Here is a 57671-nt window from a genome sequence, read left to right on the forward strand (position 1 = left end):
CATGTGTTAAGCCTGCCGCCAGCGTTCGTTCTGAGCCAGGATCAAACTCTCATGTTCAAGAGTTCTTTCCCGAATTCACAAGTTCACTTGACGAGGTCCATTCTAACTCCATCCTCTCGGACAAAGCCAAAACGGTCCTTTTATCAAGAAACGTAAACCCGGTTCTTTAGCTCTTCTTGGCACCAACCTACCCCGAAAGGACAGTCAGTGCCGACGAGCCCTAAGCGCCGGCCACGTTTCTCTTTCTTCCTATTCACTTGTCAAAGAACAGAGAGGAACTAAGCCCCTCAATACCCCGCCGCCCAAAACCCCAACTTACCGCCAGGATCCGGCAACAGAAATCCGCCGGTGCCACGTCGCTGCAGCGCCGCCGTCGATGAACGTGCTTATAGGGGGGCATATCGCCCTTGTCAACACCGACATTTCCGAAGAAAGCCAAACCCGCATAAGTATGAAAACGCGTTGAATAACAAATAGATGTCAATTTTCCAAACGGTCAAAAAACCGTCACACCCCAAGCTTGCGGCGAAAAAAATATCTGAAAATTTCTATCCGCCGCTCGCCGCTCCAAAGACAGGGCGTCAATCGCCGCCAAATGGGTCGACCGGGCAGCCAGCAGCAATCCAAGCCGCCTCCCGACGACGCAGCTCAGCTCCCAAAAGAGGACCCGGAACGTAGCCTTCCACCATTAGCCGAGCAGCGGTCACCGGAGATCGGGGTGGCTTGAAATCCCAAGCCAGGCGAATGAGATCCATCGTCGGCTCTTCACCCCGATGAACCGCCGCCAGAATTAAGGCGGCAAAAGCCACCTCATTGCCCTCCCGAACCACGGCGAAGCGGACGGTTGTCTCATCCATCCGCGCGGCAATTTCCTCCGCCCAGCGAGCAATCGCCTCGATCAGCTTATTCTCCCGTCCGGACAGACGTAGGGCTTCGGCGAGCCTCTGGCGTTCGACGGCAAGCGCCGCCAAACGGGCTTCGAGGCCAAGCGTTCGCTCGCACCGCTCCGCCAGACCGACCACCCGGGAGAATCGCCCAACGGCGCCGCCACCAGGCAGAATGCGGGCGAGGATCGACGTTTCGTCCATGACGGTGAGTGCCACCACCGCACCCGCGGCCGTCACCAGCTTGCGCATCTCCGCGCCGATCCGTTCGCGCGACAGCCGGTCGATTCCATCCTGGAGACGAACCGATGCGTCAAGGCCGACCGCGTCGAGCGCACCGCGGCCATAACCGGCATGGAAGCGGAAGAAGCGCAGGATGCGGAGATAGTCTTCCTCGATGCGTTCGACGGGATCGCCGATGAAGCGGACGTGCCCGGCAAGCGCGTCAGCGATGCCACCGACCGGATCATGCAAACCACCGTCTGCGTCGGCGTAGATGGCGTTCATGGTGAAGTCGCGTCGCCGCGCGTCTCCCACCCAATCGCGGGTGAAAGCGACCACGGCATGCCGGCCGTCGGTCTCGAGATCGGCCCTGAGCGTGGTCACTTCGAAGGGCCGCCCCGACGAGACGACCGTTATCGTGCCGTGCGCAATACCGGTCGGCACGGCCTTGAGACCGGCGGCCGTCACCCGGGCGGCAACCGTCTCGGGCGGCGCAGTGGTTGCGATATCGACGTCGTCGACAGGCACGCCGATCAGTGTATTGCGTACCGCGCCGCCAACCACCCGTGCCCGGTCGCCGTCCTGTTCGACCGCCGCGATCACCCGCTGGAAGGCGGGGTCGGCGAGGAATGGCGCGCCAGCGATCGAGGCAGGCAGGTTCATCGAAACACTTCCTCATAGAAGCGGCGCAAGATATTGCCTGTCACGCCCCAGATGCGATGGCGGCCATACTGCAGCGAGAAAAAATGTCGCCGGCCGCTCGCATGTTCGAAGAATTCTTCGCGATGGTTGCCGGGGTCGAGCACGAAGTCGAGCGGGACCGAGAACACCTCCGCCACCTCCCCGGGGTTGGGCACAAGGGCCGGCGTGCCATCGACAAGACCGATCACCGGAAACACCCGGAAACCGGACGGCGTTGGATAAGGTGCAAGCAGACCGACCGGCTGCACCGCCGACGGAAGAAGACCGACTTCTTCTTCCGCCTCGCGCAAGGCGGCCTCGACCGGCGAGGCATCATCCGGATCGATCTTGCCGCCGGGCAAGGCCACCTCGCCGGAATGAACGCGCAGGCTATCGTTACGCCTGATCATGATGAGATCCAGACCGCTGGACTTCGGCCGGCCAACGAGGCCGATCAGCACCGCCGCATCGCGGAGCGGCTCGCTGGAAGCGGCAAGGCTCGCCGCCACTCGCCCTTCCCCGGATGCCCGTAACGCGCCGGCAGTCGATAGCGGCCGCATTCGGCCGGCCCTGGCAAGGATTTCGGCCGCTCCCACTTCGTCTACGATCACGCCTGCCTCCCGGCTAGTCGTGCCTGCCTTGATTTTGCTTGCCTCATGGGTTGAAACCAGATCCGGCATTATCGCCGAAAGGTGATGCGCCGCGCGGCGGGAGATGTCAAACTCGACCGATGGGCGCAAGCTCATCGGATATTGAGCAAGAACAAGAGGCCGCGAAAGCGGGTTCCGGCGCCAAGCGGCGCCCGCGAAGCGAAAGCCAAGGGCGGAAGCCCGCCGGCGACTGAGGAAGAAAAATGGAGCAATCCGCGATGGACGCAGACATGAAAACGGCCACCGACGCCGTAGCCGAGGCGGACGCCGCCTTCGCGCGGCTCTCGGCCGTGCGCGCCGCCATCGCCCGCGTCATCTTCGGGCAAGAGGCGGCCGTCGAAGCGGCGTTGGTGACGCTGCTCTCCGGCGGTCATGGTCTGATCGTCGGCGTGCCGGGCCTGGCCAAGACCAAGCTGGTCGAGACGCTGGCCATCGTACTCGGCCTCAGCGAACGGCGCATCCAGTTCACACCCGACCTGATGCCCTCCGACATTCTCGGTTCGGAAGTGCTCGATCAGGCAGCCGATGGCAGCCGCTCCTTCCGCTTCATCCGTGGCCCGGTGTTCGCTCAACTGGTCATGGCCGACGAGATCAACCGCGCCTCCCCCCGCACCCAATCGGCCCTCCTGCAGGCCATGCAGGAGCACCATGTGACGGTGGCCGGTGTCCGCTACGATCTTCCGGCGCCCTTTCATGTTCTCGCGACGCAGAATCCCCTTGAGCAGGAAGGTACCTATCCGCTGCCAGAGGCTCAGCTCGACCGATTCCTGCTGGAGATCGACCTTGACTATCCCGATCGCGACACCGAGCGGCGCATCCTGATCGAAACCACCGGCCGCGACGAGGCGACGGCGGAGCGGCTGCTTGCCGACGGCGAGCTTCAGAATCTGCAGGCTCTGGTCCGCCGCATGCCAGTCGGCGATCGGGTCGTGGAGGCGATTCTCGACCTGGTGCGCGGCGCCCGCCCCGGTGCCGACCTCGCGCCGGATGCCGCCCGCGACATCGCCTGGGGTCCCGGCCCTCGCGCCGCCCAATCGCTGATGCTGGCCGTCCGCGCCCGTGCCCTTCTGACCGGTCGCTACGCGCCGTCGCTTGATGACGTTGCCGCTCTGGCGGTTCCGGTGCTGAAACACCGCATGGCGCTGACCTTTGAAGCGCGCGCCCGCCGCCGCGCCGTTGCCGAAGTGATCGGCCTCATCCTCGAAAAGGCGATCTGAGCATGGCGGGCCACGACGCCCTGACGCCGGAAGGCGTCGCCGCAGCGCGGGGCTTGGCTGCCGCCCTGCCCGACCTTCTCGTCGATGCGCGGCGGGTGGCTGGCACGGTCGCAGCCGGCTGGCATGGGCGTCGCCGGGCCGGTCCTGGTGAAGACTTCTGGCAATTCCGCCCGTTTCTGTCCGGCGAATCCATGCGTGGCATCGACTGGCGGCGGTCGGCCCGCGACGAAACGCTCTATGTACGCGAGCGCGAGCGTGAGAACGCGCATACCGTCTGGCTGTGGGTCGATCTCTCGGCGTCGATGGATTTTCGCTCCGAACTCGCCATGACGAGCAAGCAGAATTTAGCACTGACCTTCGCCCTGGCTTTGGCCGAACTGTTGTCGCGCGCCGGCGAACGGGTCGGTCTCGTCGGTGATGCCGAGCCGACCGCCCGGCGTGACGGCGCTGAGGTGATCGCCATGAAACTCGCTCGCCTTGGCAGCGTTGATCCAAGCCATGCGCCGACAACCATGCGACGCCGCGACGACGCAGTGCTCATCTCCGACTTCCTCGGTCCGCAGGCGCAGCGCGATTCGCTGTTTACCGATCTGGCCACGCTCGAAAGCCGTGTCCACCTGGTGGAGATCGTCGATCCGATCGAGGAAACCTTTCCCTTCGCGGGTCGTGTCGACTTTGTCGATCCCGAGAGCGGCGCCCACCTCACGGCCGGCCGCGCCGAGGCTTGGCGCGAGACTTACCTCGCCAGCCGGGCTGATCATCGGCAGCGCCTCGTTTCCGCCCGCCGCCCGGGCTGGAGCCACACGCTTGCCCGCACCGACCGACCGGCGACCGAAACGCTGATTGCTCTCTGCGGCCAGCTTACGGCGCCGGAGGGGGGCGGACTATGAGCGGCCTTTCCTTTGCCGCGCCGCTGGCGCTCATCGGCCTTCTGGCCCTGCCGGCTATCTGGTGGCTCCTGAAGGCGACGCCACCGCGCCCGATCACTCGCCTTTTCCCGCCACTCGCCTTGATCGTTCGCCCCAAGCGCGACGAAGAGACGCCAGTCCGTACGCCCTGGTGGCTGATGGCCCTGCGTCTGCTTATTGCCGGCCTGATCGTCTTGGCCGTTGCCGGACCGACGCTTCAGCCAGCCGAGCGCATCGTCCGGGGTGGAGGTCCTCTTTGGCTGGTCGTCGATAACGGTGCCAGCGCCGCCCCCGACTGGCAGGAGCGCCGCACCACTGCCGCCGCGATTCTATCGGAGGCCGGCGATGCCGGACGGCCGGTGCTGCTGATTGCCACCGCTGACGGGCCGGACACTATCGGTGCACAAACCTCGGCGGCCGAGGCAATCCGACGTCTCAATGCCCTCAGCCCGCGCGCCATTTTGCCCGATCGCGCAACGCTTCTGCCTGCCCTTGACCGTTTGGCCGCGAGCACTCCGCCAGGCGAGATCGTCGCCCTGCCGGAACCGGGCGATAACGGCACGGCGCATGATTTCCTCTCCGGTCTTGCCCGGCTCGCCGGATCGGCGCCAGTGACGCTCGCCGTCTCCAGTCGGCCGGCACCGCTGGCGATCGATGGCGTCGAACAGGACGGTGCCGCCGTTACCATCCATCTTCGGCGACCGGCAGCCGGTGCATCGGTTGCGAGCAGCCTTCGCCTCCTCGATCGCAAGGGGCGTCTTCTCGACGAGCGACCCTTTACTCTGGCAGCCAGCGAGGTCAAAGCCGATGTTCGCTTCGACCTACCGCTCGAAATCCGCAACGACATTGCCCGCGCCGAAGTGGCGAGTGGCAATTCGGCGCTGGGTGTTCATCTCCTCGACGATCGCTGGCGCCGCCGATCGGTCGCCATCGTCACCGCGACCAGCAGCGACGCAGCACGGCCGCTGATCGCGCCGGAATATTTCCTCGAAAAAGCGCTCGCTCCCTTTGCCGAGGTGACGGTTTCCGGTCAGGGCGCTCTGTCGGACGCCCTTAAGGCGGCGATCGAAACGCGGCCAGCGGCCATCCTGGTTGCCGATGCCGGTCGCTTCAGTGCCGGAGAAGCCGCCTTCGCGCGCGCCTTCATGGAAAAGGGCGGCGTGCTCATCCGCTTTGCCGGGCCGCGGCTCGCCGCCTCGGACGAGACCCAGGTACCCGCTCCCCTCCGCCGGGGCGACCGCGCGCTCGGCGGCTCGCTCTCCTGGAGCAAGCCGCAATCGCTCGGCAGCTTTTCCGAAAACGGCCCCTATGCCGGCCTCACCGTTCCCGGCGATGTGACGGTCAACCGGCAGGTGCTGGCCGAGCCGGGCGTCGATCTTGCCGACCGGACTTGGGCCAGCCTGTCCGACGGCACGCCGCTGGTCACCGCCTCTCGTGTCGGCGCCGGCTGGTTGGTGCTGTTCCATGTCACGGCCGATACCCGCTGGTCCAACCTGCCCATCTCCGGCGCATTCGTGGAGATGCTGCGCCGAACCGTCGCCCTGGGCTCGGCCGGCGCTGGCACGCGCGATATCGGCGGCAATGCCGTGCTGCCTCCGCTGTCGCTTCTCGACGGCTATGGCCGCCCGGCCGCGCCGACGGCCGGCGTCACCGGACTCCGTGAGACGGATATTGCCGCGATCCGTCCCTCACGCTCCACGCCCCCCGGCCTTTATGGCAGCGATGATGGCTTCCGCGCCCTCAATCCGCTGAAACCGGACATGACCTACCTGCCGCCCGACCTCTCCGGTCTGCCCGGCAGCGTTCACCGTACCGGCCTCGCCACCGAGGCGGCAATCGACCTGTCGTCCTTCGGCTTCGGTCTCGCCTTCCTGCTTCTGCTGATCGACGGTCTCGCCGTCACCGCGCTGGCCGGCGGGTTCAAGCGGCGATGGCCCGCCGCAGCCGCCGTCATGATCGGTCTCGCTCTTCTTCTATCTCCGCCGCATGCCCGTGCCGCCGACGACGCGCGCCTTCTGGAAGCGCTGTCGGCAACCCGACTCGCTTATGTCGAAACCGGCATCGCCGATATCGACGAAACCAGCCGGGCCGGTCTTTCGACACTATCGCGCTTCATTGCCAACCACTCATCGCTGGAGCCGGGCGAACCCATGGCGGTCGACCCGGAACATGATGAACTCTCGGTCTTTCCGCTGATCTATTGGCCCATCGACAGTTCGGCGCCCATGCCATCCGCCGCCGCCATGGCCCGCGTCGAAGCATTCATGAAGGATGGCGGCACCGTCCTGTTCGACAGTCGCGATGACGCCGACTTCTCCGTCGCTTCGCCCAACACCGCGCGGCTACGCGACATGCTGGCAACCATCGACGTACCGCCGCTCGAACCGGTGCCGTCCAACCACGTGCTCACCAAGTCCTTCTATCTCCTCGGCGCCTTCCCTGGTCGAACCGAAGGGTCACCGTTGTGGGTCGAGGCGCCCGACGACGAAAGCGAAAACGACACCGGCGAGGCGCGCCCGGTTCGCGCCACCGATGGCGTGTCTCCCATTCTGATTACCGGCAATGATCTTGCCGGCGCCTGGGCGGCCGACGAGGCAGGGTCTTTCCTGCATCCGCTGGTTCCCGGCTCTCCGCGCCAGCGCGAATTCGCCTTCCGTTCCGGCCTCAACATCGTCATGTACGTCCTGACCGGCAGCTACAAGGCCGACCAGGTGCACGTGCCCGCCCTCCTCGAACGGCTGGGGGAATGAGGCCGTCATGATCTGGTCGATCGCCTTCGCGCCGCTCCTGCCCATCCCCGTCCTCATCGGCGGTGGCATCGTTGCGCTCGCCGTTCTCGCCTTGATGGCCTTCCGTCGCCGACGCGGCGTACTGCTCAGAGCTCTTGCGCTTGCTCTCCTCCTTCTCGGTGCGGCAAGGCCGGAACTCGTCGCTGAAGATCGCAAGGTACTGCCGTCCGTGGTGGCTCTGGTTGCCGATCGCAGCGCCTCGCAGTCGCTAGCCAGCCGACCCGCCGACACCGACGCCGCCTATGCGGCGCTGAAGGAGCGACTGTCCCACCTCGCCGGTGTCGAACTGCGCGAAGTACCGGCCGCCGCCACCGACAACGCCGACGGCACGCGCCTTTTCGCCGACGTTGCCCGGGCACTCTCCGACGTGCCGGCCGACCGGATCGGGGGCGTCGCCGTCATCACCGACGGCAGGATCCATGACGTGCCGAAGGATGTCGCGAGCCTCGGCTTTTCGGCGCCCTTGCATGTGCTCGTCACCGGCGATCCCGGTGAATATGACCGCCGCATCGAGCTGACCTCCAGTCCGAAATTCGCGCTCGTCCGCTCGACGCAGCGCCTCAGCTTCCGCCTCGTTGACGACGGACGATCGCCGGATAACGCGCCGGTGCCGGTGATCGTCCGCCGCGACGGCGAGACGGTGGCAACCGTTACCATGGCGCCGGGCGAAGAACGCTCTGTCGATGTCGCCATACCCCATGCCGGCAACAACATCGTCGAGGTGGAGGCGCCGCCGCTCTCCGGCGAAATCTCGCCCCTCAACAACGCCGAAGTCGCCGTCATCGACGGCGTGCGACAGGCACTGCGGGTGCTGCTGGTTTCTGGCGAACCGCACGCCGGCGAACGCACATGGCGCAACCTCTTGAAGTCCGATGCGTCCGTCGATCTCGTCCATTTCACCATCCTGCGCCCGCCGGAGAAGCAGGATGGAACGCCGATCGACGAACTGTCGCTGATCGCCTTCCCCACCCGCGAGCTGTTCGACGAGAAGATCAATGACTTCGACCTGATCATTTTCGACCGCTACGAGAAGCGCGGCGTGCTGCCGCTGCTCTACTTCGATAACATCGCCCGCTATGTCACCGACGGCGGCGCGCTGCTGATGGCCGCCGGCCCCGATCCGCTCAATTCCGATAGTGTCTACGACAGCCCGCTCGCGCCCCTGCTTCCGGCGACCCCAGACGGCAACGTCATCGAGGCGCCGTTCCGGCCGACCGTGACCGCCCTCGGGGCGCGCCATCCGGTGACGGCCGATCTACCAGGCGGCAACGTCGATCCGCCCCGCTGGTCGCGCTGGTTCCGCATGGTCGAAACCCGCGAGAATCGTGGCGACGCGCTGATGTCCGGTCCGGACGGCAAACCACTCTTGGTGCTGTCTCGCGAGGGCAAGGGCCGCGTTGCCATGCTACTCAGCGACCAGGTGTGGCTGTGGGCGCGCGGCTTCGAAGGCGGCGGTCCGCATGCTGAATTGCTGCGCAACGTCGCTCATTGGCTGATGAGCGAGCCGGAACTCGAAGAGGAGGCGCTTCGTCTCTCAGGGGAAGCCGGCCGCCTCACCGTCGAGCGGCGCACCTTGAAGGATGCCGCCGCGCCGGTAACCGTCACCTTCCCCGACGGCTCGGAACAGCGAATCGCTAACCTCTCGCCACTCGGCCCCGGCCGCTTCGGTGCGACGATCGCCACGCCGCTCCCCGGCCTCTACAAGGCGAGTGACGGTACACTGACCGCCCTTGCCCATGTCGGCCCCGCCAACCCGCGTGAATTCCGGGCGCTCGTCTCGACCATCGAGCCGACCAAGCCGATCGCCCAGGCAACCGGCGGCACGGCAATGCGGCTCAGGGCAGAAGCGGGCGGACCACTCTCCATTCCCACCGTCGCGATGCGTCGGTCGGCGGCCGGCACCTATTCGGGCGACGGCTGGATCGGCTTCAAGGCGTCGGACGCCTACGAGATCGCCGGTATCGAGACGGTGCCGGTCTACCTCGGGCTTCTCGCCGCGGCCTTATTGCTGCTGGCCGTCGGCGGTCTTTGGTGGCGGGAAAGCCGGTAAGGGAGCTCAGGCAGCCGGACCGGTCGCTTTCACTGGACCGGCGACGCCCTCGGAAGCGCCTGGGGCCAGTTCCGCCCACAACAGGCGGGCCGGATCGACCGGTCCCGGCAGTTGCAGCCGGCCAGCCGGAACGACGCGGAACCCGAACGGCCAGTAATAGGGAAGGTCGCCGACCAGCACGACCAGCCGGTGGTGCCGCTGACGCGCCGCTTCCACCGAAAGCCGCATCAGCGCCTTGCCGACACCGAGGCTCTTGAGGGCCGGCAAAACCGCGAGCGGACCGAGCAGCAGTGCCGGCGTATCGCCCACCGAGATGGCGGTGAGCCGCACCGAGCCGATGACATTTCCCCGGTAAACGGCGACGAGGCTGGTCGGGCCGTCCGGCGCATGGCCTTCCCGCAGACGAAAGGCGGTACGGCTGTAGCGACCCGGGCCGAAAGTTACGTCGTGAATGGCATCAATGGCGGCGGCGTCGCCGGTCTCTTCCGGGCGGAAGACGACATCCTCAAGCGCAAAGGTATCGATGGAGCGGGCGAGCGAGAGATCGATGGCGGTCATGTCGAACCGTGAAAAAGTGGGGTGCGGCGCCATCAATCCGCAGACCCCGAGGGCCGACCGATCAGGCGCAGGAAGACGCGAAAGCGCGCTCAAAAGCGCGTGCGTCGCGTCGTCGTCGCTGATCGTGGCCGAGGAGCATCCAACTCTCCGAAAAGGTTCGCCGCCCCTTAGCATGGCGACGGCCGCCGCACAAGCGCTGCACCCTCCGTCAGACTGCGGACGGCGTGCGATTCGCGACGACTCGCCCGGCATCGACCTCCACCACGCGGTCCATACGGTGAAGCGCGGCGCGAGCATGGGTGATCAGGATCACCGTCCGCCCGGCCATCCTATCGAGCACTCGGTCGAGGACGGTGGCTTCGGTGTCCGGATCGAGCCCTTCCCCTGGCTCGTCGAGGATGAGGATATCCGGGTCCACCAGCAGCAGGCGAGCAATGGCAACGCGACGCGCCTCACCGCCCGACAGCGTGGTGCCGGCGACGCCGACCGGCGTTGCCAACCCCTGCGGCAACCTGGCAACGAAGTCGGCAAGACTGGCCGCCTCGATAGCCGCGGCCAGTTCGGTTGCCGTTGCCGAGGGACTACCGAGACGGAGGTTCTCCTCGAGCGTCAGGGTGAAGAGATGCGGCTTCTGCGGCACGACGCCGACTGTCCGGCGCACATCGGCGAGCGCGAGGTCGGTGAGCGCTACGCCACCGAGCCGGATTTCCCCGACGTCGGGATCGCGCAGCCTTGCAAGCAAAGCCGCGACCGATGACTTGCCGGCGCCGCTCTCGCCAACCAGCGCCACATGACTGCCGAAGGGAATATCGAGGCTGACATGATCGAGGGCCGGCCGGAGGCCGCCGGGGTAACGAAGCGTTACACCATCAAGGCGAAGGTCGCGTCCCTCAGGCAACGGTCTGGGATTTGCCGGTTCGATAACCGGCGGCTTGCGATCGAGAATGGCGAACAGCCGCCGTGCCGAAGCGAGTGTCGAAGAAAAGCCCAGAAAGGCCGCCGGCAGCCCCATGAAGACCTCGGCGGCCGACAACGACAGCAGCGCCGCCATGGCAAGGTCTGGACCAGCCATCCGGCCGGCGACAACCAGCGGAACGCCGACGGCAAGCGCCACGATCAGCGCCAGATCGCCGGAGAGACGGCCCAGCGCCTGCCCAAACGCCGCTCGGCGGGCAAGCTGGCGCTCGGCTTGGACCAGGGACGCCATTGCCACGACAAGCCGGTCGCGATGACCGGCAAAGGCACCCGTGATCATGAGCGGCATCAGACCGGAGAGATCGTCGACGACCAGCCGGCGAAGCTCGGCCGAACGCGCCGTTAGCGCGCGGCCGGGACCGGCTGCCGCCACGGAAGCGAGTGCCGGCGCCAGCAGGCCACAGCCGATCAGAACCGCCAGCACGCCGGCTGCCAACCGCCCGTCATGAAGGAAAAGCACCAACCCGACGACGGCAAGCGTCAGCAAGGCGACCATCAGCGGCGACAGAAACCGCAGGAAGGTCAGCTCCAACCGGTCGATATCGGCCTTGAGCCGAGCCAAGAGATCGCCCGAGCGGAGGTCGTCGAGGGCAGCCGGGGCGAGCGGCACCATCCTGGCGAACAGGTGGGCTCGTGTGTCGGCAAGAAGGCGCAAGGTCGCCTCATGGCCGACCACCCGATCGATGTAGCGACCGCCGGTACGCAGGATGGCCAGCGCCCGGATGATCGCCGCCGGCGTAAAATAGTTCATGGTTGCGCCGGCAAGGCCGGCCGCCGCCATGGCGGTGATGAACCAGCCGGAGGTCGCCATCAGCCCGACATTGGCGAGCGTTGCCACCAGCGACACCAGCATGGACAGAAGAATCCAGCCGACGTGTCGCCGATAGAGGCCAAGGAGACGGAGCAGATCTTTCACGCCCTACCCTCGCCTTCCAGCGTCGCCAACATGGCGCCAAATGCGCCGCCGCGCGCTTTGAGCTCGGCCGGGCTCCCTTCCTCGATCAGCTGCCCGCCGGCAAGAACAAGAACTCGGTCGGCAGTCTCCACCGTGCGCAGACGATGGGCGATGGTAAGGCGCGTGCGGCCGGCCGAAAGGGCGGCGATCGCTTCCCCCACCGCCGCCTCGGTGGCGGCATCGAGATGGGCAGTGGGCTCGTCCATCAACACGAGTGGCGCCGGGGCGAGCAGGGCGCGGGCCAGCATCAACCGCTGCGCCTCGCCACCGGACAGGCCGGCGCCGCCTTCGCCGAGCCGGCTTTCCACACCGTTGGGCAGACGAGCGACGAATTCATCGGCGCGGGCGGCTCCGAGCGCTGCTGCCACATTGCCCGGCCTGCCCATGGCGATATTCTCGACGATCGTGGCATCGAACAGGAAAGCGCGCTGCGGTAAAAAGGCGATGTGACGGCGAACGTCGTCAAGGTCGAGGGAGGCAAGTGGTTGGCCGTCGATCAGGATGGTGCCGGCCAAAGGCTCCAGGAACCCAGCGATCAGCGACAGGATGGTCGACTTGCCGGCGCCGCTCTCGCCAACGATCGCCACCTGCTCGCCGGCACGGACTTCGAAGCTGACACCATCGAGGGCAAGACGGCCGTCCCCGTAGCCGGCCGAGACATTGTCGAAACGGACCGATACTGCCTTATCCGCGACAAGCCGTTCGTCTCCGTTTTTCCGGGGCGCCGGTTTGGCCAGAAAATCGGCCAGCCGCTCGGCGGCAGCCACCGCTTCCATGCGGGCGTGCCGCTCGACGCCGAGCGTCCGAAGCGGCGCATAGAACAATGGAGCGAGGAGCAGGACGGTGAGACCGTCGATGAAGGCGATCTCGCCCCACAGCAGGCGGAAGCCCACCAACACTGCCGTCACCGCGATGGAGACGGTGGCAAAGAATTCCAGCACCAGCGCCGACAGGAAGGCGAGACGCAGCACTTTCATGGTCTCGCGTCGGTAGCCGTCGGCAGTCCGGGCCACCAAGGCCACCTCACGCTTGGCCGCGCCGAGCAGCACCAGATCGGCAAGGCCGGCCACCGCGTCCAGGAGATGGCCACCGAGCCGCGCCATCGAGGCCCATTGCCGTTGGTTGGCCCGCTCGGCCGAGCGGCCGGCCAGCACCATGAACATGGGCAAAAGCGGTAGAGTCACAGCGAACACGACGGCCGAGCGCCAATCGACCGGCAGCACGGCAAGCAAGATGGCGACGGGCAGCACGGCGACGGTGGCGGTGGCTGGCAGCCATTGCCGCCAATAAGGCTCGATACCGGCAACAGCGTCGGTGAGCGTTGTCACAAGATCGCCGGTGGCGGTGCCTGAAAGCCGCACCGGCCCAAGCGTAGCGACCTGATCAAGAAGGCGGGCGAACAAGCCCTGTCGTGCCCGCGCCGCTGCCTCGAATCCGACCAGTGCCCCGGCATAACCGATGACCGCTTTGAGGGCCGCAATCCCAAGGAGCTGCAGAAGCCAGGGAAGGATGGCGGCGAAGTCAGCGTCGCGAAAAACCACGGCATCGATAATGCGCGCAGTGATGAAGGCGGCGGCCACGCCGAGCAGGCCTTCGGCAACGGCTGTGGCGAGAAGCAGCGCCGTTTCCTTGCGTACACCAGCCGAAAGATCGTCGAGCAGGGTCTCGGGTTTACTCATAAAACAGGCCGGTGACGAGATATGGCAAGCCGGAGTGCCATGCGCCGACGGGAACCGCAAGGGCGCGGGTCTTCACTTGGGCGCGATTGAAGCAAAGAGGCGGCCGGCATGGTGGGCGGGACGACCATGCCAGCCGCTCTGAAATGGCCGGGGAAGACAGAGGCCGGCCTTGAACGGCGCGGCGAGTTGTCGCCGTGCCGGATGGCTCACTTGGACGCGTCGATATCGAGACCGTCCTGGAATTCGAACCACATGACGTTGATCACGCCGATCGCAGCCGCGGCCGTGACGCCAAGGATCCAGGCAAAATACCACATTGTCCTCTCTCCTCTGTCAGTAAGCCGAATGCGAGCGGGCGCCGATGTCTTCGGCGGTCACGCGGCCCCACATGCGCCAGTAGCACCACACAGTGTAGGCCAGCACGATCGGCAGGAAGATGATCACGGCCCAGAACATGACGTTGAGCGTCAGATGGCTGGATGTGGCATCCCACATGGTCAGGCTGGCATTGGGGTCGAGGCTCGACGGCATCACGAAGGGGAACATCGAGAGGCCGGCGGTGCCGATGATACCGGCAATGCCGAGCGCCGACGTTACGAAGGCAAGACCGGGCCGGTTGGCTTTCGCAAGAAGCGCGGTGAGAAGCGGCCCGACAAGGCCAATCACCGGCGCCAGCATGGTAATCGGCATCTTGGTGTAGATGTCGAACCAGGCACCCGGCGCCACAACCACCTGCTTGCCGAGCGGGTTGGGCAGAGCGTCCAGCGCCGGCTGAGACACGATGCGATAGCCATCGATACGCAGCCAGACCCAAACGCCGGCAATGGCGAACAGCAGGGTGATCACCGGCGATAGCCGAACAACCAGCGCCCGAGCCCGTACCGCCACTTCGCCCGAAGCGCGGAGCTGCAGCCAGACCGCGCCATGAGCAGCCAGCATGCCGAGTGAAATGAGGCCGGCCAGAAGCGCGAAGGGGTTGAGTAGCGGTAGAAGCGCGAAGATGAACGAGCCCTCGTAGTGAGCACGCAGGATCTCGTCGAGCCGGAAAGGCACGCCCTGCAGAAGGTTACCGAAGGCGACGCCGAAGATCAGCGCCGGGATCGCGCCACCGGCAAACAAGGCCCAGTCCCAGGTCGACCGCCACTTCGGATTGTCGAGCTTCGAGCGATAGTCGAAGCCGACCGGCCGGAAGAACAGCGCGAACAGCACCAGGAGCATGGCCATGTAGAAGCCGGAGAAGGCCGCTGCATAAACCATCGGCCAGGCGGCGAACAGAGCGCCGCCGGCGGTGATCAGCCACACCTGGTTGCCGTCCCAATGCGGGCCGACCGTGTTGATGGCGATGCGCCGCTCGGCATCGGTCTTGGCGATAAACGGCAGGAGCGAACCGACGCCCATATCCATGCCGTCGGTGATGGCAAACCCGATCAGCAGCGCGCCGACGAGGATCCACCAAATGAACTTCAGGGTTTCATAATCGAACATGGCGGGTTCCTCATTCTGCCGCCGCGACGCGGATCGATCCCGGCGTCTGGGTCTCGAAATGATAGCGGCCGGTACCGAGCGAGCTCGGGCCGAGGCGGGCGAACTTGAACATCAGGAAGGCTTCGACGACCAGCAGGCAGGTGTAGAGCACCAGGAAGCCGGTCAGCGAGAAGATGAGGTCGGTCGTCGTGAGGCTGGACGTGCCGAGGAAGGTCGGCAGCACCTCACCGATCGCCCAGGGCTGACGGCCGAATTCGGCGACGAACCAGCCGAGTTCGCAAGCGAGCCAAGGCAGCGGGATGGCGAACAGCGCCGCCCTCAGCAGCCAGCGATTGTTCTCATGGCTACGCCGAGCGCTGACATAGAAGGCCGAACCGAAGATAATCAACATGATGAAGCCGAAGCCGACCATGAAGCGGAAGGCCCAGAACAGCGGCCATACCTTGGGAATGGTACCGTCGGCCGCAGCCTGGATCTGTTCCTCGGTGGCGGTGGCCGGATCAGCGACGAACTGCTTCAGGAGAAGGCCGAAGCCGATATCCTTGGCGTGGGCATCGAAGACGGCGCGGGTTTCCGGCGTTTTGTCGCCGGCGCGGATCTTCATCATCGCCGCATAACCTTCCTGGCCGGAACGGATACGGGCAAGATGCTCTTCGCGCAGGTCGTTGAGGCCGTGGACCGGCTTGTCGAGCGACCGGGTGGCAATCAGACCCAACGCATACGGGATCTCGATTGTACCCTTGGTGGCCTTCTCCTCCTGCGACGGGAAGCCGATCAGGTTGAAGGGAGCGGGCGCAGGCTGGGTCGTCCACTCGCCTTCGATGGCAGCGAGCTTTACCTTCTGCACGTCGCCGAGCTCGTAGCCGCTCTCGTCACCGAGCACGATGACGGAAAGACAGGATGCAAGACCGAAGCCGGCGGCAACCGCGAACGACCGCTTGGCGAACGCAATGTCGCGGCCCTTGAGCAGATACCAGGACGAAATGCCGAGCACGAACATCGAGGCCGTGGTGTAGCCGGCGGCGACCGTGTGCACGAACTTCACCTGTGCCACAGGATTGAACAGCACCTCGGCGAAGGACTGCATCTCCATGCGCATCGTCTCGGGCGAGAACAGCGAGCCGACCGGGTTCTGCATCCAGCCGTTGGCGACCAGGATCCAGAGGGCGGACAGGTTGGAGCCTAACGCCGTCAGGAAGGTAACGCCGAGATGCTGGCGGCGGCTGAGTTTTTCCCAGCCGAGGAAGAACAGACCAACGAAGGTCGATTCCAGGAAGAAGGCCATCAGGCCTTCGATCGCCAGCGGCGCGCCGAAAATGTCGCCGACATAATGCGAATAGTAAGACCAGTTGGTTCCGAACTGGAACTCCATGGTCAGACCGGTGGTAACGCCAAGGGCAAAGTTGATGCCGAACAGCTTGCCCCAGAACTTCGTCATGTCCCGGTAGATTTCCTTGCCGGTCATCACATAGACGGTTTCCATGATGACCAGCAGCCAGGCAAGCCCCAGCGTCAAAGGCACAAAAATGAAGTGGTACATTGCCGTCGCGGCAAACTGCCAACGCGACAACTCCACGAATGTCTGATCGAACATGATGGCCGACATCCTCTCAGCGAAGGCAATCCGCGGGCACCTGTCGTGCTCGGACCGCCACGATCTTCCTCAAGGGTTCGCCACGTCGCCGGCAGACCGGCTGGAGGCAGAACTCGTCGATCCGGAGGACAGGCAGGCAGCGTCAACCATACGCTTCCGGCGGCAACCACCGACAGCGACGGCATGAACGACCATCATATTTGCGACCCCCGTGGCCGGCTGATACCGGCGGACCGTCGGAATCCCCCTCCGACAATCGACATGGACAGAACTAACGACATAAATGTATACAGTCAATATACCTTTGGAGGAAGGCTGCTTTGAAAATCAACGCCGTGACCCATGGCGCCCTACGTATTTTGATGATCTGTGGTGACGGCGAAGCGGTGACCTTGCCGGAAATGGCGAGCCGGCTCGGCATGCCCGAAGCACGCGTCATCCGGTCCTGCAGCGCACTCGCCCGCGCCGGCCTGCTGGTCAGCCGTCGCGGTCGTGGCGGCGGCTATCGCCTTGGCCGGCCAGCGGCCGATATTTCGGTATTGGCGGTGATCGATCTGTTCGAGCCGGAGAATGACATGCGGGTCTGCGGCCGCGCCGACACGAACGCCTGCCAGAACTGCCCGTTGGCCGGGGTTTGCGCCGATGCCTATCGTGCGATGCGTGATGAGTTGGCGTCGATCTCCGTTGCCGACATTCTTATCAGCCACGGCCGTGCGCACACAGTCGAAACCTCTTAGCCAGCGAGAATCGCGGCCAATCGGTCAAGCACGGGCGACAGGCGCCTCTGAGCCACAAATAACGGCTGAGACAGACTGCGCCGGACCAGCTTCATCGAGCAACGCTCGGAACTCCGCCTCGTTGCCGGCAACATCGGCGAGGGTCAGCCGGTCGAGAACATCGAGGAATGCATCGGTTGCCCGACGCAGCACCAAGCTCATGCGGCAGCGATCCACCAGAGGGCAGGTATTGGTCTCTGGATCGAGGCACTCGACCACCGACAGACCATCCTCGGTACGGCGGACGACCTCTCCCAGCGGAATCGATGCCGCTGACTTCTTCAGACGGAAGCCGCCCCCGTTGCCACGCACCGTCTCGAGATAACCCCAGGTACCGAGCTGGTGGACACATTTGACGAGATGCGACTGCGGCAGATCGAAAGCCTCGGCCACCTCGCGGATGGTGGTGAGACGCGGCGAGCGAGCAGCCGCCGCCAGGAGCACGCGCAGCGAATAGTTGGAATAGCTGGTCAGTCGCATACCGCCCCCCGCGCATTCCGCTTGCGTCAGAATGCCCTGCGAGGGATCGCACGCTCCAGGCAGTTTTTCAAGACTGTCCATCCGGACAGGGTCAGGCGAGAGTATCACCTCGCCGGTTGCTCAGACCGCTATTTTGCCGCGCACAGCCTGTTCATCCATGCTGTCGCGGCTGCCCGCCATGACCACCTCGCCACGCTCCATGACCACGAAATCGTCGGCGAGATCCTTGGCGAAGTCGAAGTACTGCTCCACCAGAACAATGGCCATGTCGCCCTGCCGGCGCAGAAACGCGATGGCATGGCCGATATCCTTGATGATCGACGGCTGGATGCCCTCGGTCGGCTCATCGAGAACCAGAAGGCGTGGCCGGGTGACCAGCGCCCGGCCGATGGCGAGCTGCTGCTGCTGGCCGCCCGAAAGATCGCCACCGCGCCGACGCAGCATGTCCTTCAGCACCGGAAACAGGTCGTAGACCATGTCGGGCACGTAGCGATCGGCGCGCTTCAGCGTGGCAAACCCTGTCAGAAGGTTCTCTTCCACCGTCAACAAGGGAAAGATCTCACGCCCCTGCGGCACGATGGCGACGCCGCGCCGCACCCGCTCGTAGGGTGTAAGGCCGACGAGGTCATCGCCATCGAGGCGAATCGCCCCGCTGGAGATCGACTGCAACCCGGCGATAGCCCGCATCAACGAGGTCTTGCCGACACCGTTGCGCCCAAGCACCGCCGTGACACGCCCTGCGGCGGCCGACAGCGATACCTTTCGCAGCGCCTGGGCGGCGCCATAGTGGAGGTCGACGGCTTCGACGTTCAGCATGCTCTCCGTTCCTTCACCGTCCGAGATAGACCTCGATGACCTTCGGATTGGCCGATACGGTATCGAGCGATCCCTCGGCCAGCACCGACCCCTCGTGCAGCACCGTTACCTTCACCCCGAGGGCACGGACGAAGGTCATGTCATGTTCGACCACCACGACCGATTGGGTCTTGGCGATTTCCTTGAGAAGGATTGCCGTTTCCGTCGTCTCCGCGTCGGTCATGCCGGCGGCCGGCTCGTCGACCAGCAGAAGGCGCGGCTCCTGGGCGAGCAGCATGCCGATTTCCAGCCACTGCTTCTGGCCGTGCGACAGTCGGGCGGCGAGGAGGTCGCGCTTGTCCGCGAGGCGAATGGTCGCAAGCAGCGTATCGATGCGCTGCTGCTCGGCGGCCGAACGGCTGTGAAACAGGGCAGCAAAGGCGCCGCGCCGCGCCTTCAATGCCAGCGCGATATTGTCCTCGACGCTATGGCTTTCGAACACCGTCGGCTTCTGGAACTTGCGGCCGATGCCCAGATTGGCGATCGCTGCTTCGTCGAGGCGTGTCAGATCGACGGAGCCGTCGAACAGCACGTCACCGGTGTCCGGCCGCGTCTTGCCGGTGATGATGTCCATCATCGTCGTCTTGCCGGCGCCGTTGGGACCAATGATCGCCCGCATTTCGCCCGGCTCCAGCACCAGCGACAGCCGATTGATCGCTCGGAAGCCATCGAAAGAAACCGAGACGTCATCGAGATAGAGCAGCGAGCCCTCCGCCTTGTCGGTCATGCTGCCTCTCCCGCCTGTCGTCCGGAACCGTCCACGTCCGGCGCCGGCTTTGCCCTCCGGCTAACAACCCTGTCCCACAGGCCAACGATGCCGCGCGGCAGGAATAGCGTCACCACCACGAACAAGGCACCGAGCGCATAGAGCCAGATCTCGGGCAAGACGCCGGTGAACCAGGTTTTGCCGAAATTGACGGCCACCGCGCCGATGAGCGGGCCGATGAGCGTGCCGCGTCCGCCGACCGCCACCCAGATCACCGCTTCGATGGAGGCAGAGGGATCAAATTCGGACGGATTGATGATGCCGACCTGCGGCACGTAGAGCGCGCCGGCGACACCGGCCATCACGGCGCTGAGCGTCCACACGAACAGCTTGTAGTGCTCGACGCGGTAACCGATGAACCGGGTGCGGCTCTCGGCATCGCGGATGGCCACCAGCACCTTGCCCAGTTTGGAGCGCACGACCGCCGATGCAACGACAAAGCCGAGCGCCAGCATCAGCGCCGAGGCGGCGAACAACGCGGCACGGGTGCCCGGCGCCTGGATCGGAAAGCCGAGGATATCCTTGAAATCGGTCAGGCCGTTGTTGCCCCCGAAGCCCATGTCATTGCGGAAGAAGGCGAGCAGCAGCGCGTAGGTGAGCGCCTGGGTGATGATCGAGAGATAGACGCCGGTGACACGGCTCCGGAACGACAGCCAGCCGAACAGCAAGGCGATCACCCCGGGTACCAGCACCACCATCAGGAAGGCGTACCAGGCCATGTCGAAGCCCTGCCAGAACCAGGGCAGTTCCTTCCAGTTGAGAAACACCATGAAATCGGGCAGCATCGGGTCGGCATAGACGCCGCGCGCGCCGATCTGTCGCATCAGATACATGCCCATGGCATAGCCACCGAGCGCGAAGAAGGCACCGTGGCCGAGCGACAGGATGCCGCAATAGCCCCAGACGAGGTCGACCGACAACGCCAGGAGTGCGTAGGTCAGATACTTGCCGCAAAGGGTGAGCTGGTAGGTGGAGACATGGAAGGCACTGCCTTCCGGTACCAAGAGGTTGCCCGCCGGGACAAGCAGGGCGAGCACAACGAGCAGGATAACGACGATGCGCCCGCGCCGGTCGAGGCTATCGACGAGGAATGAAATGATCATGCTTCCACCGCCCTGCCCTTCAGGGCGAACAGACCTCGCGGCCGCTTCTGAATGAACAGGATGATGGCGACCAAGAGGATGATCTTGCCGAGCACGGCACCGGCATAAGGCTCCAGCACCTTGTTGGCGACGCCGAGCGTCAGCGCGCCGACCAGCGTGCCCCAGAGGTTACCGACACCGCCGAACACCACCACCATGAAGCTGTCGATGATGTAGCCACGCCCAAGGTTGGGCGACACGTTGTCGATCTGGCTGAGCGCCACGCCGGCCAGGCCCGCGATACCCGAGCCGAGGCCGAAGGTCAGCGCGTCGACCAAAGGGGTCCGGATGCCGACGGCGGCAGCCATCTGGCGATTCTGCGTCACGGCCCGCATTTCGAGCCCAAGCCGGGTCCGCTTCAATACGGCGATCAGCGCAAGAAATACGGCGACGGCAAACAGGATGATCCAGAGACGCGTCCAGGTGATCTGGATGTCGCCCACCGAGAATGAGCCCGACATCCACGAGGGATTGCCGACTTCACGATTGTTGGCACCATAAATCGAGCGCACGGTCTGCTGCAGGATGAGCGACACGCCCCAGGTGGCCAGAAGCGTTTCGAGCGGCCGACCATAGAGCCAGCGAATGACCAGGCGTTCGATCAGAATGCCGGCGAGCGCGGCGGTCAAAAAGGCAACAGGCAAGGCGATCAGCAGCGAATAATCGAACAGGCCCGGCCAGGAGGTGCGGATGACCTCCTGCACCGTGAAAGTGGCATAGGCGCCCAGCATCACCATCTCGCCGTGCGCCATGTTGATGACCCCCATGACGCCGAAGGTGATGGCAAGACCGATGGCAGCGAGCAACAGCACCGAGCCGAGCGACAGACCGTACCAGAGGTTCTGGCCGATATCCCACAGCATCAGCCGGCTCTCGATGGCCGCCACGGCCTTGCGGGCGGCATCGCCAACTGCACCTTCGGTGGACGTATAGCCGGAGAGGAAGCCGAGAGCGTCACGACTGCCGAGATCGGCGATGGCGGCGATGGCAGCCACCTTGTCGGCCTCGGACGCGCTGGAAGCCAGCAGTGCGGTGGCACGCGCTGCCATCATCATCGCCCGGATATCCGCGACTGTCTCAGTGGCGATCGCCTGATTGAGGACCGGAATAGCAGCGGCGTCGGCCGATTTCATCACCGCCTCGGCCGCTGCCCTGCGCACCGCCGGATCGGGGCTGATCAGCGTCAACGCCCCCACTGCCGAAGCAATCGTTCGGCGGATGCGATTGTTGACTTTGACCTTCTCGACAGTCGCCTTAGGCGCTAGCCCGGCGTCGGAACCGGTTACCGGATCGGTGAGACGAAAGTCCGTGCCAGCCTTGTCGGCAAAGAACACCGCGCCATCAGCCTTGCGCACCACCAATTCACCATTGCCCAGACGATCGAGGACAGCCGGTACACGATCGTCACCGCTGGCAGCAAGATTGGCGATGGCTTTCTCCAGATCGTCGAAGCCGCCTGCCCCAAGTGCGACGATACGGGACGAAAGGTCGGTATCGGCGATGCGGCTGGCGAGTGCCGGCTGAAAGCTGACGATCAGCGCGAACAGAATAGTGAAAAGGCGGAAGAAGCTCATGGCATGTCCGTTTCGGCCTGAGACCGCTGAAGCATTCGTTTGACGGTCCGGCGCATCTGATCAGCGGAGTCCAAGGATTCGGCTCCGACAATTGCGTCCGCCGATACTTTCGCCCGGAGCATATGTCGGAGCCTAAAGAGAGACCCGTAATCACTTGTTTGGGATATATTTTTTAAGCGCATATTTGAGGTTCAGCTTATCTGTACGTCATCCAAATGCCGAACCGCTCCGTTGGTCCATCGATCCCGTCCGGGGCCAGGGGCAGCCCCGGACGGGGGGAGTGCGGGTGATCAGGAATTGCCGCCGCACTTGCCCGTGACGACATTGAAGTTGCCGCAGGACAGCGGCTTGCGCCAATCGGAAATCAGGTCCTTCGAGCCCTCGAGGTAGTCCGACCACTCGTCGCCCACCACGGGTGCCGTCTTCGAGACAATATCGAACTGCCCATTGTCCTGGATCTCGCCGATCAGCACCGGCTTGGTGATGTGATGGTTCGGCATGATGGTGGCATAACCGCCCGACAGGTTCGGTACGGTGGTTCCAACCAGCGTATCGATTACCGTGTCGGTATTGGTGGTCCCGGCCGCTTCCACCGCCTTCACCCAGGCATTGAAGCCGATATAGGTGGCTTCCATCGGGTCGTTGGTGGTGCGCTTATCGTTCTTGATGAACTTGTGCCAGCCGTCGATGAAGGCGGCATTGGCTTCGCTATCGATCGACTCGAAGTAGTTCCAAGCGGCAAGGTGACCGACCAATGGCTTGGTATCGATGCCGGCCAGTTCCTCTTCGCCGACTGAGAAGGCGACCACCGGAATGTCTTCAGCCTTGATGCCCTGGCTGGCGAGCTCCTTGTAGAAGGGAACGTTGGCGTCGCCATTGATGGTGGAGACGACGGCGGTCTTCTTGCCAGCCGAACCGAACTTCTTGATGTCGGCGACGATCGACTGCCAGTCTGAATGGCCGAACGGCGTGTAATTGATCATGATGTCGTCGGCGGCCACGCCCTTGGCCTTGAGGTAGGCTTCAAGGATCTTGTTGGTGGTCCGCGGATAGACATAGTCGGTGCCCGCCAGCACCCAGCGCTGAACGCCTTCTTCCTTCATCAGGTAGTCGACGGCGGGAATGGCCTGCTGGTTGGGGGCGGCGCCGGTGTAGAAGACATTCCGCTCCGACTCCTCGCCTTCGTACTGGACGGGATAGAACAGGATCGAGTTGAGCTCCTTGAACACCGGCAGCACCGACTTGCGGCTGACCGACGTCCAGCAGCCGAACACCACCGACACCTTGTCCTGCGAGATCAGCTCGCGTGCCTTTTCGGCAAACAGCGGCCAGTTGGAAGCCGGATCGACCACCACCGCCTCGAGTTTCTTGCCGAGTACACCACCCTTCTTGTTCTGCTCGTCGATGAGATAGAGGACCGTGTCCTTCAGCGTCGTCTCGGAAATGGCCATGGTACCCGACAGCGAATGCAGCACGCCGACCTTGATGGTGTCGTCGGCAGCGTAACCAGCCATCGTGGAAGCGAGAAGCGCGCCGAGAACGGCAGCAAGCGTCATGCGACGCCGATCGAAGATCTGCGACATCTGTGGTTCCCCGTTTTTCTGGAGGCCGAGGCCCCTTGCCCCGTCTGGTCCTCACTGCGACTTTCGACCAAGCGAGCCGGTCGCCCTATACGTCGATTGACGTAAGCCGCCGACCGAACCGGCATGAACCCTGCAAACAGACGGAGGAAGGAAGCGATCAGCTCGGCAGACGGGCGGTGTGATGACGCTTGCGCCGATCCATCTGCCGGAAAAACGAGCAGTCTGCCGCCTAGGGGAGCGTGAAAGGGGAGACGGGGCGCATGGCAGCGCGGCAGCGCATCATACCAATCCGGCGCCAATACAATCGCTGGGTCGCCGACGAGACGTTGGAAGATTACGCGCTGCGCTTCACAGCCAAATCGGCACGGCGCTGGTCGCAAGAACGCGTCGCACAGACGGCCATCGGCGCCATTTCCTTCCTGGCACTGGAGGCGATCGGCGGCGCCATCACACTGTCCTACGGCACGATCAACGCCGTCGCCGCTATCCTCGCCGCCAGTCTCACCATGCTTGTCGTCGGCTGGCCGATTGCCCGCACGGCCGCCCGCCACGGCGTCGACATCGACCTTCTCACCCGCGGTGCCGGCTTCGGCTACATCGGCTCGACCGTCACATCGCTCATCTATGCGAGCTTCACCTTCATCCTGTTCGCCATCGAGGCGTCGATCATGTCGACGGCCCTCGAACTGGCGCTCGGGCTACCGCTTTGGGTCGGCTATATCGTCTCCACGTTGGTCGTCATTCCGCTGGTCACCCATGGCATTGCCTGGATCAGCCGCTTCCAGATTTTGACGCAGCCGATCTGGATCGTCCTGAATATTCTCCCGTTCATCTTCATCGCCTTTTCCGACGGTGCCAGCTTTTCCGACTGGGCGGCCTTTCCGGGACGGGAGGGAGTGCCGGGCAGCGGCTTCCAGCTCATCGCCTTTGGCGCGGCGAGCGCAGTGATTCTGGCCCTCACCGCCCAGATCGGCGAACAGGTGGACTTCCTCCGCTTTCTGCCGGCGCGTCTGCCTGGTTCGGGTCGGCGGCGACGCGTGGCGGTGTTCCTCGCCGGCGCCGGTTGGGTGGTACTTGGCGTACCCAAGATGATGGCCGGGTCCTTTCTTGCCGTGCTCACATTGTCGAGCGGCGTTCCTATCGAGCACGCCGCAGAGCCGGCACGGATGTATGCCGTCGCCTTTGGCTACGTGCTGCCCGAGGGCATTTGGCTCTATCTGCTAACGGCCACTTTCGTGGTGGTCTCGCAGCTCAAGATCAACGTGATGAACGCCTACGCGGGGTCGCTTGCCTGGTCGAACTTCTTCTCGCGGCTCACCCATAGCCATCCCGGCCGCGTGGTCTGGCTGGTGTTCAACGTCTCTATCGCCCTCTTGCTGATGGAGATCGGCATCTACCAGGCGCTGGAACAGACGCTGGCCGTATTCGCGATTCTCGCCGTCGCCTGGCTGTCGACCATTTCGGCCGATCTCCTGATCAACAAGCCGCTTGGCCTCAGTCCACCCGGTATCGAGTTCAAGCGCGCCCATCTTTGGGACATCAATCCGGTCGGTGTCGGAGCGATGGCCGCAGCCACTTTGATTGGCCTTCTTGCCCATGTCGGTCTCGCGGGGCCGGTCGTCGAAGCCTTCGCCCCCTTTGTGGCGCTTGTCGTCGCCTTCCTTGCCGCGCTGCTGATCGCCTGGTTCACCGGCGGTCGCTTCTATCTGGCTCGCAAACCCCGACGCACCTATGCACTGGCGCCGAATCTGACCTGCTCGGTGTGCGAGCATGACTTCGAAGCAGAGGATATGTCCTACTGCCCGGCCTATCAGGCGCCGATCTGTTCGCTATGCTGCTCTCTGGATGCTCGCTGCCACGACCGCTGCAAGCCAAAGGCGCGGCTCGGCGCTCAGATGCAAGCGCTCTTCGGGCACCTGTTGCCGTCGCCATTCGTCGCCGCCGGCGAAACGCGCCTCGGCCGCTATCTTGTGGAGCTTGGCTTCTGGACCACTCTGTCGGGTCTCATCATGTGGTTCGTCTATCGCCAAGTGGCCGTTGACCATCCGGATGAGGCGGCCCTGGTCGGCCGGACGCTCGCCGTGGTGTTCTTCGTTTTCTCGGTGGTGATCGGCATCGTCGTCTGGTTCTTCGTGCTGGCCCGCGACTCGCGCGCCGTCGCCGAGGAAGAAGGTGCCCGCCAGACGCAGGCGCTATTCCAGGAAATCGCCGCCCACAAGCGAACCGATGCCGAGCTTCAGAAAGCCAAGGAAAAGGCCGAAGCGGCCAGCGACGCCAAGAGCCGTTACGTCATCGGCCTCAGTCATGAGCTACGCACCCCGCTCAACGCGGTACTCGGCTATGCCCAGATTCTCGAACGCGACCCTGCCATTGCCGACAAACGACGCAACGCCGTCGGCGTGATTCGTCGCTCCGCCGAGCACCTGTCAGGCCTGATCGACGGCCTTCTGGACATTTCCCGCATCGAAGCCGGTCGCTTCCGCATCCGGCTGGCCGATGTCCGAGTTCACGACCTCCTGGATCAGGTCGAGGGCATGTTTGCCCTGCAAGCGGAGGCAAGCGGCCTAGCCTTCCGTGCCAGTCGCGCCGCCGACCTTCCCGCCGTGGTGCGAACCGACGAGAAGCGCCTGCGCCAGATCCTCGTCAATCTCCTCTCCAACGCCATCAAGTTTACCCCAAAGGGCACCGTGACGCTTACCGTTGACTACCGAAACCAGGTGGCGCGTTTCACCGTCGCAGACACTGGCATCGGCATTCCCAAGGACGATCAGAGCCGCGTATTCGAGCCCTTCGAGCGTGGCCAGCACGCGGCTTCCACCCAGATTCCCGGCCTCGGGCTCGGGCTCACCATCACCCGCCTGCTGGTCGAAACCATGGGCGGCGATATCGCCGTCACCTCGACGCCTGGCGCCGGCACCAGTTTCTGCGTCCGCCTGATGCTAGGCGCCGTGGTCGGTGCCGCCGCAGTTGACGGCGACCGACCAGTGACCGGCTATACGGGTCCTCGACGCGTCATTCTGGTGGTCGACGACAACGCCGAACACCGCGATATGATGACGGAGATGCTCGCTCCGCTCGGCTTCACCGTGCTGACGGCTGCCAGCGGCGCGGACTGCATCACTCTCATGGAAACGGCGCAGCCGGACATCCTGTTCGTCGACATCCGTATGCCCGGCATGAATGGCTGGCAGTTGGTCAGCCGGTTAAGAGCGGACAGCGTCAGGACGCCGATCGTCATGTTGTCGGCCAACATCGGTGACGGGGCTATGCCGGCCAGCGACCTCGGCCACGATGATCTGCTGGCCAAACCTTTTTCGCTCGCCGACCTGCTCGACCGGCTCGGCCGCCATCTCGGTGTAACTTTCCTGGAAACGGCAACCAGCGAGGCGGAAATGGCGAGCCCACAGCCAGCGGGACACCCCACGAGGTTCTCCGCGGCCGACATTACAGAACTGAAGTCGCTCGCGGCCATCGGCTATGTGCGTGGGCTCGAGGGCAAGCTTGCCGCGCTGGCAGAAACGGATGTCGACCCTGCCACCATCGCAACACTCAGCGCCCATCTTGCTACCTTCGACCTCACGCGCTTTACCGCCGCCCTCGAGGATATGACCTCGTCATGACCCAAACCCGCGACACCGTGCTCATTGTCGATGACAGTCCCGAGACGCTTGGCTTCCTTACCGAGGCAATGGAAGCCGAGGGCGTTACGGTGCTGGTAGCCACCTCCGGTCGTCAGGCGCTTGCCATCGCCCTTCGCGTGACTCCGGATGTTGTGTTGATGGACGCGGTGATGCCGGAAATGAATGGCTTCGATGCTTGTCGGTCGCTGAAGGCCATGCCGGCGCTCGCCCACGTACCGGTGATCTTCATGACCGGATTGAGCGAAACCGAACATATCGTCCACGGCCTTGCCTCCGGCGGCGTGGACTATCTCACCAAACCGATTGATCTTGACGAGCTCAGGGCTCGCATCCGCGTCCATCTTGCCAACGCGCGTGCCAGTCTTTCGGCGCAGACCGCGCTCGATGCAGCCGGGCGGCATTTGGTGGCGATTAGCCCAGAGGGCCGTATCGTCTGGGCAACCCCGCAGGCGAATCGACTGATCGATGATCTCGGCATTGCCGGTGCAATCGAGGCGGCGGCGGCAAATGGCGACGGGCCTTTGGAGGTGACGGTACCGAACGCTTCACCGTTCCTCCTTGTTCCGGTGGGCACAGCTGGACCGGGCGAGCGGCTCTACCGACTCGGTCGTAGCGAAGCAGGCGAAACCGATCTTTTGAAATCTCGCTTCGGTATCACCGCGCGCGAAGCCGAAGTGCTTCTATGGATCGGTCGCGGCAAAACCAACAAAGACATTGGGGAGATCCTTGGCCTTTCACCGCGCACCGTCAACAAACACCTCGAGCAGATCTACGCCAAACTCGGTGTCGAGAACCGTGCGTCAGCGGCGTTGAAGGCGGCCGATGCGCTGCATGGAGGATGAGGAACACGGGTGGCATGCCGAGCCGACGGAATGACCTCTCTAAGCCATTGTTTTGGCGGTAAAGCTTTCCGCCTAAAAGCCAGCAACTTTCGAGATACATCCCCTAGCTCGCCGCCAACGAAATCGCTAAAGTGCCGCCGTCATTCAGGAGGATCGCCAAGCGTGGCCAATCGTCAGCATAGGGCGCACCGGAGCAGCATGTCCCGCCGGTCGAAAGGTCACGACTACCTCGGATGGGCATTGGTAGCGACGGCGCTCTTGGCGCCGCTGCCCTTGGGCGGCATTCGCGCCTTCTTCTTTATGCTCTATGCGGTCATCGTCGCTGCGATGGGGCTGTTTTATGCCATTGGGCTTTATCGCGGCCATGTCCGGCCACGCTTGCCTTTGTCCGCCCTCGCCATACCCGTGATCTTGTTCGGCCTGGTGATCGTCTGGTTGCTGATAACCCTTCTGCCGCTCGGTATTGGCGCTGCGCCCGAATGGGCAGCGCTGTCACCATTGGCCGACGCGACGGGACGAATTTCCATCGGGCCCGGTGCCACCTTCGACATGCTGGTGCGTTATCTGACCTACGCGTTGTTTTTCGTGTTGGCCCTGCAAGTCTCCGTCGAAAAGCAGCGGGCGAAGATGCTGTTTCGTCTGGTTTACTGGGGTATCGCCGCTCACGCGCTGCTCGCCCTCGCCTCGCTGACCTTTTTTGGCGATGTTCTGCTGTTCTTACCGAAGGACGCCTACTTCGGCGATGCCACCGGAGCCTTCGTCAATCGCAACAGCTTCGCGACGTTCGCCGCCTTCGGCGCCATCATGGGCGTGGCTCTCGTCTTTGGAGATGATGAAGACGACGTCGCGCGCTCACGGCTAAGCCGACTGTTGACCCGGCTCGGTTTCAATGTCGCGCCGCTTGCCCTGATCGGCCTCGCACTCGCATCTTCGCACTCTCGCATGGGCATGTTTGTCGCAGCGCTGGGTGCCGGCGTCGTTACGCTGATCGCCATGTTCAGGTCGACTGGGATACGCCGTGTTTTCGCTGGTGTGCTTATCGTCATCGGTCTCATCGCCGGCGCGGTGCTGGCCAACACCGGTGGCGTCTTGTTCGAGCGCATGGCGACGGTCGACCGCGATGCCGATGTCCGGCTCGCCGTCTACAAACAGACGCTCGGTCTCATCGCCTCTCGACCACTGACCGGGTACGGCGGCGGCACCTATGAGGACGCCTTCCGAGCGGTGAAAGCCGATCCGATCAGCCCCGACGTAACGTTTGACGCCGCTCACGATCTCTACCTGGAACTGGCCGCCGAGCTCGGCATTCCCGCCACAATCGCCGTCGTGCTATCGGTGTTGCTGCTGGCGGGGACCACTGCCTGGGCCGCCATACGCCGCGAGAACTGGATGATTCCCGCGGCTTCGGCGGCCGCCGTGTTGGCCGGTGGAGTCCATTCGCTGGTCGACTTCAGCCTGCAGATTCCAGCCATCGTTATGATGATGCTGCTGATTCTGGCTCTCGGCTTCGCCCAGAGCCGCCCGATACAGCAGGCAGGATAAGCCGGATCGAACGGTAAGAACCCTACCGTCCGATTTCCTTCCATAGATCAGCGACTACCGGACAGTTTGCGATGGCGCTGAGCAATGCCTTGCGCGCCGTAGGGATAGTCGGGCGGCGTCGGTGCGCTGACGGTCGTGAGCCGTTCCAGCGCTTCATCGGAGAGCTTCAGATCCGCCGCCCGCAGATTGTCGGCCAGCTGCGCGGGCGTGCGTGCGCCGAGAATGACCGACGTGACGGCGGGCCGGGCCGCCAGCCACGCGAGTGCGACCTGTGCCATGGTCACACCGTGGCTGTTGGCAATGTCTTCGACCGCACCGATGATCGCCCAGGTCCGTTCTTCGGCATTGCGCGGTCCGTAGGCCTCCATGCCGCGGTTGGGATTTTCGCCGAGGCGCGTGGCGCCCGACGGCAGCTGGTCGCGCTTGTACTTGCCGGAAAGCCAACCGCCGCCGAGCGGCGACCATGGCAGCAGGCCCATGCCGGCATCGAGACAAGCATCAACGATTTCAAGTTCGATATTGCGGACGAGAAGGTTGTACTGCGGCTGCAACGTCACCGGCCGGCTATAGCCCCTCGCTTTCGCAATCTCCGAAGCCTTGGCGATATGCCAGCCGACATAGTTGGAGAAACCATAGTAGGCGATCTTGCCGGCGCTGACCGCGTCATCAAGAAAGCGTAGCGTCTCCTCGATCGGGGTCAGAGCATCCCAAGCATGCATCTGGTAGAGGTCGATGCGCTCGATGCCGAGCCGCCGCAGCGAGGCGTCGAGGGCTTCGCCGAGATGGCGGCGGGAGAGGCCGAGGTCATTCGGCCCCGGTCCCATCGGGAAGCGCCCCTTGGTCGCAACGACCGCCTGCTTTGCCTCGATCGGGCGTGCCTTCAGCCAACGGCCGACGATTTCCTCCGACACCCCGGCGGAATAGACATCGGCTGTGTCAATGAAAGTGCCGCCCGCAGCGAAGAAATCGTCCATCAGGCGAAAAGACGTCGCTTCGTCAGCTTCGTCGCCAAATGTCATGGCGCCAAGGCAGTGTACCGATACGACCGTACCACTCGGGCCGAGCTTGCGATATTCCATGGAACTCCTCCAGCTTGTCTCATAACGCGATAACCCGCCTATCGGCGAAACGGTTCAAAGACACAGGAATTTATCACACAAATGGCAATGTCTGGAGTTGATCATTTCCGACGGACGTACATCGATTTTGTTGGAAACGACGCGAAGAGCGTCTGTTGGGCATCCCTCGCTAACGACGTTTCGGAACACCAATGAAAAAGCCCCGACATTGCCGGGGCTTTTCCGTTCTCATTGAAGCCGTCCTAGATTTCGGCCGCTGCCTCATCCTCTGGCGGCTTGTTGCTCCAGCCCATCCGCTCACTCGACCGCATGACGACGTAGAATAACAGCGGCACGAAGAACAAACCGACGGTGGTGGAAGCAATCATGCCACCCATCACGCCGATGCCGATGGCGTTCTGCGCCGCCGAGCCGGCACCCGTTGCTATGGCAAGCGGCGTGACGCCAAGGATGAAGGCGAGCGACGTCATGATAATCGGGCGGAGACGGATGCGAGCGGCGTGCAGCGCGGCTTCGATCAACCCCTCGCCCTGCCGCTGCAGGTCACGAGCGAACTCGACGATCAGAATGGCATTCTTGGCGGCAAGACCAATGGTCGTGAGCAGGCCGACCTTGAGATAGACGTCATTGGATTGCCCGAACAACTTGGCGGCGAGCAACGTACCGAGCACTGAGATCGGCACCGACAGCATGACAGCAAACGGGATCGTCCAGCTCTCGTAAAGGGCGGCAAGACACAGGAACACCACCAGGAAAGCCACGGCATAGAGACCATTGGCCTGCGCGCCCGACAACCTCTCCTGATAGGAAAGGCCAATCCAGCCCGTGGTATATCCGCCACCCTGCTTGGAAACCAAGGACTCCATCTCGTTCATCGCCTGACCCGATGATGCACCAAATCCGGCGTTGCCCTGAATGTTGATCGCCGACACGCCGTTAAAGCGCGACAGCTTGGGCGGACCGAAGGACCAATTGGTCTCGACGAAGGAGGAAAACGGCACCATCTCGCCCGTGCCGTTGCGGGCGTACCAGCGATTGAAGTCGCTGGGCGTCATGCGGAACGGTGCATCCGACTGCAGATAGACGGGTTTGATCTCGCCGCGATCGATGAAGTCATTGACGTAGGAGCCGGCCCAGGCCGTGGTTATGATCGAGTTGATGTCGGCCAAATTGATCCCGAGAGCCGTCGCCTTCTCCTGATTGATGTTGACGTGCAGCTGCATCTGATTGGGCTGAGCGTTTTCGCGCACTGCCATCAGCTGGGGATTCTGATTCGCCTGCATCAGGACCTGATCACGAGCCGCTTCGAGAGCGGCGCGACCATTGCCGGCCGTATCCTGCAGATACATGTCGAAGCCGCCAGAAATGCCCATGCCCGGAATGGCCGGCGGCAACAGCGTGAAGATCATGGCGTCCTTGATCCTAGAGGTCGCCATCATCGCCCGGCCAACCACCGCCTGGGCCGACAACCGTGGGTCAGTCCGGCCCTTGAAATCCTTAAGGCGTACAAAGGCGAAGCCGGCATTCTGGCCGGAGCCAGCAAATGAGAAGCCGGTCACTGCCATGACGCTCTCCACGGCCTCCGTCTCATTCTTCAGGAAATAGTCGGCATACTCATCGACCACCTGCTTGGTGCGCTCCGTTGTCGCGCCAGACGGCAGTTGGATCATGGCGAGCAGTACACCCTGGTCTTCGGTTGGAATGAACGAGCTCGGCAGCTTGTCGAACATGAAGGCGGCACCACCGACCAAAGCCAGGAACACCACCAGCATGCGCACGGGACGACCGATGATGCCGCGGACAGTCCGCTGGAATATCGATGACGAATCATCGAAACGGCGATTGAACCAACCAAAGAAGCCACGATGACCGCCATGGCTCGGCTTTAGCATCGTCGCGCAGAGTGCCGGCGTCAAAACCAACGCAACGACAACCGACAGCAGCATGGCCGACACAATGGTCACCGAGAACTGCCGATAAATGATACCGGTCGCCCCGCCCATGAACGCCATCGGCACGAACACCGCCGAGAGCACCAGTGCGATACCGATCAACGCGCTGGTGATCTCGCGCATCGATTTTTGCGTCGCCGCCTTCGGATGCAGCTTCTCCTCGGTCATGATGCGCTCGACGTTCTCAACGACGACGATGGCATCGTCGACGAGCAGACCGATGGCCAGCACCATGGCGAACATGGTCAGTGTATTGATGGAATACCCCATCACCGCGAGAACGCCGAAGGTACCCAGCAACACGACCGGAACGGCGATGACCGGGATCAGCGTCGCCCTGAAATTCTGAAGGAACAGATACATCACCAGAAAAACAAGGACGACGGCTTCGATCAGCGTCTCGACCACCTTTTCGATGGAAAGCGTTACGAAGGGCGTCGTATCGTAAGCGTAGACATATTCCACGTTTTGCGGTAGCGACGGCTTCAGTCGGTCAAGCGTAGTGCGGACATTCTCGGCGGTCTGGAGCGCGTTGGCGCCGGAAGAGAGATTGACGCCAAAACCGGCAGCCGGTTTGCCGTTGTAATAGGCCTGCGCGGCGTAGCTTTCCGAACCGATTTCAACGCGCGCCACGTCACCGAGCCGGACGATCGAACCGTCCTGCTGCGTTTTCAGAATAATATTGCGGAACTGTTCGGGGGTCTGCAACTGGCTCTGGGCAGTAATCGTCGCATTCAGCTGCACCCCCACGACCGCTGGCCGTCCACCGATCTGGCCGGCAGAAACCTGAGCGTTCTGCGCCTTAACGGCATTTGCTACATCACTGGGAGTCAGCGTGAACTTGTTGAGTTGATCAGGGTCGAGCCAAATTCGCATGGCATAGCTCGAACCAAACAACTGCAGGTTACCGACACCTTGGACGCGCAGTAGTTGGTCCTTGAGACGTGTCGAGACGATATCGGCGAGATCCGTACCGTTGAGCGTCCCATCGGTCGACACCACCGCCACTGCCATCAGGAAAGAATTCGTCGACTTGCTAACCGTGATGCCTTGGTCGATCACCGCCTGGGGCAAAGTTGATTGGATGAGTTGCAGCTTGTTCTGCGCCTGCATCTGGGCGATGTCGCCATTGCCCTTGTTGGAGAAGGTCAGCGTGATTGACGACGAGCCGTCGGATGTCGACGAAGACTCCATGTAGTCGAGATTGTCGAGACCGTTCATGTTTTGCTCGATGACCTTGGTCACGGCATTTTCGACGGTTTCGGCGCTAGCCCCGGGATAGGTCGCCGAGATGCGCACGGTCGGCGGTGCGATCTCGGGATATTGCGAGATCGATAGCGTCGAGATGGCAAGAATACCCGCCAGCATGATGGTGATGGCGATCACCCAGGCGAAAACGGGACGATTGATGAAAAATTGAGCCATGCCTTGCCTCGACGAGGTCGATCCGCCGGATTCGGGCGAATCGGTAAGCGAAAATCGGTCGGTGCGTCACATGCACCGTTGGTCAGGCCGGAGCAGCAGGCGCCGCTAACCAGCCTGTTGAATTGTCAGGGCGCCTTGGCCGGCGCAGCAGCCGGAGCTGCCTGAGGCTTGACGAGACCGTCGGCGCCAAGTTCCACCTCGGCGGACTTGACCGCCATGCCGGGCCGGATCTTCTGCACACCCTCTATGATCAGGCGATCGCCGTCGGAGACGCCCTTCTCTACCACCCAGCTGAAGCCGTTGGCGCGATTAGCCGTCAGAGCGCGCGACTCGACCTTGTTGTCGGTCGTTAGAAAATAAGCACTTGCCTGGCCGGTGACCCCACGGCTTACTGCGCGCTGCGGCAGCAGGAAAACATTATTCTCCGTACCAATCTCGACGGAGGCGCGCATATACATGCCGGGTAGGAGCCGCATCTTCGGATTGGCAAAGCTCGAACGGATGGTCACCGTATCAGTGGTCTCGTCAACATTGGCCTCGGTCGAAATGATGCGGCCAACCTCCTCATAGGTCGAGTTGTCGTCGAGCTTGATGGTAACTTTCGGACCCTGCTTGCCCGAATTCACGCCATCACCCTCAATCGCCTGACGCATGTGATTCATGCTGGTGCTCGACGCGCTGAGGTCGACATAAATCGGATCAATCTGGCGGATGGTCGCCAGCGCCGTCGCCTGCCCCGCCGTGACCAGCGCACCCTCGGTCACTGAGGAGCGGCCGATCAGGCCGGAAATTGGCGCCTTAACTTCGGTGTAGCCGAGATTGATCTCTGACGTTCGGACAGATGACGCGGCGGAAGCAACAGCGGCTTTGGCCTGCAGGAGTGCCGAGCGCGCCTCATCGATATCCTGTTTGGAAACACCGTTGACGTTGGCAAGTTCTTGATAGCGATCGAACTTCGCTTGTGCGCTCGGTACGCTCGCCTCAGCTCGCTCGAGATCGGCTTTGGCGGCGTCGAGCGTTGCCTGGTAGGATCGGGCGTCGATGCGATAAAGCACATCGCCGGCATTGACCCGCGAACCTTCCTCGAAAACCCGCTTTTCAATGATACCGCCGACCTGCGGCCTAATTTCAGCGACCGCCGAGGCCGCCGTGCGTCCCGCGACTTCCTCGACGATCGGTGCCGAGGTGGGATGGACAACGATAAAGCCCACTTCCGGCGTTGGCATCTGCATGCCGGCGGGGGCGCCACCGCCGGGCGCCGCCCCGGCGGGCGCACCGCCGCTCTTGGCACCAAGCATATCGCCAGCCTTGTGCAACACCGCACCCACCTGTTCACAGCCGGAGATCAGCGGCAGCGCGAGGGCGAGCAGCAATGCGCCGCCAGCCAGCTTCTTAAGGTTCGTCACTTCTTCTCTCCGGGTACGGACGGCATGGTTTTTTGAGGATCGGTATTGGCGAGCGCCACGAGGTTGTCCGGCCGGTTCCACCAGCCGCCACCCAATGCCGTAAACAGCGCCACCGCGTCGAGGTAACGCGAAGCTTCGGCCGAAGCGCGGGAGAGGCGTGCCGACTGGTAGGTCGATTGGGCCGTCAGCACGTCGGTATAGGAAACGGTGCCCGCCTTGAACAACGTTTGAGACAGATCGAGGCTTTCTTTGGCCGCCTTTTCGGCAGCGAGATAGCCGGCAAGTGCCTGCCGGTCGTGCTGTAGCGCGCGCAGGGCGTTGGCGACGTCCTTGAAGGCAGCGAGCACCGTCGAACGGTAGTTGGCGAATGCCGCTTCGTAGGCCGCTTCAGAGGCCCTCTTGTTGTGGACCAGCGTACCACCCTTGAAGATCGGCTGAGCAAGTCCGGCAGCGATACTCCAGCCAGTCGTGTTCGAAGCAAACAGATCACCAAGCTCGGCGGCCGATGTGGGCAGCGAGGCAGAGAGCGTCAGCTGCGGCAGCATGGCGGCGGTCGAAACCCCGATCTCGGCTGAGGCATAATGGAGTTGCGCCTCCGCCGCCCGGATGTCCGGGCGTTGTTCGACAAGCGCAGACGGTACGCTGAGAGGTAGGGCATGCGGCAGAACGAGGCCGGCAATACGGAACTTGCGAGAGGCATACTGATTGGGGAAATCGCCAACCAGCGCAGCGATAGTGTTCTGCTGCTGCGCCAAAGCTTTTTGCAATGCCGGCAGCGAAGCTTGGGCTTGAGCCAGCGACGCCTGCTGCTGCAGGACATTGGCGCGAGCCGCCGTACCAACACTGACTTGGTTATTGAGAACGCCAAGAAGTTCCTGATAGGAGGCGATTACCTCCTGGGAAGCCGCGATCTGCTCGCGATAAGATGCTTCCTGAATAACCGCCTGCGCCAAACTGGAGGTTATCGTCAGGTAGGTTGCTTCAGCAGTGAAAGCCTGCTTCTCGGCCGAGGCTTTGGCTGCCTCCACAGACCTGCGCGTACCGCCGAAAATATCGAGCGTATAGGAGACCGACGGCGTAACGCTGTAGAGCGTGTAGAGGCCGACGTTGGTGGTACCGGTCGAATCGGCGCGCGTCGCACTGCTGGACAGTGACAAGCTCGGGAACAGACTGCCACTCGCAGCAAGCGCCGTTTCGTTGGCCTGCTTCAAGGTCGCCCGAGCCGACTCTAGGTCAGGATTTTTCTCGATCGCCTGCTTCATCAGCAAGTCGAGATCCTTGTTGCGGAACAATTCCCACCAGCGAGCCGGAACATCGGCGGCATACGCGAGACTCGTACCCGTCGCACGGCCGGCAGAAGCATCGCCCGAACCGAGATAGCCCGCACCGGGATCCAAGGCGGGTCGCTCAAAATCTGGACCGACTGCGCAGCCGGCGAGCATCGTCACCGACAGGAGAAGAGAAACAAGCCGAGCCGGCGTCATCAATGCCCCCACCCCAAAAGACCGATCATTCGATGGATATGACTTGAACGGTCAAAGCACAACCAAAAGACGACTCCATGACCAACCGCCTGACGCCCAATGTCGGAAACTCCAACCAACTGGCGGCAGCGACCCAAAAGTCGTGATTGCATGCGGAGTCGGAGAAGACGTTCGGCAGACCCCAAAGTCAATCGTCGAGCTGGACCAGAACGACAATGTGAACAAGCTAACCAACCCGGCTTTATTTGCCGACCCTGGCGAGTCAGCGAAAAGTACCATATTCAGCAGAACGTCACTTTTCAAGCACGCAAGCTGAGACCCCGGATCACGAAATCCACGAGCTGGTCACACTTCTTTGTCATCTCCTCGACGGTGAACAAGCTGCGGCTACGGAGTACCGCGGCTGGATCGAGGATGGTGATGAGGCTATCGCAGAGTGCAGCGGCGGTGACCACAACATCGCAAGGGGCAAATTCCCCGTCGGCAATTCCATCCTCAATCAGCTTCTCAAAGCGCTGCAGCAACCGATGAAAAAAGGCGATAGCGCTCGGCGGAGGGGTTGAATCCAGGCCAATCATGATTGCCAGACGGGCGGGCATTTTGCCTCGAACGAGATGGGTTTCCAGAATGAGATGGGCCATTGCTCTGAGCCGGAGCGAGGCCGATGGGATGCCAGCGGTCGTTTCGATGGCCGCGTCGATTTCCATCACCCAACGCAACGCCACCGCATCAATCAAGCCGGCTTTGTTACCAAAATTTTTAAAGATATTAGCCGGCGACATGCCAAGCGCCTTGGCAATCGAGCCGATGGTCATATCGGCATAGCCCACAGCCTGAAGCTGGCGCTCCGCCTCGTCGAGAATTTCCGTGCGCGTGTCGGCGCTCTTATGCCAGGACCGTCTTGCCATGAATCGTTGTCTAGCGCTTTCGCTATGCTTCGGCCATGGGGCGTTTGGTCAAGCGACGCGCTCCTTCCGGCAAGGGAGAGTTCCCGAAAAGCCCCTCGACAACGGGCGCTTGCCGTGGAATGACGGCCGCAATGCTGGTTGGAGTTTGAGCCGCGTCAGAACCGGGCGAAAGCCTACCTGACGCGCTATTTCGGGGAGCTCACCATGAAGATCGTGATGATAGGGTCTGGCTATGTTGGCCTTGTTTCGGGAACATGCTTTGCCGATTTCGGCCATGACGTTGTCTGCATGGACAAGGCGGTGGAGAAGATCGAGGCGCTGGAGCGTGGCGAGATCCCCATCTACGAGCCGGGGCTGGATGCGTTGGTCGCCGCCAACGTCAAGTCAGGGCGCCTGACCTTTACCACTGACCTTGCCGGTCCGGTGGCCGAGGCCGACGTGGTGTTCATCGCCGTCGGCACGCCGTCGCGGCGCGGCGATGGCCATGCCGATCTGTCCTATGTCTACGCCGCCGCCCGCGAGATCGCCACGGCGGTGAAGGGCTTCACCGTGGTGGTCACCAAGTCGACCGTGCCGGTCGGCACCGGTGACGAGGTGGAACGCATCATTCGCGAGACCAATCCCACCGCCGACGTCGCCGTCGTCTCCAATCCGGAGTTCCTGCGCGAGGGCGCCGCCATCGACGACTTCAAGCGGCCCGACCGCATCGTCATCGGCTATGAGGACGAGCGCGCCAAGGAAGTGATGACCGAAGTCTACCGGCCGCTCTATCTCAACCAGGCACCGCTGCTGTTCACCAAGCGCCGCACCTCCGAGCTGATCAAGTATGCCGGCAATGCGTTTCTCGCCATGAAGATCACCTTCATCAACGAGATCGCCGATCTCTGCGAGAAGGTGGGCGCCGACGTGCAGCAGGTGGCGCGCGGCATCGGCCTCGACGGCCGCATCGGCGGCAAGTTCCTGCATGCCGGCCCCGGTTACGGCGGCTCCTGCTTCCCGAAAGACACGCTGGCGCTGGTCAAGACCGCCCAAGACTACGACAGCCCGATCCGCCTGATCGAGACCACCGTCGCCGTCAACGACATTCGCAAGCGGGCGATGGCCCGCAAGGTGATCCAGGCAGTGGGCGGCGATGCCCGTGGCAAGACGGTGGCCGTGCTCGGTCTCACCTTCAAGCCGATGACCGACGACATGCGCGACAGTCCGGCCATCTCCATCATCCAGGCGCTGCAGGACGCCGGCGCCAAGGTGCGCGGCTTCGATCCCGAGGGCATGGACAACGCCAGGAAGCTGATCGAGGGTGTCGATTACGTCGGCAGCGCCTATGAGGCGGCGGAGGGGGCCGATGTGGTCTGCATCGTCACCGAGTGGAACGAGTTCCGGGCGCTGGACTTCCCCCGCCTCAAAGGCGTGATGAAGGCGCCGGTTCTGGTCGATCTCAGGAACATCTACCGCCCCGAAGAGATCGAAAAGCACGGCTTCAGCTATACAAGTGTCGGACGCGGCATGCCCTCCACCGGTTCCGTCGCCAAGGCGGCCGAATAATGCGCTTCCTGATCACCGGCACCGCCGGCTTCATCGGCTTCCATCTCGCTCGGCGTCTGCTCGATGCCGCCCACTTCGTCACCGGCTTCGATGGCATGACACCCTATTACGACGTTCGCCTCAAGGAGGCGCGCCATGCTCTTCTCGAGCGATCGAACGGCTTCCGGGCGGTGATTGGCCAGTTGGAGAACGCTGCGGCTCTGAAGCAGGCCGCCGAGCTCGCGGAGCCCGAGGTAATCATCCACCTCGCAGCGCAAGCCGGTGTCCGCTACAGCCTTGAGAACCCCAAGGCCTACGTCGACGCCAACCTCACCGGCAGCTGGAATGTGCTGGAGCTGGCCAAGGCCTACGAGGTGAAGCACCTGATGCTCGCCTCGACGTCATCGGTCTATGGCGCCAACGACAAGGTACCGTTTGCCGAAGCCGACAAGACCGACGAGCCGCTGACGCTCTACGCCGCCACCAAGAAGGCGATGGAGGCGATGGCGCACTCCTACGCCCACCTCTGGAAGATCCCGACCACCGCCTTCCGCTTCTTCACCGTCTACGGTCCCTGGGGAAGGCCGGACATGGCGCTGTTCAAGTTCGTCGACGCCATCGAGAAGGGCGAACCAATCGACGTCTACGGCGAAGGCAACATGCGGCGCGACTTCACCTATGTCGAAGACTTGGTGGAAGCGATCGTCCGGTTGGTGCCCGTCGCTCCCAGCGAAGACAACCGCGTCACGGTCGACGGTGTCGTCGACACGCTGTCCAAGCAGGCGCCGTTCCGCATCGTCAACATCGGCGGTGGCCAGCCGGTCGGCCTCTTGGACTTCATCGCGGCGATCGAACAGGCGCTCGGCAAGCCGGCCATCCGCAACCTGTTACCTATGCAAAAAGGCGACGTGCCACAGACTTTCGCCGCACCCGACCTCCTCAGAGCCCTCACCGGCTACGTGCCCGACACCGACGTGCCCCACGGCGTCCAAAACTTCGTCGAATGGTACAGGACCTGGAAGGGGTGAAAAAACGGGCAAGCGTTGCGTCGCCTGCCCGTATGCGTTCAGCCGATGTCGATCAGCGGCTTCCTAGACTCGTTGATAGATATCCTCGATGCGCTCGACGTCGTCGTTGCCGAGATAGGCGCCGGACTGCACCTCGATCAGCTCCAGCGGGATCTTGCCGCGGTTGGAAAGACGGTGCTTGGCACCGAGCGGCACATAGGCCGACTGGTTGATGGTCAGAAGACGCGGCGGCTCACCGTCGATCTCGATGGTCGCAGTCCCGTTTACCACCACCCAATGCTCGGCCCGGTGCTGATGGCGCTGCAGCGACAGCACTCCACCCGGATCGACGACAATGTGCTTGACGGCGAAGCGCGGGCCGGCGACCAGCGCTTCGATATAGCCCCAGGGACGATAGTCGCGACGATGCAACGTTGCCTCGTCACGTCCTCCCAGTTTCAGCGCGTCAACCAGCCCCTTGACGGCCTGCGCCTGCTCGCGTGGCGCCACCATGACGGCATCCGGCGTTGCCACCACCATCAAGCCTTCGGCGCCGACCACCGTCGTCAGAATGCCTTGGCTGTGGACCAAGCAATCGTGTGAGGCGATGATCATGCCATCGCCATGAATGGCGTTACCCTCGCCGTCACGCTCACTCACCTGCCAGATGGCATCCCAGGCGCCAACGTCCGACCAACGGAAGCGGCCCTTGACCACGGCAATCTCCTCCGTCTTCTCGATCACCGCATAGTCGATCGACGTCTTGCGAGCGGTCGAGAAAGCCTCCGGATCGAGCCGAACAAAGCCGATATCCTCGGATGCTTTGTCGACGGCCTCGGAAGCAGCGGCGACGATGTCCGGCGCGTACTTTCCGAACTCGGCCAGCATCTGGCTGGCCTTGAACAGGAAATTGCCCGAGTTCCAGAGATAGCCGTCGCGGAGATACCGAAGCGCCGTCTCGGCGTCGGGCTTTTCGACGAAGGCTTCGACGAGGCAGAGATCGTCATTGCCATTGAGTGCCGCGCCGGGGCGAATGTAGCCATAGGCCGTCTTAGGCTCGGTTGGGACGAGGCCGAACACCACGATCTTGCCGGCCTCGGCAGCGGTGAGACCAAGCCGCACCGCATCGCGGAATACATCGTCGTCGAGCACCACGTGATCGGCGGCGAGCGCCAATACCGCGCTACCCGGGCGGGTTTTTTCGACGAAGGCCGCAGCAGCAGCAACGGCAGCCGCGCTATCGCGGCGGGCCGGTTCCAGCACCACTGTTGCTTTGACGCCAACATCGGCCGCCTGCCGGCGGGCAAAGAAGCGGAAGGCGTCCGAAGTAATCACCACTGGATCATCGAACAGGGTGGGATCGGCGACGCGTCGCAACGTTTCCTGATAAGTCGAAAGGTCGCCGGTCAGTGGCTGGAACTGCTTGGGAAAGGAGTCGCGCGACGCCGGCCAAAGGCGGGTGCCGGAACCACCCGCCAGGATGACGGGAACGATCTTGGGGGATCCTTGGGGCATCGTTTCTCTCAGACAGCAAAGTGGCGGTTGAGGGCGGCCAGCATGTCGGCAAGCAAGGCATCGGTCTTTGCAGCGCTGTCGGTCTCGACATAACAGCGAAGTTCCGGAGCGTTACCCGACTGCCGGAAATGGACGATGTCCCCATCCGGCAACACCAAGCGAAGCCCGTCCGTACGGTCAACGGCAACGGGGGCGGCGAGCCGCGGGTCGAGCGCAACGCGTGCCTCACGCGAACTATCGACGGCGGCGATCAGCTTCGCCCCGTCAGCAGGAGCGATCTTCTTGAGGCGGTCCGCTTTCATGACGCGCGGTGGCAGGTCCGCCACCAACGCCGACAGCGGCCTCTTCGCCTCGGCGGCAGCGACAAGGGCGGCAACCATCGGCAAGATGGCGTCGCGGGTTGGCAGGCGCGTCAGCGAACCAGCGGAAAGCGCAATGTCGCTTTCGGTCAGGAACCCGCCATTGGCCTCGAAGCCAACGACTGGCGCCGTTTTGGCAGCGGCCATACCGGCCACCACATAGGGCGAACCGATGCGGGTGCGAACGACGGTTTCGAACCAGCCGGTCATCTCGATGGCCGACGTCGAAGAAATGGGCGTCACCACCGTCTTGGCGCCGAGCCGCCGGGCCGTGAGGATGCCGAGCACATCGCCATTCACTTGGCGGCCGGCCTCGTCAATCACCAGTGGGCGGTCACCGTCGCCGTCAGTGGATACCACGGCGTCGAGCCGATGGGTGGCAATCTGATCTTTGGCACGGGAAAGATCGGCCGGATCAAGCGCCTCGGTATCGACGGCGATGAAGCGATCGGAGCGGCGGAACGGGAAGACTTCGGCGCCGAGGCCTTCGAGGATACGAGCGGTGAGATCGCGCCCCACAGCGGAATGGAGATCGAGCCCGATGCGCAACCCCGCAAGCGGCCGGCCGGAAAAGGCGTCGATGTAGCGGGCAACATAAGCTTCGGCGATGGCCGGATCGACCGGAGGCAGACTGCCGCCATCGGCGGCCAACATCTCGGCAAGCAGCGCCTCGGCACGTTCGCGCACCGGCGCCTCATCTTCTTTCAGAAATTCGCCATCGGGGCGGTAGAACTTGATGCCGTTATAGTCTTCGGGAATGTGGCTGCCGGTCACCATGACGGCCGGCGATTGGCGGGCCAGCGCGTAGGCGGCAAGCGCGGGGGTCGGCACATTACCCGCATAGACCGGTATCCGGCCAGCAGCGGAAATGGCGGCGGCGGCATAGCCGGCAATCTCCGGGCTGGATGCTCGGAGGTCCGCTCCAAGGTAGACCGTCCGCGACGACACGTTGGAGCAAATGACGTCTAGGAAAGCTCGTACATAAGCGGCCGTGGTGGAGCCGGTGAAATCAATGGCCGGGCCACGCAGACCCGACGTTCCAAAACTGACGGACATGGCATCTCACAATCAAGAGGGACGAGATCGAAAGAAGTCGTTGGAATCTATCGAAAGAACCGAAAAAGCCGAATACAGATCGTATGTAGTCTAGCGGACCGGTAGAGGCAATCCCGCTCAGGCCAACGCAGGTTCAGTTGCCTGGAAAACGTAATAGCAGATAGGCCGGTTCCCTGGCATCGACGCCGACAATAACGAAGCCGTCGGAGAAAGCAGCCTCTATCTCATCGCGTAACCTGAGACGTTCGGTATTTGCGGCGCTAGGGTCGGTCTTGAGCAATCCAGAGAAATCCGTCGGCAAAGCGATGCGCCGGGCGTCAGCCACCTCCTCAGCCGTCAGCATAGCCATCCCGGCACGGCAGCGCTCGTAACGATCGCCATTGAGCCGCCAATCGGCGAGGAGCCGATCGGAAGCGGTCCCGGCATTGATACCGCCCATTTCGCCATAATAATCGCGATGATAGGTCGCAGCCGTCGCGCCGAGACGGCCAATGTTGAGGGCGGCATTGGGCAGACGCAGCGGATCGTAGGTCCACCGCACCTGCTGGATGCCGCGCTGAAGACACCAGTCGGCTTGATAGAGCTTCAGTTTCAGGCCAAGCCCCAGGCCGCGCGCCTCGGCGCGCACGGCCAGGCGGTGCGAATGCTGCACGCCGGGTGTCGCCGTCGGAAAGGCGAAAATATAGCCGATCAGCCGATGGTCAAGAAAGGCGCCGGCGGCGAGGCCGCCCTCGGCCTGGATGACCATCATCAGGTCACCGGGATCGGTCTTGTCGTCCGGTCCCCAAACATCGCGCTGCAGTTCTTCAGCCGCGTGAAACTCGGCCATGCCCGCGAGATCGCGGATAATCGGCGGCACCTCGGAGGCACTCATGCCGAGAAAGTCCGGACCGATCGGGTCACATCATCGAGCAGATCACGATCGAGATGAACGCCGATGCCCGGCCCCGTCGGCACCGGCATGCGACCGTCGGTCGTTTCCAGTTTTTCCATGATGATATCGCGATGGAAATAGCGGCTCGCCGACGACGTGTCACCGGGCTTGCGGAAGTTGGGCAAGGTCGAGAGATGAATATTGTGGGCGCGACCGATGCCTGATTCCAACATGCCGCCGCACCAGACGGGAACGTCAAAGGCTGCGGCAATGTCGTGGACACGGATCGCTTCGGCGATGCCGCCGACGCGGCCGACCTTGATGTTGATGACGCGCGTCGCATCGGCTTGGAGTGCTCGCCGGGCGTGGCCGGCGCTTCGAATGCTTTCGTCCAGACAGATTGGGGTCCTGAGGCGACGTTGCAGCTGGGCGTGGTCGGCTATGTCGTCGTGGGCGAGCGGTTGCTCGACATATTCGAGATGGAAGTCGTCGAGCCGGCCGAGCACCGCCCAGTCGGAAAGGCGATAGGCACTGTTGGCGTCGACGGAGAGCTTGATCACTGGAAAGGCCCGACGCACCGCCTCCAATAGCTCGATATCATGGCCGGGCATGATCTTCAGCTTGATGCGCTTGTAGCCTTGCGCCACGTGGCTCTCCACGCGGGTGAGCGTCGCGTCGATCGGCCCGATGCCGAGTGACACGCCGACATCGACTGCATTGCCGGCCCCACCGATGAGAGTTTGGAGCGGCAGGTCGAGCCACTTGGCCCAGAGATCCCAGAAAGCCATCTCGACGGTGGCGAGCGCCATGCGGTTGCCGCGCCAGGGCGAAAGCAGCTTCTCCACCATGGCCGGGTTGTCGAACGATTGCCCCATCATTGACGGCAGAACTGTCTCGCCGATCAAGTCCATGGCACCGGCGATCGTCTCCTCGAGGAAGTCCGGCAGCGGATCCATGACGCCCTCGGCATAGCCTTCGAGCCCCCCGGCTGACAACGTCACCAGAGGGAAGACACGCTCGGTCATGGTGCCGGTTGAGATGGTAAAGGGATTGATCAGCGGCAGCCGGACGAGCCTCAGTTCGGCGCGCTCGATCGGCGGAAGAGAACGGGTCATCGGCAGGACCTCCGGGAAACTCTGGCGGACGGTAGGCTGCTGCAAGTTTCTTTGCAAGATTGACACCCGGCAATTTCCCTGTCAGCGTTCCAGTAAATCCTGAAGGGAGTTTGGCGTGAAAGAGCGGCGCGGCGCGAAGGAAACGGCGGGATCGGGCGCCGAGCTTCGGCGACGCATCGAAAAGAGCCTGGCCGCGGCGACGCGAACGGAGGCGGCCATTGCCGGCTTCTTTCTGAGTGATCTTGCCAGCCTACCCTTCGAAACGGCCGGCTCGGTCGCCCGTCGCATCGGCGTATCCGAAGCCTCGGTCGGCCGCTATTGCCGTGCCATCGGCTTCCGCCATTTCAAGGATCTCAAGGCATCGCTGAGAGATGACCTCGGCGACCGCGCCTTTCTGATGGGCGACCGGCTACGCGACTTCGCAGAGCGAAGTCGGGCGGGCGAAAGCAGTGCGCTCGAAAAGGAAATCGCGGCCATTGTTGCCAATCACGAACTGGCCGCAACGCCCGCCTTCCGCGCCGTGGCAGCGCGGATTGCGCGCGCCGGCAAGGTATTCGTCGCCGGCTTTCAGACCGAACGCGGCCACGCCCAGTATCTGGCCCATGGCCTTTCCTATCTTCGGCCGGACGTTCATCTGATGGATGCGGCGGACGGCACCTTTGCCGAGCTTCTGCTGGGCAGGCCTTCCGAAGCGGCGCTGGTCATCATCGAGGGCCGTCGTTATTCCCGCCTCGCCCGCCATCTCGGCATCGCCGCCCGTACCGCCGGCACGCACGTCACGCTGATCACCGATCCCTACTGTACCTGGGGTCGCGAAGCCGCCGACGAGGTGTTCACCGTCCGCACGGATTTCGATCAATTTTGGGATGTCACCTCGGCCATGGCGAGCCTGATCGGCCTCATCATCAACGCGGTGTTCGCCGAATTGGGACCGGATGTTGAAACGCGCCTCAGCGCGATGTCCAATCTTTATGATGACTTCATTGGTCATACCACGACGGTCGGGCGCGAACGCCTGACGCACCCATCAACGGCAAGCCGCCCACTCCACGGAGTCGAAAGCGACCCTAAATAGGCTGGATTATCTGGTGCTCAACGCAGAATTGGCCCGCTTACAGAAAAGCGAAGCGCCCGAAATCCTCGCGGATCGGGCGCATAAGATAAACGGCTGACGTCTGGTCGTCTCGGTCAGAGACCAGCAATCCGGCTGCTGCCGGCGCGAACATACTGACGCTCACGGAATTCCGAACCGAAGCCGCGCACATAGCGAGTGTCCCGCTCGACGGCGCGAGACTCGCGGAACGTCCTGTTGAGGGGAGCCTGGGCGAACATCTCGGTTTCCTTTCCTTCAGCCGAACGACCGTGTCCGACACCGCTCATATAGGCGCTGCGATACATATACGAAAGTCGTATTACCTGAACGCCGACCAAAGAAAATCTAAAGGCGGCATTAGCTTATCCTTTACCTTTCCGACAGGTACCCAACGACCTGGGCTGCCGGCCCCGATCGTCAGCCGTCGGCCGGAGATGGACAACCAGGCGGAACCCGTGCGTTTGGCTGAGGGTTGTTGTCGTGCCGACGGAAAGGGCCGAATCTCGCCACAAGCTCGGATGCCTGCCAGTCCTTGCTCTGGATAAAGGCGGCCCTAGTGAGGAATTGATCTATTGTGACGCCCGAACCGCCCGTCACTCCCCCTGCTCGTTCGCAGGTGCCGCCAACGGATGGTCCCAGCCTCGAGACCATTCTTGAATTCCACCGCCTAGCGACCGTCACCACCACCGGCTTCGGCGACATCACCCTGCCCGGAACGGCCGGCAAGCTGACGTCCATCGTCACCATGATCGTCGGGATCTCGCTGTTTGTGCGCCTCGCCCAGGCGCTGTTCCGTCCCTACAAGGTCACCTTCCGCTGCCCAAAATGCGCGCTGATGCGGCACGAGCCGAATGCGGTGCATCGCAAGGCGTGCGGTCATCTATTGGCGATCCCCGACGACGGCGACGAATGAACGCTGATGGGTATGCCGCAGCCGCTCATCGGTAACCCTCCGTCTGGACAAGCCGCCCTTTATCTCTCTTGATGCGCCAAATCATGGTCGCGCCGCCAGGAGCGGCGTATCATGCATGCGCAGACTATGAGGGACCGCTATGACCGAAATGCTGAGCCAGTTGCGCAGGATAGCGCAGGACCGAACCCTGAGCTTCAAGCAGAAGGAACATGCGCTGGCGGTCGAAGCCGAGAACATGCTGCCCTACGTGCTGCTCGACACCGAGACGCGTGCCGCGCTCGACGCTCGCATCATCTGCGACATGTACGAGGGAAACGCCCCCTATAAGCCGCGCTACGTGCTGCCCGACTATGAGGTGGTGCTGAAAAACGGCTCCGCCTATCTGGAACTGCCGAAGCCAGAAACGCTCGACGAGGCGATCAACACGCTGCAGATCGCCTATCACCACGTACCCTCGGTAACCGGCATGCCGGTGTTCATCGGCCATCTCGACGCGCTGCTGCTGCCCTTCTGCGACGGTGCCTCCGACGACGAGCTCTATCGCAAGATCAAGCTGTTCTGGCGCTACATCGACCGCGTGCTGCCGGACGCCTTCCTGCACGCCGACATTGGCCCCACCGACAACCGTGTTGCCCGCGCCATTCTGCGAGCCGATGCCGAGTTGAAGCAGGTCGCGCCTAACCTCACCTTCCTTTACGATCCGGAAGTCAGCGGCGAAGCCATGCTCCGGCTTTGCACCGACAACATCATCGCCTGCTCCAAGCCGCATATCGCCAACCACCCGATCCACCGCGAAGTATTCAACGAACCGGGCTACGCCATCGTCAGCTGCTACAACGCACTGCCGCTCAGGGGTGGTGCTGCCTCGCTTGCTCGCGTCAATCTCAAGAAGGTGGCCGAGGCGAGCGCCAACGAGGCCGACTTTTTCGACGTTCAGCTGCCGCGTTACGTCAATCTCAACGCCCGCCTTATGCGTGCCCGCATCGACTATCTGTTCCGGCAATCGGGATTCTTCGATGGCAACTTCCTGGTCGAGGAAGGCTGGATCGACAGGGATCGCTTCACGGCGATGTTCGGCATCTTCGCCATGGCCGAGGCCGTCAATCACCTGCAGGATCTCGCCGGCCGACCCGGCCGCTACGGTCATGATGCCGTCGCCAACGCGCTCGGCCACCGCATCTCGGCGCAGCTCGCAGATCTGGTCGCCCGCGAACCGATGGACCATGTCTGGCGTGGATTCGCCATGCTGCACGCCCAGGCCGGCCTTTCCAGCGACGCCGGCACCACACCCGGCGTGCGCATTCCCTATGGCAGCGAGCCAGATCCGGTCAGCCACGTGCAGGCACTCCTACCGCATCATCGGCACTATCTGTCCGGCGTCTCGGAAATCCTGACCCTCGACGAGACGGTGCGAGCCAACCCCGAGGCCGTATTCCAGCTTGCCAAGGGCGCCTTGCAGCTCGGCTTCCGTGAGTTCACCGCCAATATCGCCGGCAACGACCTGGTGCGCGTCACCGGTTTCATGATCCGCCTTTCCGACATCAGGCTTTACAACGCGGCGAAGGGATCGCGCGTCAACACCACGGCGCTCGGCGCCGAGGCGGCCGATACGGTGCATATCCTGGATCGCAAGCCCCGTGTCGTCGGGCTGGAGCTGATGGCGGGTTCCGGTGTCTGACGGCGTCGTCGCCGTCAGCAAGTTCCTGGCTTGGTCGGTGGTCGACGGGCCAGGAAACCGCTTCGTGCTGTTTCTGCAGGGCTGCAACTATCGCTGCGTCACCTGCCATAATCCGCATACCATCGGCGTCTGCAGCGACTGTGGCGCCTGCGTTGCCGTCTGTCCGTCGGGCGCCCTCACCAAGGCCGGCCGCAAGGTCGTCCACGATCCCAGCGTCTGCATCGCCTGCGACAGTTGCCTTGCCGCATGCCCGACCCGCGCCAATCCGATGGTGCGGCGCCTGACGGTGGACGATGTGCTCGACCTTCTCCGCCGCAATGCGCCCTTTCTCAACGGGCTCACCGTGTCGGGTGGCGAGGCGACGCTGCAACTTGGTTTTCTGATCGACCTGTTCACGGCCATCCGGGCAGCGCCGGACCTTGCACACCTCACGCTGTTCATTGACAGCAACGGCCATCTGCCGGCTGAAGGCTGGCACAAGGTGCTGCCGCTCACCGATGGGGTGATGCTCGACATCAAGGCTTTCGATCCCGAACGCCACCGCCGCTTGACCGGCGCCGACAACGATCTATCGCTGGCCTCGGCAAAGCTACTGGCGGGCGCTGGCAAGCTCTACGAACTGCGCTTCCTGCTGATTCCCGGCGAAACCGACCGGCCCGAAGAAATCGCCGCACTCGCGGCGCTGGCGCGCGACCTCGGCCCGGAGACGCGCCTGCGCCTCAATGCCTTCCAGCACCACGGCGTGCGCGGTCCGGCGGCGAACTGGTCACCGATGCCGCGCGATGGCGTTGAAGCAGCCGCCGTCACTCTGAAGGCCGCAGGCATTGCCGAAGTGGCCACGCCGTCGGTCTGGTTGCCCTGAGGCAAAGACGAGCGCCCACTATTCCATACGGGAAATGCTTGGAAAATGGCGGAGAGGGAGGGATTTGAACCCCCGATACCCTTGCGAGTATGCCGCATTTCGAGTGCGGTGCAATCGACCACTCTGCCACCTCTCCGCGGTGCTTTTTGGGACGTTGATCCCGGTCGAAAGCGGCGCGGACCATAACCGCGGGCAAAGCCTCTGGCAAGAGGGGCAAAAGCCGATGGGAAGGGTTTTTTGATGCGCCTAAAAGCTTAAGCGGCCACCTCATCCTCGTCAGCCGCCGAAATACCCCCTTCGGCGTTGACCGGCGTAGGCTTTCCGTGTAGGGAAAACGCGGCTTAATGGGAGCCCGGTCAATTGCCCGGGTTTTTTGTTTTGTCGATCCGTCGCGCGCCCGAAAGGTGCGGCGCGGCCAAAAACCATCTGAAGAAGGACTGGCATGACCATGTTCGCAGTGATCAAGACCGGCGGCAAGCAGTACAAGGTTGCCGTTGACGACGTATTCGACATCGAGAAGATCGAGCTTGAGGACGGCGCCGCCGTCACCTTCGAGGAAGTGCTGGCCGTCGGTTCCGACGCCGGTGTCACCCTTGGCGCCCCCACCGTTGCCGGCGCTACCGTCGTCGCCGAGGTGGTCGAGCAGACCCGCGGTCCCAAGGTGATCTCGTTCAAAAAGCGCCGTCGGCAGAATTCCAAGCGCAAGCGCGGTCACCGGCAGCTTCTGACCACGGTGAAGATCACCGCGATCAACGCCGCCTGACGAAATTTCGTTCCGGCCACACTACTGCCGGAACCTGACCCGATAACCGTCCATCAAGGTGTTGAGCACCGAACGGCTCCGCCAGCGGACGATACGACAGACAGGAGACTGAAATGGCTCACAAGAAGGCAGGCGGCTCGTCCCGCAACGGTCGCGATACGGCCGGTCGACGCCTCGGCGTGAAGAAGTTCGGCGGCGAAGCCGTCATTCCGGGCAACATCATTATTCGCCAACGCGGCACCCAGTGGCACCCGGGCGCCAACGTCGGCATGGGCGTCGATCACACGATCTTCGCTCTGACGGAAGGCAACGTGTCCTTCGCTACGAAAAGCAATGGCCGAGTCTACGTATCGGTCATGCCAACGACGGCGGCAGCTGAGTAAGCCGGATGGAGCTGAAGCGGCCCGCCGGCGTCCCACGGACCCGGACGGACCGCGCTTCTGGCGCGCGATGTGACAGGGGAAGTGGGACACCACTTCCCCTGATTTCATTTGGAGCGCGAGGAGAGCCCCATGTCCGAATTAAGCGAGATCGAGGAACCCGACAGTCCCTGCGGCTGGCCGTTGATGGCAGCGGTGAGGCCGGCCATCGAGACGCGGCGACTGATTCTGAGGCCGCCGGTCGACGATGATGCCGAGGCGATCGCCCGGCTTGCCAATTCGGCCGCAGTTGCTCGCAGCCTGGTGGGCATGCCCCATCCCTACCGCATCGAGCATGCCCGGCTCTGGCTTGCCGAGCCTGTGGACCCGCGCGGCCAGCGGCACCTCATCTGCCGGAAGGGTTTCGACGCGGCGCCGACACCGATCGGGGTGCTCACGCTCGACATGCACGGGCGGGCCGGACCCGGTTGGATCGGTTGTTGGCTCGGTGAACGCCACTGGGGACAAGGATTCGCAACAGAGGCCTGCCACGCTGCGATCGATTATGCCTTTGTTCACCAGAGACATGAGAGATTGTTGTTTGCCTGCAGGGTGACCAACCCGGCCGGACGACGGGTAATCGAGAAGTGCGGTTTCCAGATGGTGGCGCAGGAGCTGGCCTCGGTGGTCGGCAGCGGTGCCGCAGTGGCCATCGACCGCTTCCGCATCGATCGCAGTACCTGGGAGAGTATCAGGGCCTGGGAACCCTTGCGCGTCCATGACCACGAGGCCGAAAGAACCGAGTGGAGCGAGCGGCGCGGAGAGTTTCAGGCTCCGGTGGACCGAATTTGAATTCAGCGCCCCCCAGGGCTCGCGATCAAATTCCAGCCCCGCCGGAAACAAGTGAGTACTAGCGGTTGGACTTCCTACATCTATTCGGACGATTCATGTGCCGATGCAGATGGAAGAGCCCGGCCACTAGAGAAGTGAGTGCGGAATGAAGTTGCTTTCCGGTGCCTTTGGGTCCTGGCGGCCACGCGCGGTGCTCTCCCCGCGCATCGAGACAAGTCGTCTCGTTTTGCGGCCGCTTGAACCCGCCGATGCCGATGCCGTTGCGGTCTATCTCGATGACATCGAGGTAGCACGCTGGCTTGTGCGTGTGCCTCATCCGTTCACCACCGAAGACGCCACCGACTTTATTGCCCAATGCTGCACGACCGCCAGCCTTGGCACGGCAACAACGCTCGGCATTGTGATCCGCGGCCACGACCGCGCGATCGTGCGCGGCATCGTCGCGTTGCACAGCCTCGACACCCGGCCGGAGATCGGTTTTTGGCTCGGCCGTCCTTTCTGGGGGCATGGACTGATGAGTGAAGCGGTCGACGCAACGCTGACCTGGGCCTATGCCAACCTCGATGTCGACGCCATCACCGCCGGCGCCTTTCAGGGCAACATTGCCTCGCTGGCCATCCAGGCCCGCCAGGGCTTCGAGGTTATCGGCATGAGCCGCCGCCCGTCGCTGATCGAAGAGCGGCTGCTCGACCATGTCGATACGCGCCTCACACGGGCGCGCCACGCCGCCCGACCGTGGCGACCGTGACCCTCGGCTCGGCGTAATCCCAAAAATCCGTTCATTTTCGCCGCGCGATGCTCTAAAGCATGTCGCGCAAAGTATGCAGCGGTTTTGCGTGAGCGACATGCGCGAGACCAAAGATTAAAGCGGAGCGAGCGAGCCTGAAAAATCGCGATCCGCTTTAAGCGGCAAGTTGTGGCCCGCTTCGGAACGATGGGCAGCGCGGCCGTCATTTGAAATCTCAAGCTACCGGCAGCGCATGGCGCGGCCTCAGTTGCTATTCCAGGAAAGCCTCGATGAAATTTCTCGATCAAGCCAAGGTCTACGTCCGATCCGGCGATGGCGGTGCCGGTGCCGTGTCGTTCAGGCGGGAGAAGTTCATCGAGTTCGGCGGGCCGGATGGCGGTGACGGCGGTCGGGGCGGCGACGTCTGGGCCGAATGCGTCGGTGGCCTCAACACGCTGATCGATTATCGCTACCAGCAGCATTTTAAGGCCAAGACCGGTGGCCACGGCATGGGCCGCGACCGGCATGGGGCCAAGGGTGGCGACATTGTGCTGAAAGTGCCGGTCGGTACGCAGATCATCGAGGAAGATGGCGAGACGCTTCTTGCCGATATGGTCGAGATCGGCCAGCGCGTGCTGATTGCCAAGGGCGGCAACGGCGGCTTCGGCAACGCCTATTTCAAGACGTCGACCAACCAGGCGCCGCGCCGCGCCAACCCGGGTCTCCCGGGTGAGGAAAAATGGCTGTGGCTGCGCCTGAAGCTGATCGCCGACGCTGGCCTCGTCGGCCTGCCCAATGCCGGCAAGTCGACGTTCCTTGCCCGCACGACGGCCGCCAAGCCGAAAATCGCCGATTATCCCTTCACCACGCTGCACCCCGGTCTTGGTGTCGTCCGCATCGATGCCCGTGAATTCGTGCTCGCCGACATTCCCGGACTGATCGAGGGAGCCCACGAAGGTATTGGCCTCGGCGACCGCTTCTTGGGGCACGTCGAACGCTGCGGTGTGTTGTTGCATCTCGTCGATGCCAGCCAGGAGGACGTGGTCGGCGCCTGGCGCACGGTACGGGCCGAACTTCAGGCCTATGACGAAGCGCTCGGCGACAAGCCCGAGATCATCGCTCTGTCCAAATGCGAACTGGTGCCCGAAGAGGAGCTTGCCGCCAAAGCCAAGAAGCTGAAGCGGGCCGCCAAGGCAACACCCATTCTTCTGTCCGCCGTCACTGGCACCGGCGTCGAAGCGGTGCTGCGCGCCATGGCGACGGCAGTCGAGGCCAGCCGCGCCGAGAATGACGCATCGCGGGCCGCCACCGCCACTCGTATCTGGCAGCCCGTGTACCGCGATAGCGATGATGACAGAGACGACGATGACAACGACTATTGAAGCCTTCACCGGGCCGCTGGCCGGCTATCGCCACGTAGTGATCAAGATAGGCTCGGCCCTACTTGTCGAGGGGCGCTCCGGCACGTTGAAGCGAGCCTGGATGGAGAGCGTCGCCGCTGACGTCGCTCGTCTTCGGGCCGGCGGTGCCAGCGTGCTTCTCGTCTCCTCTGGTGCCATTGCCATGGGACGCGGCGTGTTGAAGCTGCCGAAGGGCAAGCTAAAGCTGGAAGATAGCCAGGCCGCCGCCGCCGTCGGCCAGATCGCGCTGGCCAAAGCCTGGGCCGAGGTGCTGGGCGATCATGGCATCACCGCCGGCCAGATTCTCCTCACCCTTGGCGATACCGAGGAACGCCGCCGCTATCTCAATGGCCGGGCCACCATCGGCAAGCTCCTGAAGTTGGGCGCCGTGCCGGTGATCAATGAAAACGACACGGTGGCCACCACCGAGATCCGCTATGGCGATAACGATCGGCTCGCCGCCCGCGTTGCCGCCATGATGGGCGCCGACCTCCTGGTTCTCCTGTCCGACATCGACGGTCTCTACACCGCACCGCCGCAGATCGACCCCAACGCCACGCTGATCCCGGTGATCGACCGCATCACGCCGGAAATCGAGGCCATGGCCGGTGGGGCCGCCTCGGAACTGTCGCGCGGCGGCATGAAGACCAAGATCGACGCCGGCAAGATTGCCACCGTCGCCGGCACGGCGATGATCATCGCCTCCGGCAAAGTTGCCGCACCGCTCTCCCGCGTCGACGCCGGCGGGCCGCATTCCCTGTTCCGCGCCGAGGCCAATCCGGTGACTGCCCGCAAGGCCTGGATTGCCGGTCACATCGAAGCGCCGGGCGTTCTCACCATCGACGCCGGCGCCGTCCGCGCACTGAAACAGGGCCGCAGCCTGCTGCCGCCCGGCGTGACGCGCGTTGATGGCGATTTCCACCGGGGCGACACGGTGATCGTCGTCGACGAGGCCGGTGTCGAGCTGGCCCGCGGCCTCGTTGCCTATGATGCCGTCGATGCACGTCGCATCCGCGGCCAGAATTCAGCTGTGATCGAAGACATCCTCGGCGCGCCCGGTCGTTCCGAAATGATTCATCGCGATGACCTTGTGCTGAAGGGTGACCTCGGAGACTGACCATGACCGCACTGACCGACGTTTCCGTTCATGACTTGATGGCCGACATCGGCCGGCGCGCCCGCGTCGCCGCCCGCCGCCTTGCCCGCGCTTCCACCAAGGAAAAGACGGCGGCGCTCACCGCGATGGCGGCAGAGGTGCGTGCCCGCGAGGCCGACATCCTCAAGGCCAACGCCTTGGATGTCGCGGCGATGAAGGAGAGTGGCGTCATCGCCTCCTTCCTGGATCGTGGCACGCTTGATCCTGCCCGCATCGAGGAGATCGCTCGGGCGCTTGAGGAAATCGCCGCCCTGCCCGATCCGGTCGGCCGCGTGCTGGCCGCCTGGACGCGACCGAATGGCCTTGCCATCGAGCGGGTGGCGACGCCGCTCGGCGTCGTCGGCATCATCTTCGAAAGTCGACCCAATGTGACGGCCGACGCTGGCGCGCTCTGCCTGATGGCCGGCAACGCCGCCATCCTGCGCTGCGGCTCCGATTCGATGCGCTCTTCGCAGGCCATCCTTGCCGCGCTGGCCGCTGGTCTTCGCACGGCCGGTCTGCCGGAGGACGCCATTCAGTTGGTACCGATCAAAGACCGCGCTGCCGTCGGTGAAATGCTGACAGGCCTGAACGGATCGATCGACGTCATCGTGCCGCGCGGCGGCAAGAGCCTCGTTGCCCGCGTGCAGACCGAGGCGCGCGTGCCGGTGTTCGCCCATCTCGAGGGCATCTGCCACATCTACATCGACAAAGCCGCCGATCTCGATATGGCGGTCACCGTCACCGTCAACGCCAAACTCAGGCGCGTCGGCGTTTGCGGTTCGGCCGAGACGCTGCTCGTCGACCGCGCCGTGGCAGACACTCACCTCCTGCCGATTTTGACCGCCCTCCACGAGCGTGGCTGCGAGATCCGGGCGACGGCGGAGATTCGCGCCCGATTCCCGTCGGCCGTGCCTGTGACGGAAGCCGACTGGTCGACCGAATATCTGGCGCCGATCATCTCGGTGGCGCTTGTCGATGGCGTCGATGCGGCCGTTGAGCACATCGAAACCTACGGCTCGCATCACACCGAGAGCATCATCACGGCCGATGAGGCGACCGCCGCCCACTTTCTTGCCAACGTCGATTCGGCCATCGTGCTGCACAATGCCTCAACGCAGTTTGCCGACGGCGGTGAATTCGGCATGGGAGCCGAGATCGGCATTGCCACCGGCAAGATGCATGCGCGCGGTCCGGTTGGCGTCGAACAGCTGACGTCGTTCAAGTATCGTGTGCACGGCAGGGGCCAGACGCGCCCGTGACGACACCCCGCCTTCCCGCCACGCTTGCCGGCATGCGCATCGGTCTTTACGGCGGGTCCTTCAACCCGCCGCACCGGGGCCACGCCCACGTGGCCCATCTGGCGCTTCAGCGGCTCGGGCTCGATCGTATCTGGTGGCTGGTCAGCCCCGGCAATCCCTTGAAGTCGACGGACGGCCTTCCGGACGTCGGCCAGCGGTTGGCCGCGGTGCGGCGGGTCGCCAAGCATCCGCGCGCCGTCGTCACCGACCTCGAAGCGCGGCTCGGCACCCGCTACACCATCGACTTTGTCCGTCGCTTGAAGGGGCTCAGACCCACAGTCCGCTTTGTGCTGGTGATCGGCGCCGACAATTGGGCGACCTTCCACCACTGGGGCGGCTGGCGGCAGATTGCCCAGATGGTGCCGATCGCCGTCATCGACCGGCCCGGCGCCACCTTCGCGGCGTTGTCCTCACCGGCCGCCCGCACATTTGCCGGCGCACGCATCGCCGAGCGCGACGGTCTTCTGCTGCCCAGCCTTACGCCGCCCGCCTGGATATTCATCGCCGGCGTCAAGGTGCCGCTGTCATCGAGCAACCTTCGACGCGCCGCCGGCCGGGCTTAGCCATTGGTCCCGGCGATCTTGAAAACGTCACCATCAAGGTTCATCCTTTTATGCATCGGCGATTGTCGGCATTGGGCCGTCCGCCGCGGACCACTTCACGAGGTGCACCCCTGAGTATGTCCTTCACTGAGGGCGCTTTCAGCGCCAACCCCTTTTCTGACGTCGCCGCGTTCTCGGGCGATGCCCCCCCTCTCCCGCGTTCTTTGCTCGACACGATTCTCACCAGCCTTGACGATGCCAAGGCCGAGGACGTTGTTGACATCGACGTTGCCGCCAAGACGCCGATCGCCGACCACATGGTGATCTGCACCGGTCGCTCCAGCCGCCACGTCGGTGCCATTTCCGACCATCTGGCCAAGGACCTCAAGGATGCGGGCTTCGGCAATGTCGCCATCGAGGGTCAACCTGCCTGTGACTGGGTGTTGATTGACGCAGGTTCGGTGATCGTTCACGTCTTCCGCCCGGAAGTCCGC

Annotated in this window: 46 protein-coding genes, 1 tRNA gene and 1 pseudogene (1 of these 48 running past the window's edge); 23 read left to right on the plus strand and 25 right to left on the minus strand. The window is 63.4% G+C overall.

Features of this window, described 5'->3' with window-relative positions; translation table 11 throughout:
- Window positions 1–581: 581 nt before the first annotated feature.
- Together G522_RS26660 and G522_RS26665 are read right to left on the minus strand one after the other, a co-directional pair.
- The gene (locus tag G522_RS26660) at window positions 582–1769 is read right to left on the minus strand and encodes a CCA tRNA nucleotidyltransferase (RefSeq protein WP_036839208.1); all 1188 of its coding nucleotides are present in this window, start codon (window positions 1767–1769) and stop codon (window positions 582–584) included.
- Complete coding sequence (locus G522_RS26665; RefSeq protein WP_169453521.1) at window positions 1766–2398, minus strand: NUDIX hydrolase; 633 nt, start codon at window positions 2396–2398, stop codon at window positions 1766–1768. Before G522_RS26665 ends, G522_RS26660 begins: the two co-directional genes overlap by 4 nt.
- A gap of 257 nt (window positions 2399–2655) precedes the next feature.
- Between G522_RS26665 and G522_RS0112835 the strand changes: the two genes are divergently transcribed.
- From G522_RS0112835 to G522_RS0112850, 4 genes are read left to right on the plus strand one after another with little or no spacing between them, the layout of a single operon-like run.
- Window positions 2656–3654, plus strand: a complete 999-nt coding sequence (locus G522_RS0112835; protein ID WP_026791393.1) for an AAA family ATPase — start codon at window positions 2656–2658, stop codon at window positions 3652–3654.
- 2 nt (window positions 3655–3656) lie between these two features.
- Window positions 3657–4544 (plus strand): DUF58 domain-containing protein, encoded by an 888-nt coding sequence (locus G522_RS0112840; RefSeq protein WP_026791394.1) that lies wholly within the window; start codon window positions 3657–3659, stop codon window positions 4542–4544.
- The gene (locus G522_RS0112845; protein WP_026791395.1) at window positions 4541–7312 is read left to right on the plus strand and encodes a DUF4159 domain-containing protein; all 2772 of its coding nucleotides are present in this window, start codon (window positions 4541–4543) and stop codon (window positions 7310–7312) included. Before G522_RS0112840 ends, G522_RS0112845 begins: the two co-directional genes overlap by 4 nt.
- A 7-nt stretch (window positions 7313–7319) precedes the next feature.
- Window positions 7320–9401 (plus strand): membrane protein, encoded by a 2082-nt coding sequence (locus tag G522_RS0112850; protein ID WP_026791396.1) that lies wholly within the window; start codon window positions 7320–7322, stop codon window positions 9399–9401.
- A 6-nt stretch (window positions 9402–9407) separates the two neighbouring features.
- On the opposite strand, the gene G522_RS0112855 is transcribed toward G522_RS0112850, so the two are convergent.
- The 6 genes from G522_RS0112855 to G522_RS0112880 all read right to left on the minus strand — a co-directional run bounded on the left by G522_RS0112855 (window position 9408) and on the right by G522_RS0112880 (window position 16647).
- Window positions 9408–9959, minus strand: coding sequence for a GNAT family N-acetyltransferase (locus tag G522_RS0112855; protein ID WP_051228590.1), 552 nt, complete (start codon window positions 9957–9959; stop codon window positions 9408–9410).
- Window positions 9960–10167: 208 nt separating this feature from the next.
- Window positions 10168–11850, minus strand: coding sequence for a thiol reductant ABC exporter subunit CydC (cydC, locus tag G522_RS26670; RefSeq protein ID WP_051228591.1), 1683 nt, complete (start codon window positions 11848–11850; stop codon window positions 10168–10170).
- The gene (gene cydD / locus G522_RS0112865; protein WP_036839213.1) at window positions 11847–13568 is read right to left on the minus strand and encodes a thiol reductant ABC exporter subunit CydD; all 1722 of its coding nucleotides are present in this window, start codon (window positions 13566–13568) and stop codon (window positions 11847–11849) included. The genes cydC and cydD overlap by 4 nt, the downstream gene beginning before the upstream one ends.
- 206 nt (window positions 13569–13774) lie before the next feature.
- On the minus strand, window positions 13775–13885 hold the full coding sequence (gene cydX / locus G522_RS29595; protein WP_026791399.1) for a cytochrome bd-I oxidase subunit CydX: 111 nt from the start codon (window positions 13883–13885) through the stop codon (window positions 13775–13777).
- Between the two features lie 16 nt (window positions 13886–13901).
- Complete coding sequence (cydB, locus tag G522_RS0112875) at window positions 13902–15053, minus strand: cytochrome d ubiquinol oxidase subunit II (RefSeq protein ID WP_026791400.1); 1152 nt, start codon at window positions 15051–15053, stop codon at window positions 13902–13904.
- A 10-nt stretch (window positions 15054–15063) separates the two neighbouring features.
- On the minus strand, window positions 15064–16647 hold the full coding sequence (locus tag G522_RS0112880) for a cytochrome ubiquinol oxidase subunit I (protein WP_026791401.1): 1584 nt from the start codon (window positions 16645–16647) through the stop codon (window positions 15064–15066).
- Window positions 16648–16967: 320 nt separating this feature from the next.
- On the opposite strand from G522_RS0112880, the gene G522_RS0112885 reads away from it, so the two are divergent.
- The gene (locus tag G522_RS0112885) at window positions 16968–17384 is read left to right on the plus strand and encodes an Rrf2 family transcriptional regulator (RefSeq protein ID WP_026791402.1); all 417 of its coding nucleotides are present in this window, start codon (window positions 16968–16970) and stop codon (window positions 17382–17384) included.
- A gap of 24 nt (window positions 17385–17408) precedes the next feature.
- Here G522_RS0112885 and G522_RS26675 read toward each other — a convergent pair whose 3' ends face one another.
- The 6 genes from G522_RS26675 to urtA form a co-directional block, all read right to left on the minus strand.
- A complete protein-coding gene (locus G522_RS26675) occupies window positions 17409–17903 on the minus strand; it encodes an RrF2 family transcriptional regulator (protein WP_084633159.1) in 495 nt (164 codons plus the stop codon).
- Between the two features lie 120 nt (window positions 17904–18023).
- The gene (gene urtE / locus G522_RS0112895; RefSeq protein ID WP_026791403.1) at window positions 18024–18719 is read right to left on the minus strand and encodes an urea ABC transporter ATP-binding subunit UrtE; all 696 of its coding nucleotides are present in this window, start codon (window positions 18717–18719) and stop codon (window positions 18024–18026) included.
- Between the two features lie 13 nt (window positions 18720–18732).
- Window positions 18733–19485, minus strand: coding sequence for an urea ABC transporter ATP-binding protein UrtD (gene urtD, locus G522_RS0112900; RefSeq protein ID WP_026791404.1), 753 nt, complete (start codon window positions 19483–19485; stop codon window positions 18733–18735).
- Complete coding sequence (gene urtC / locus G522_RS26680; RefSeq protein ID WP_036839220.1) at window positions 19482–20627, minus strand: urea ABC transporter permease subunit UrtC; 1146 nt, start codon at window positions 20625–20627, stop codon at window positions 19482–19484. The genes urtD and urtC overlap by 4 nt, the downstream gene beginning before the upstream one ends.
- Window positions 20624–22240: an urea ABC transporter permease subunit UrtB gene (gene urtB, locus G522_RS0112910; protein ID WP_026791405.1), complete on the minus strand. Its 1617-nt coding sequence runs from the start codon at window positions 22238–22240 to the stop codon at window positions 20624–20626. Before urtB ends, urtC begins: the two co-directional genes overlap by 4 nt.
- A gap of 290 nt (window positions 22241–22530) precedes the next feature.
- Entirely contained in the window at window positions 22531–23823 is a 1293-nt protein-coding gene (gene urtA, locus G522_RS0112915) for an urea ABC transporter substrate-binding protein (protein WP_051228592.1), read from the minus strand.
- 260 nt (window positions 23824–24083) lie between these two features.
- On the opposite strand from urtA, the gene G522_RS0112920 reads away from it, so the two are divergent.
- The 3 genes from G522_RS0112920 (at window position 24084) to G522_RS0112930 (ending at window position 29848) form a co-directional block, all read left to right on the plus strand.
- Window positions 24084–27443, plus strand: coding sequence for a hybrid sensor histidine kinase/response regulator (locus tag G522_RS0112920; RefSeq protein ID WP_026791407.1), 3360 nt, complete (start codon window positions 24084–24086; stop codon window positions 27441–27443).
- On the plus strand, window positions 27440–28306 hold the full coding sequence (locus G522_RS0112925) for a response regulator (protein WP_026791408.1): 867 nt from the start codon (window positions 27440–27442) through the stop codon (window positions 28304–28306). Before G522_RS0112920 ends, G522_RS0112925 begins: the two co-directional genes overlap by 4 nt.
- Window positions 28307–28504: 198 nt before the next feature.
- Window positions 28505–29848 carry an O-antigen ligase family protein gene (locus G522_RS0112930; protein ID WP_169453522.1) on the plus strand — a complete coding sequence of 448 codons (1344 nt, stop codon included), beginning with the start codon at window positions 28505–28507 and terminating at the stop codon, window positions 29846–29848.
- Window positions 29849–29895: 47 nt separating this feature from the next.
- On the opposite strand, the gene G522_RS0112935 is transcribed toward G522_RS0112930, so the two are convergent.
- The 5 genes from G522_RS0112935 to G522_RS28995 all read right to left on the minus strand — a co-directional run bounded on the left by G522_RS0112935 (window position 29896) and on the right by G522_RS28995 (window position 38102).
- Window positions 29896–30927, minus strand: coding sequence for an aldo/keto reductase (locus G522_RS0112935; protein ID WP_026791410.1), 1032 nt, complete (start codon window positions 30925–30927; stop codon window positions 29896–29898).
- 242 nt (window positions 30928–31169) lie between these two features.
- Window positions 31170–34304 (minus strand): efflux RND transporter permease subunit, encoded by a 3135-nt coding sequence (locus G522_RS0112940; protein WP_026791411.1) that lies wholly within the window; start codon window positions 34302–34304, stop codon window positions 31170–31172.
- Window positions 34305–34429: 125 nt separating this feature from the next.
- A complete protein-coding gene (locus G522_RS26685; protein WP_051228593.1) occupies window positions 34430–35710 on the minus strand; it encodes an efflux RND transporter periplasmic adaptor subunit in 1281 nt (426 codons plus the stop codon).
- A complete protein-coding gene (locus G522_RS26690) occupies window positions 35707–37194 on the minus strand; it encodes an efflux transporter outer membrane subunit (RefSeq protein WP_051228594.1) in 1488 nt (495 codons plus the stop codon). The genes G522_RS26685 and G522_RS26690 overlap by 4 nt, the downstream gene beginning before the upstream one ends.
- A 299-nt stretch (window positions 37195–37493) precedes the next feature.
- Complete coding sequence (locus G522_RS28995) at window positions 37494–38102, minus strand: TetR/AcrR family transcriptional regulator (protein ID WP_051228595.1); 609 nt, start codon at window positions 38100–38102, stop codon at window positions 37494–37496.
- A gap of 204 nt (window positions 38103–38306) precedes the next feature.
- On the opposite strand from G522_RS28995, the gene G522_RS0112960 reads away from it, so the two are divergent.
- Together G522_RS0112960 and G522_RS0112965 are read left to right on the plus strand one after the other, a co-directional pair.
- On the plus strand, window positions 38307–39647 hold the full coding sequence (locus G522_RS0112960) for a UDP-glucose dehydrogenase family protein (protein WP_026791412.1): 1341 nt from the start codon (window positions 38307–38309) through the stop codon (window positions 39645–39647).
- Window positions 39647–40654 carry an NAD-dependent epimerase gene (locus G522_RS0112965; RefSeq protein ID WP_026791413.1) on the plus strand — a complete coding sequence of 336 codons (1008 nt, stop codon included), beginning with the start codon at window positions 39647–39649 and terminating at the stop codon, window positions 40652–40654. The genes G522_RS0112960 and G522_RS0112965 overlap by 1 nt, the downstream gene beginning before the upstream one ends.
- A 63-nt stretch (window positions 40655–40717) precedes the next feature.
- On the opposite strand, the gene G522_RS0112970 is transcribed toward G522_RS0112965, so the two are convergent.
- The 4 genes from G522_RS0112970 to menC all read right to left on the minus strand — a co-directional run bounded on the left by G522_RS0112970 (window position 40718) and on the right by menC (window position 45552).
- Entirely contained in the window at window positions 40718–42148 is a 1431-nt protein-coding gene (locus tag G522_RS0112970) for a mannose-1-phosphate guanylyltransferase/mannose-6-phosphate isomerase (RefSeq protein ID WP_026791414.1), read from the minus strand.
- Between the two features lie 8 nt (window positions 42149–42156).
- On the minus strand, window positions 42157–43563 hold the full coding sequence (locus tag G522_RS0112975; protein WP_026791415.1) for a phosphohexomutase domain-containing protein: 1407 nt from the start codon (window positions 43561–43563) through the stop codon (window positions 42157–42159).
- A 133-nt stretch (window positions 43564–43696) separates the two neighbouring features.
- A complete protein-coding gene (locus G522_RS0112980) occupies window positions 43697–44437 on the minus strand; it encodes a GNAT family N-acetyltransferase (protein WP_026791416.1) in 741 nt (246 codons plus the stop codon).
- Complete coding sequence (menC, locus tag G522_RS0112985; protein ID WP_026791417.1) at window positions 44434–45552, minus strand: o-succinylbenzoate synthase; 1119 nt, start codon at window positions 45550–45552, stop codon at window positions 44434–44436. The genes G522_RS0112980 and menC overlap by 4 nt, the downstream gene beginning before the upstream one ends.
- A gap of 115 nt (window positions 45553–45667) precedes the next feature.
- Here menC and G522_RS26700 point away from each other — a divergent pair, with 115 nt between their 5' ends.
- Window positions 45668–46627: a MurR/RpiR family transcriptional regulator gene (locus G522_RS26700; RefSeq protein WP_051228596.1), complete on the plus strand. Its 960-nt coding sequence runs from the start codon at window positions 45668–45670 to the stop codon at window positions 46625–46627.
- 113 nt (window positions 46628–46740) lie between these two features.
- Here the strand turns inward: G522_RS26700 and G522_RS0112995 are convergent, their stop codons facing one another.
- The gene (locus tag G522_RS0112995) at window positions 46741–46884 is read right to left on the minus strand and encodes a hypothetical protein (RefSeq protein WP_156886931.1); all 144 of its coding nucleotides are present in this window, start codon (window positions 46882–46884) and stop codon (window positions 46741–46743) included.
- Window positions 46885–47315: 431 nt separating this feature from the next.
- Here G522_RS0112995 and G522_RS0113000 point away from each other — a divergent pair.
- The 3 genes and pseudogenes from G522_RS0113000 to G522_RS0113010 all read left to right on the plus strand — a co-directional run.
- Window positions 47316–47558, plus strand: a pseudogene (locus tag G522_RS0113000) (ion channel); the annotation flags it as partial.
- A 139-nt stretch (window positions 47559–47697) separates the two neighbouring features.
- Window positions 47698–49236: a YjjI family glycine radical enzyme gene (locus G522_RS0113005; RefSeq protein ID WP_026791420.1), complete on the plus strand. Its 1539-nt coding sequence runs from the start codon at window positions 47698–47700 to the stop codon at window positions 49234–49236.
- Window positions 49229–50098, plus strand: coding sequence for a YjjW family glycine radical enzyme activase (locus G522_RS0113010; protein WP_026791421.1), 870 nt, complete (start codon window positions 49229–49231; stop codon window positions 50096–50098). Before G522_RS0113005 ends, G522_RS0113010 begins: the two co-directional genes overlap by 8 nt.
- A gap of 46 nt (window positions 50099–50144) precedes the next feature.
- Here the strand turns inward: G522_RS0113010 and G522_RS0113015 are convergent.
- Window positions 50145–50234, minus strand: a tRNA-Ser gene (locus G522_RS0113015).
- Between the two features lie 306 nt (window positions 50235–50540).
- On the opposite strand from G522_RS0113015, the gene rplU reads away from it, so the two are divergent.
- From rplU to rsfS, 9 genes are all read left to right on the plus strand, one after another.
- Window positions 50541–50861, plus strand: a complete 321-nt coding sequence (gene rplU, locus G522_RS0113020) for a 50S ribosomal protein L21 (RefSeq protein WP_245586652.1) — start codon at window positions 50541–50543, stop codon at window positions 50859–50861.
- Window positions 50862–50974: 113 nt separating this feature from the next.
- Entirely contained in the window at window positions 50975–51244 is a 270-nt protein-coding gene (gene rpmA, locus G522_RS0113025; protein WP_026791423.1) for a 50S ribosomal protein L27, read from the plus strand.
- 129 nt (window positions 51245–51373) lie between these two features.
- A complete protein-coding gene (locus G522_RS26705) occupies window positions 51374–52072 on the plus strand; it encodes a GNAT family N-acetyltransferase (protein WP_051228597.1) in 699 nt (232 codons plus the stop codon).
- A gap of 145 nt (window positions 52073–52217) precedes the next feature.
- The gene (locus G522_RS0113035) at window positions 52218–52820 is read left to right on the plus strand and encodes a GNAT family N-acetyltransferase (RefSeq protein WP_026791424.1); all 603 of its coding nucleotides are present in this window, start codon (window positions 52218–52220) and stop codon (window positions 52818–52820) included.
- 269 nt (window positions 52821–53089) lie between these two features.
- On the plus strand, window positions 53090–54181 hold the full coding sequence (gene obgE / locus G522_RS0113040; protein WP_026791425.1) for a GTPase ObgE: 1092 nt from the start codon (window positions 53090–53092) through the stop codon (window positions 54179–54181).
- Window positions 54165–55316 (plus strand): glutamate 5-kinase, encoded by a 1152-nt coding sequence (proB, locus tag G522_RS26710; RefSeq protein WP_036839222.1) that lies wholly within the window; start codon window positions 54165–54167, stop codon window positions 55314–55316. The genes obgE and proB overlap by 17 nt, the downstream gene beginning before the upstream one ends.
- Window positions 55313–56596: a glutamate-5-semialdehyde dehydrogenase gene (locus G522_RS0113050; RefSeq protein WP_425414063.1), complete on the plus strand. Its 1284-nt coding sequence runs from the start codon at window positions 55313–55315 to the stop codon at window positions 56594–56596. Before proB ends, G522_RS0113050 begins: the two co-directional genes overlap by 4 nt.
- Window positions 56593–57198 carry a nicotinate-nucleotide adenylyltransferase gene (locus tag G522_RS0113055; RefSeq protein ID WP_026791427.1) on the plus strand — a complete coding sequence of 202 codons (606 nt, stop codon included), beginning with the start codon at window positions 56593–56595 and terminating at the stop codon, window positions 57196–57198. Before G522_RS0113050 ends, G522_RS0113055 begins: the two co-directional genes overlap by 4 nt.
- A gap of 116 nt (window positions 57199–57314) precedes the next feature.
- Window positions 57315–57671: the 5' portion of a ribosome silencing factor gene (gene rsfS, locus G522_RS0113060; RefSeq protein ID WP_084633162.1), read on the plus strand. It continues 63 nt past the right edge of the window; 357 of the gene's 420 nt are visible here — the first part of the coding sequence; it begins with the start codon at window positions 57315–57317; the stop codon falls past the right edge of the window.

Source organism: Pleomorphomonas oryzae DSM 16300 (genome assembly GCF_000422965.1).
In the GTDB taxonomy this organism is placed as follows: domain Bacteria; phylum Pseudomonadota; class Alphaproteobacteria; order Rhizobiales; family Pleomorphomonadaceae; genus Pleomorphomonas; species Pleomorphomonas oryzae.

Bases quoted from the DNA above. Each gene is read 5' to 3' on its own strand.
- G522_RS0112930 (WP_169453522.1), top strand. From the start codon at position 28,505: ATGTCCCGCCGGTCGAAAGGTCACGACTACCTCGGATGGGCATTGGTA.
- urtA (WP_051228592.1), bottom strand. From the start codon at position 23,823: ATGTCGCAGATCTTCGATCGGCGTCGCATGACGCTTGCTGCCGTTCTC.
- G522_RS0113035 (WP_026791424.1), top strand. From the start codon at position 52,218: ATGAAGTTGCTTTCCGGTGCCTTTGGGTCCTGGCGGCCACGCGCGGTG.
- urtD (WP_026791404.1), bottom strand. From the start codon at position 19,485: ATGACCGACAAGGCGGAGGGCTCGCTGCTCTATCTCGATGACGTCTCG.
- G522_RS0112855 (WP_051228590.1), bottom strand. From the start codon at position 9,959: ATGACCGCCATCGATCTCTCGCTCGCCCGCTCCATCGATACCTTTGCG.
- proB (WP_036839222.1), top strand. From the start codon at position 54,165: ATGACAACGACTATTGAAGCCTTCACCGGGCCGCTGGCCGGCTATCGC.
- obgE (WP_026791425.1), top strand. From the start codon at position 53,090: ATGAAATTTCTCGATCAAGCCAAGGTCTACGTCCGATCCGGCGATGGC.
- rplU (WP_245586652.1), top strand. From the start codon at position 50,541: ATGACCATGTTCGCAGTGATCAAGACCGGCGGCAAGCAGTACAAGGTT.
- G522_RS0112835 (WP_026791393.1), top strand. From the start codon at position 2,656: ATGGACGCAGACATGAAAACGGCCACCGACGCCGTAGCCGAGGCGGAC.
- G522_RS0112960 (WP_026791412.1), top strand. From the start codon at position 38,307: ATGAAGATCGTGATGATAGGGTCTGGCTATGTTGGCCTTGTTTCGGGA.
- G522_RS0112995 (WP_156886931.1), bottom strand. From the start codon at position 46,884: ATGTTCGCCCAGGCTCCCCTCAACAGGACGTTCCGCGAGTCTCGCGCC.
- cydX (WP_026791399.1), bottom strand. From the start codon at position 13,885: ATGTGGTATTTTGCCTGGATCCTTGGCGTCACGGCCGCGGCTGCGATC.
- cydD (WP_036839213.1), bottom strand. From the start codon at position 13,568: ATGAGTAAACCCGAGACCCTGCTCGACGATCTTTCGGCTGGTGTACGC.
- G522_RS0112970 (WP_026791414.1), bottom strand. From the start codon at position 42,148: ATGCCCCAAGGATCCCCCAAGATCGTTCCCGTCATCCTGGCGGGTGGT.
- G522_RS0112840 (WP_026791394.1), top strand. From the start codon at position 3,657: ATGGCGGGCCACGACGCCCTGACGCCGGAAGGCGTCGCCGCAGCGCGG.
- urtE (WP_026791403.1), bottom strand. From the start codon at position 18,719: ATGCTGAACGTCGAAGCCGTCGACCTCCACTATGGCGCCGCCCAGGCG.
- G522_RS26690 (WP_051228594.1), bottom strand. From the start codon at position 37,194: ATGACGCCGGCTCGGCTTGTTTCTCTTCTCCTGTCGGTGACGATGCTC.
- G522_RS0112940 (WP_026791411.1), bottom strand. From the start codon at position 34,304: ATGGCTCAATTTTTCATCAATCGTCCCGTTTTCGCCTGGGTGATCGCC.
- G522_RS0112880 (WP_026791401.1), bottom strand. From the start codon at position 16,647: ATGTTCGATCAGACATTCGTGGAGTTGTCGCGTTGGCAGTTTGCCGCG.
- G522_RS26660 (WP_036839208.1), bottom strand. From the start codon at position 1,769: ATGAACCTGCCTGCCTCGATCGCTGGCGCGCCATTCCTCGCCGACCCC.
- urtC (WP_036839220.1), bottom strand. From the start codon at position 20,627: ATGATCATTTCATTCCTCGTCGATAGCCTCGACCGGCGCGGGCGCATC.
- rpmA (WP_026791423.1), top strand. From the start codon at position 50,975: ATGGCTCACAAGAAGGCAGGCGGCTCGTCCCGCAACGGTCGCGATACG.
- G522_RS28995 (WP_051228595.1), bottom strand. From the start codon at position 38,102: ATGGCAAGACGGTCCTGGCATAAGAGCGCCGACACGCGCACGGAAATT.
- G522_RS0112845 (WP_026791395.1), top strand. From the start codon at position 4,541: ATGAGCGGCCTTTCCTTTGCCGCGCCGCTGGCGCTCATCGGCCTTCTG.
- G522_RS0112920 (WP_026791407.1), top strand. From the start codon at position 24,084: ATGGCAGCGCGGCAGCGCATCATACCAATCCGGCGCCAATACAATCGC.
- G522_RS0112975 (WP_026791415.1), bottom strand. From the start codon at position 43,563: ATGTCCGTCAGTTTTGGAACGTCGGGTCTGCGTGGCCCGGCCATTGAT.
- G522_RS0112925 (WP_026791408.1), top strand. From the start codon at position 27,440: ATGACCCAAACCCGCGACACCGTGCTCATTGTCGATGACAGTCCCGAG.
- urtB (WP_026791405.1), bottom strand. From the start codon at position 22,240: ATGAGCTTCTTCCGCCTTTTCACTATTCTGTTCGCGCTGATCGTCAGC.
- cydB (WP_026791400.1), bottom strand. From the start codon at position 15,053: ATGTTCGATTATGAAACCCTGAAGTTCATTTGGTGGATCCTCGTCGGC.
- G522_RS0112965 (WP_026791413.1), top strand. From the start codon at position 39,647: ATGCGCTTCCTGATCACCGGCACCGCCGGCTTCATCGGCTTCCATCTC.
- G522_RS0113005 (WP_026791420.1), top strand. From the start codon at position 47,698: ATGACCGAAATGCTGAGCCAGTTGCGCAGGATAGCGCAGGACCGAACC.
- G522_RS0112850 (WP_026791396.1), top strand. From the start codon at position 7,320: ATGATCTGGTCGATCGCCTTCGCGCCGCTCCTGCCCATCCCCGTCCTC.
- G522_RS26705 (WP_051228597.1), top strand. From the start codon at position 51,374: ATGTCCGAATTAAGCGAGATCGAGGAACCCGACAGTCCCTGCGGCTGG.
- G522_RS26675 (WP_084633159.1), bottom strand. From the start codon at position 17,903: ATGCGACTGACCAGCTATTCCAACTATTCGCTGCGCGTGCTCCTGGCG.
- G522_RS0112935 (WP_026791410.1), bottom strand. From the start codon at position 30,927: ATGGAATATCGCAAGCTCGGCCCGAGTGGTACGGTCGTATCGGTACAC.
- menC (WP_026791417.1), bottom strand. From the start codon at position 45,552: ATGACCCGTTCTCTTCCGCCGATCGAGCGCGCCGAACTGAGGCTCGTC.
- G522_RS0112980 (WP_026791416.1), bottom strand. From the start codon at position 44,437: ATGAGTGCCTCCGAGGTGCCGCCGATTATCCGCGATCTCGCGGGCATG.